Source organism: Marinomonas sp. (genome assembly GCF_039940335.1).
Lineage (GTDB): Bacteria > Pseudomonadota > Gammaproteobacteria > Pseudomonadales > Marinomonadaceae > Marinomonas.
The window spans coordinates 1-57,671 of record NZ_JBDVGW010000013.1 but is presented as its reverse complement, the minus strand read 5'-3'; the positions used below and the strand labels follow the sequence as shown (position 1 = coordinate 57,671).

Annotated in this window: 51 protein-coding genes (1 of these 51 running past the window's edge); 24 read left to right on the top strand and 27 right to left on the bottom strand. The window is 45.1% G+C overall.

What is annotated here, in order from left to right:
- A protein-coding gene (locus ABJF92_RS09930) for a SurA N-terminal domain-containing protein (protein WP_446815641.1) crosses the window boundary here: on the top strand, window positions 1–940 show its 3' portion. 884 nt of this gene lie to the left of the window's left edge; 940 of the gene's 1,824 nt are visible here — the last part of the coding sequence; the start codon falls outside the window, past its left edge; the stop codon is at window positions 938–940.
- A gap of 83 nt (window positions 941–1,023) precedes the next feature.
- Here the strand turns inward: ABJF92_RS09930 and ABJF92_RS09925 are convergent, their stop codons facing one another.
- From ABJF92_RS09925 to ABJF92_RS09895, 7 genes are read right to left on the bottom strand one after another with little or no spacing between them, the layout of a single operon-like run.
- Window positions 1,024–1,944 (bottom strand): Dyp-type peroxidase, encoded by a 921-nt coding sequence (locus ABJF92_RS09925; protein ID WP_446815640.1) that lies wholly within the window; start codon window positions 1,942–1,944, stop codon window positions 1,024–1,026.
- A gap of 52 nt (window positions 1,945–1,996) precedes the next feature.
- Window positions 1,997–3,811 (bottom strand): BatD family protein, encoded by a 1,815-nt coding sequence (locus ABJF92_RS09920; protein ID WP_446815639.1) that lies wholly within the window; start codon window positions 3,809–3,811, stop codon window positions 1,997–1,999.
- Entirely contained in the window at window positions 3,805–5,550 is a 1,746-nt protein-coding gene (locus tag ABJF92_RS09915) for a VWA domain-containing protein (protein ID WP_446815638.1), read from the bottom strand. The genes ABJF92_RS09920 and ABJF92_RS09915 overlap by 7 nt, the downstream gene beginning before the upstream one ends.
- The gene (locus tag ABJF92_RS09910) at window positions 5,547–6,545 is read right to left on the bottom strand and encodes a VWA domain-containing protein (RefSeq protein ID WP_446815637.1); all 999 of its coding nucleotides are present in this window, start codon (window positions 6,543–6,545) and stop codon (window positions 5,547–5,549) included. Before ABJF92_RS09910 ends, ABJF92_RS09915 begins: the two co-directional genes overlap by 4 nt.
- Window positions 6,538–7,020, bottom strand: a complete 483-nt coding sequence (locus ABJF92_RS09905) for a DUF4381 domain-containing protein (RefSeq protein WP_446815636.1) — start codon at window positions 7,018–7,020, stop codon at window positions 6,538–6,540. Before ABJF92_RS09905 ends, ABJF92_RS09910 begins: the two co-directional genes overlap by 8 nt.
- Window positions 7,020–7,931, bottom strand: coding sequence for a DUF58 domain-containing protein (locus ABJF92_RS09900; protein ID WP_446815635.1), 912 nt, complete (start codon window positions 7,929–7,931; stop codon window positions 7,020–7,022). The genes ABJF92_RS09905 and ABJF92_RS09900 overlap by 1 nt, the downstream gene beginning before the upstream one ends.
- 19 nt (window positions 7,932–7,950) lie before the next feature.
- Window positions 7,951–8,919 carry an AAA family ATPase gene (locus ABJF92_RS09895; RefSeq protein ID WP_446815634.1) on the bottom strand — a complete coding sequence of 323 codons (969 nt, stop codon included), beginning with the start codon at window positions 8,917–8,919 and terminating at the stop codon, window positions 7,951–7,953.
- A 128-nt stretch (window positions 8,920–9,047) separates the two neighbouring features.
- Between ABJF92_RS09895 and ABJF92_RS09890 the strand changes: the two genes are divergently transcribed.
- From ABJF92_RS09890 to purU, 4 genes are all read left to right on the top strand, one after another.
- Complete coding sequence (locus ABJF92_RS09890) at window positions 9,048–9,278, top strand: DUF2835 family protein (protein ID WP_446815633.1); 231 nt, start codon at window positions 9,048–9,050, stop codon at window positions 9,276–9,278.
- A gap of 30 nt (window positions 9,279–9,308) precedes the next feature.
- Window positions 9,309–10,349 carry a quinone-dependent dihydroorotate dehydrogenase gene (locus ABJF92_RS09885; protein ID WP_446815632.1) on the top strand — a complete coding sequence of 347 codons (1,041 nt, stop codon included), beginning with the start codon at window positions 9,309–9,311 and terminating at the stop codon, window positions 10,347–10,349.
- Window positions 10,350–10,499: 150 nt separating this feature from the next.
- Window positions 10,500–12,674 carry a bifunctional 23S rRNA (guanine(2069)-N(7))-methyltransferase RlmK/23S rRNA (guanine(2445)-N(2))-methyltransferase RlmL gene (gene rlmKL, locus ABJF92_RS09880; RefSeq protein WP_446815631.1) on the top strand — a complete coding sequence of 725 codons (2,175 nt, stop codon included), beginning with the start codon at window positions 10,500–10,502 and terminating at the stop codon, window positions 12,672–12,674.
- 89 nt (window positions 12,675–12,763) lie between these two features.
- On the top strand, window positions 12,764–13,621 hold the full coding sequence (gene purU / locus ABJF92_RS09875) for a formyltetrahydrofolate deformylase (RefSeq protein WP_445974836.1): 858 nt from the start codon (window positions 12,764–12,766) through the stop codon (window positions 13,619–13,621).
- Between the two features lie 57 nt (window positions 13,622–13,678).
- Here the strand turns inward: purU and ABJF92_RS09870 are convergent, their stop codons facing one another.
- Complete coding sequence (locus ABJF92_RS09870; RefSeq protein ID WP_446815630.1) at window positions 13,679–13,966, bottom strand: ArsR/SmtB family transcription factor; 288 nt, start codon at window positions 13,964–13,966, stop codon at window positions 13,679–13,681.
- 182 nt (window positions 13,967–14,148) lie between these two features.
- On the opposite strand from ABJF92_RS09870, the gene ABJF92_RS09865 reads away from it, so the two are divergent.
- Window positions 14,149–14,406, top strand: coding sequence for a formyltetrahydrofolate deformylase (locus ABJF92_RS09865; RefSeq protein WP_445974834.1), 258 nt, complete (start codon window positions 14,149–14,151; stop codon window positions 14,404–14,406).
- Window positions 14,407–14,455: 49 nt separating this feature from the next.
- On the opposite strand, the gene ABJF92_RS09860 is transcribed toward ABJF92_RS09865, so the two are convergent.
- The 3 genes from ABJF92_RS09860 to ABJF92_RS09850 all read right to left on the bottom strand — a co-directional run bounded on the left by ABJF92_RS09860 (window position 14,456) and on the right by ABJF92_RS09850 (window position 18,539).
- Window positions 14,456–16,441 (bottom strand): EAL domain-containing protein, encoded by a 1,986-nt coding sequence (locus ABJF92_RS09860; RefSeq protein ID WP_446815629.1) that lies wholly within the window; start codon window positions 16,439–16,441, stop codon window positions 14,456–14,458.
- A 12-nt stretch (window positions 16,442–16,453) separates the two neighbouring features.
- On the bottom strand, window positions 16,454–17,308 hold the full coding sequence (locus tag ABJF92_RS09855; protein ID WP_446815628.1) for a sulfurtransferase: 855 nt from the start codon (window positions 17,306–17,308) through the stop codon (window positions 16,454–16,456).
- Between the two features lie 160 nt (window positions 17,309–17,468).
- A complete protein-coding gene (locus tag ABJF92_RS09850) occupies window positions 17,469–18,539 on the bottom strand; it encodes a DUF3549 family protein (RefSeq protein WP_446815627.1) in 1,071 nt (356 codons plus the stop codon).
- Between the two features lie 103 nt (window positions 18,540–18,642).
- Between ABJF92_RS09850 and ABJF92_RS09845 the strand changes: the two genes are divergently transcribed.
- The 4 genes from ABJF92_RS09845 (at window position 18,643) to can (ending at window position 21,476) form a co-directional block, all read left to right on the top strand.
- Window positions 18,643–18,984 (top strand): YqcC family protein, encoded by a 342-nt coding sequence (locus ABJF92_RS09845; protein WP_446815626.1) that lies wholly within the window; start codon window positions 18,643–18,645, stop codon window positions 18,982–18,984.
- Window positions 18,981–19,850 carry a DUF1853 family protein gene (locus tag ABJF92_RS09840; RefSeq protein WP_446815625.1) on the top strand — a complete coding sequence of 290 codons (870 nt, stop codon included), beginning with the start codon at window positions 18,981–18,983 and terminating at the stop codon, window positions 19,848–19,850. Before ABJF92_RS09845 ends, ABJF92_RS09840 begins: the two co-directional genes overlap by 4 nt.
- Before the next feature lie 142 nt (window positions 19,851–19,992).
- Entirely contained in the window at window positions 19,993–20,832 is an 840-nt protein-coding gene (locus ABJF92_RS09835) for a putative RNA methyltransferase (protein WP_446815624.1), read from the top strand.
- An 11-nt stretch (window positions 20,833–20,843) separates the two neighbouring features.
- Window positions 20,844–21,476 (top strand): carbonate dehydratase, encoded by a 633-nt coding sequence (can, locus tag ABJF92_RS09830; RefSeq protein ID WP_446815623.1) that lies wholly within the window; start codon window positions 20,844–20,846, stop codon window positions 21,474–21,476.
- A gap of 99 nt (window positions 21,477–21,575) precedes the next feature.
- Here can and ABJF92_RS09825 read toward each other — a convergent pair whose 3' ends face one another.
- Window positions 21,576–22,529, bottom strand: a complete 954-nt coding sequence (locus ABJF92_RS09825) for a LysR family transcriptional regulator (protein WP_446815622.1) — start codon at window positions 22,527–22,529, stop codon at window positions 21,576–21,578.
- Between the two features lie 142 nt (window positions 22,530–22,671).
- A complete protein-coding gene (locus tag ABJF92_RS09820; protein ID WP_446815621.1) occupies window positions 22,672–23,877 on the bottom strand; it encodes an AGE family epimerase/isomerase in 1,206 nt (401 codons plus the stop codon).
- Window positions 23,878–24,004: 127 nt separating this feature from the next.
- Between ABJF92_RS09820 and ABJF92_RS09815 the strand changes: the two genes are divergently transcribed.
- Window positions 24,005–25,216: an ROK family transcriptional regulator gene (locus tag ABJF92_RS09815; RefSeq protein ID WP_446815620.1), complete on the top strand. Its 1,212-nt coding sequence runs from the start codon at window positions 24,005–24,007 to the stop codon at window positions 25,214–25,216.
- A gap of 42 nt (window positions 25,217–25,258) precedes the next feature.
- Entirely contained in the window at window positions 25,259–26,758 is a 1,500-nt protein-coding gene (locus ABJF92_RS09810) for a TyrR/PhhR family helix-turn-helix DNA-binding protein (protein ID WP_446816470.1), read from the top strand.
- A 60-nt stretch (window positions 26,759–26,818) separates the two neighbouring features.
- Here ABJF92_RS09810 and ABJF92_RS09805 read toward each other — a convergent pair whose 3' ends face one another.
- The 4 genes from ABJF92_RS09805 to ABJF92_RS09790 form a co-directional block, all read right to left on the bottom strand.
- Window positions 26,819–26,974, bottom strand: a complete 156-nt coding sequence (locus ABJF92_RS09805; protein WP_446815619.1) for a hypothetical protein — start codon at window positions 26,972–26,974, stop codon at window positions 26,819–26,821.
- A gap of 121 nt (window positions 26,975–27,095) precedes the next feature.
- On the bottom strand, window positions 27,096–27,917 hold the full coding sequence (locus ABJF92_RS09800) for an HAD-IIB family hydrolase (protein ID WP_446815618.1): 822 nt from the start codon (window positions 27,915–27,917) through the stop codon (window positions 27,096–27,098).
- Between the two features lie 94 nt (window positions 27,918–28,011).
- On the bottom strand, window positions 28,012–28,362 hold the full coding sequence (locus ABJF92_RS09795; RefSeq protein WP_446815617.1) for a HopJ type III effector protein: 351 nt from the start codon (window positions 28,360–28,362) through the stop codon (window positions 28,012–28,014).
- A gap of 18 nt (window positions 28,363–28,380) precedes the next feature.
- Window positions 28,381–29,580 carry a Bcr/CflA family multidrug efflux MFS transporter gene (locus ABJF92_RS09790; RefSeq protein ID WP_446815616.1) on the bottom strand — a complete coding sequence of 400 codons (1,200 nt, stop codon included), beginning with the start codon at window positions 29,578–29,580 and terminating at the stop codon, window positions 28,381–28,383.
- A gap of 284 nt (window positions 29,581–29,864) precedes the next feature.
- Here ABJF92_RS09790 and ABJF92_RS09785 point away from each other — a divergent pair, with 284 nt between their 5' ends.
- Both ABJF92_RS09785 and ABJF92_RS09780 read left to right on the top strand, forming a co-directional pair.
- Window positions 29,865–31,706 (top strand): ABC transporter ATP-binding protein, encoded by a 1,842-nt coding sequence (locus tag ABJF92_RS09785; RefSeq protein WP_446815615.1) that lies wholly within the window; start codon window positions 29,865–29,867, stop codon window positions 31,704–31,706.
- A 41-nt stretch (window positions 31,707–31,747) separates the two neighbouring features.
- Window positions 31,748–32,080, top strand: a complete 333-nt coding sequence (locus ABJF92_RS09780) for a DMT family transporter (protein WP_446815614.1) — start codon at window positions 31,748–31,750, stop codon at window positions 32,078–32,080.
- Between the two features lie 63 nt (window positions 32,081–32,143).
- Here ABJF92_RS09780 and ABJF92_RS09775 read toward each other — a convergent pair whose 3' ends face one another.
- From ABJF92_RS09775 to ABJF92_RS09765, 3 genes are all read right to left on the bottom strand, one after another.
- Entirely contained in the window at window positions 32,144–33,901 is a 1,758-nt protein-coding gene (locus ABJF92_RS09775) for an alpha-amylase family glycosyl hydrolase (protein WP_446815613.1), read from the bottom strand.
- Window positions 33,902–34,009: 108 nt separating this feature from the next.
- Window positions 34,010–35,242, bottom strand: a complete 1,233-nt coding sequence (locus ABJF92_RS09770) for a glycosyl transferase (protein ID WP_445974815.1) — start codon at window positions 35,240–35,242, stop codon at window positions 34,010–34,012.
- Between the two features lie 45 nt (window positions 35,243–35,287).
- Window positions 35,288–36,112, bottom strand: coding sequence for an HAD-IIB family hydrolase (locus ABJF92_RS09765; RefSeq protein ID WP_446815612.1), 825 nt, complete (start codon window positions 36,110–36,112; stop codon window positions 35,288–35,290).
- 132 nt (window positions 36,113–36,244) lie between these two features.
- Here ABJF92_RS09765 and ABJF92_RS09760 point away from each other — a divergent pair, with 132 nt between their 5' ends.
- A complete protein-coding gene (locus ABJF92_RS09760; RefSeq protein ID WP_446815611.1) occupies window positions 36,245–37,135 on the top strand; it encodes a DMT family transporter in 891 nt (296 codons plus the stop codon).
- 130 nt (window positions 37,136–37,265) lie between these two features.
- Here ABJF92_RS09760 and ABJF92_RS09755 read toward each other — a convergent pair whose 3' ends face one another.
- Window positions 37,266–37,703, bottom strand: coding sequence for a DUF3010 family protein (locus ABJF92_RS09755; RefSeq protein WP_446815610.1), 438 nt, complete (start codon window positions 37,701–37,703; stop codon window positions 37,266–37,268).
- A 292-nt stretch (window positions 37,704–37,995) separates the two neighbouring features.
- Between ABJF92_RS09755 and ABJF92_RS09750 the strand changes: the two genes are divergently transcribed.
- A complete protein-coding gene (locus ABJF92_RS09750) occupies window positions 37,996–39,228 on the top strand; it encodes a pyridoxal-phosphate-dependent aminotransferase family protein (protein WP_446815609.1) in 1,233 nt (410 codons plus the stop codon).
- A gap of 47 nt (window positions 39,229–39,275) precedes the next feature.
- Here ABJF92_RS09750 and yddG read toward each other — a convergent pair whose 3' ends face one another.
- On the bottom strand, window positions 39,276–40,166 hold the full coding sequence (gene yddG, locus ABJF92_RS09745) for an aromatic amino acid exporter YddG (protein ID WP_446815608.1): 891 nt from the start codon (window positions 40,164–40,166) through the stop codon (window positions 39,276–39,278).
- Window positions 40,167–40,420: 254 nt separating this feature from the next.
- Here yddG and ABJF92_RS09740 point away from each other — a divergent pair, with 254 nt between their 5' ends.
- From ABJF92_RS09740 to ABJF92_RS09715, 6 genes are all read left to right on the top strand, one after another.
- On the top strand, window positions 40,421–41,413 hold the full coding sequence (locus ABJF92_RS09740) for a Bug family tripartite tricarboxylate transporter substrate binding protein (RefSeq protein ID WP_446815607.1): 993 nt from the start codon (window positions 40,421–40,423) through the stop codon (window positions 41,411–41,413).
- Window positions 41,414–41,496: 83 nt separating this feature from the next.
- A complete protein-coding gene (locus ABJF92_RS09735) occupies window positions 41,497–41,937 on the top strand; it encodes a tripartite tricarboxylate transporter TctB family protein (protein WP_446815606.1) in 441 nt (146 codons plus the stop codon).
- A 2-nt stretch (window positions 41,938–41,939) separates the two neighbouring features.
- Complete coding sequence (locus ABJF92_RS09730) at window positions 41,940–43,460, top strand: tripartite tricarboxylate transporter permease (RefSeq protein ID WP_446815605.1); 1,521 nt, start codon at window positions 41,940–41,942, stop codon at window positions 43,458–43,460.
- A gap of 124 nt (window positions 43,461–43,584) precedes the next feature.
- Window positions 43,585–44,265: a response regulator transcription factor gene (locus ABJF92_RS09725; RefSeq protein ID WP_446815604.1), complete on the top strand. Its 681-nt coding sequence runs from the start codon at window positions 43,585–43,587 to the stop codon at window positions 44,263–44,265.
- Complete coding sequence (locus ABJF92_RS09720) at window positions 44,231–45,727, top strand: sensor histidine kinase (protein ID WP_446815603.1); 1,497 nt, start codon at window positions 44,231–44,233, stop codon at window positions 45,725–45,727. Before ABJF92_RS09725 ends, ABJF92_RS09720 begins: the two co-directional genes overlap by 35 nt.
- Window positions 45,724–46,776 (top strand): ABC transporter substrate-binding protein, encoded by a 1,053-nt coding sequence (locus ABJF92_RS09715; protein WP_446815602.1) that lies wholly within the window; start codon window positions 45,724–45,726, stop codon window positions 46,774–46,776. Before ABJF92_RS09720 ends, ABJF92_RS09715 begins: the two co-directional genes overlap by 4 nt.
- On the opposite strand, the gene ABJF92_RS09710 is transcribed toward ABJF92_RS09715, so the two are convergent.
- Complete coding sequence (locus ABJF92_RS09710) at window positions 46,773–47,510, bottom strand: AraC family transcriptional regulator (protein ID WP_446815601.1); 738 nt, start codon at window positions 47,508–47,510, stop codon at window positions 46,773–46,775. The two genes, ABJF92_RS09715 and ABJF92_RS09710, sit on opposite strands and share 4 nt — an antisense overlap.
- Before the next feature lie 121 nt (window positions 47,511–47,631).
- Here ABJF92_RS09710 and ABJF92_RS09705 point away from each other — a divergent pair, with 121 nt between their 5' ends.
- Complete coding sequence (locus tag ABJF92_RS09705; RefSeq protein WP_446815600.1) at window positions 47,632–48,711, top strand: threonine aldolase family protein; 1,080 nt, start codon at window positions 47,632–47,634, stop codon at window positions 48,709–48,711.
- On the opposite strand, the gene arsJ is transcribed toward ABJF92_RS09705, so the two are convergent.
- From arsJ to ABJF92_RS09685, 4 genes are all read right to left on the bottom strand, one after another.
- Complete coding sequence (arsJ, locus tag ABJF92_RS09700) at window positions 48,692–49,915, bottom strand: organoarsenical effux MFS transporter ArsJ (RefSeq protein ID WP_446815599.1); 1,224 nt, start codon at window positions 49,913–49,915, stop codon at window positions 48,692–48,694. The two genes, ABJF92_RS09705 and arsJ, sit on opposite strands and share 20 nt — an antisense overlap.
- A 26-nt stretch (window positions 49,916–49,941) precedes the next feature.
- Window positions 49,942–50,961, bottom strand: coding sequence for an ArsJ-associated glyceraldehyde-3-phosphate dehydrogenase (locus tag ABJF92_RS09695; protein WP_446815598.1), 1,020 nt, complete (start codon window positions 50,959–50,961; stop codon window positions 49,942–49,944).
- Between the two features lie 201 nt (window positions 50,962–51,162).
- Window positions 51,163–52,014: a universal stress protein gene (locus ABJF92_RS09690; RefSeq protein ID WP_446815597.1), complete on the bottom strand. Its 852-nt coding sequence runs from the start codon at window positions 52,012–52,014 to the stop codon at window positions 51,163–51,165.
- Window positions 52,015–52,032: 18 nt separating this feature from the next.
- Window positions 52,033–53,523, bottom strand: coding sequence for a SulP family inorganic anion transporter (locus tag ABJF92_RS09685; protein ID WP_446815596.1), 1,491 nt, complete (start codon window positions 53,521–53,523; stop codon window positions 52,033–52,035).
- Window positions 53,524–53,886: 363 nt separating this feature from the next.
- On the opposite strand from ABJF92_RS09685, the gene ABJF92_RS09680 reads away from it, so the two are divergent.
- Window positions 53,887–57,671, top strand: a 3,785-nt coding sequence (locus ABJF92_RS09680) for a VCBS domain-containing protein (protein WP_446815595.1), incomplete at its 3' end; no start/stop codon positions are given.

Here is a 57,671-nt window from a genome sequence, read left to right as displayed (position 1 = left end):
GCTAGCCGCAGGTGAAGACTTTGCCGCACTTGCAGCAGAATATTCCGATGATATCGGCTCTAAAAATGATGGCGGTAACCTAGGTTATATTACTAAAGGCAGCTTTGGTGATGATTTCGAAGAAAAATTATTTGCCATGGACAAAGGTGATGTTGAGTCTGTTGAGACCCAGTACGGTATTCAGCTGATCAAGTTAGTGGATATCGCCAGTGCTGATGCCCCGACTTTAGAAGATATGCGTCAAGAACTGACTGAAACATTGTTACAAGCGAAAGCTCGTGATGCGTTACTGACAGCCCATGAAGACATTACGGATTTGGCTTACGCCAGTGATCGTTTGGCGCCAATTGCTAATGAATATGGTGTAGAGGTTCAGCAAAGTGATTACTTTGGCCGTAACCCTTCAGGTAGTGAGCTGACTGATAACCCGTTAGTGATTGCGGCGGCTTATGGTGTGGCAGTGCTGGAAGATGGTCAAAACAGTGATCTAATTGAACTGAGCGATGATCAGGTAATGGTGCTTCGCCTTAACGACCACAAAGCAGAAGCGGTACAAAGCTTTGAAGAAACCAAAGAGTTGGTGGCTTCAAGTGTCGTTGAGGAAAAAGCGGTGACATCGTTGCAAACTAAGGCAGAGTCGGCCAAGCAAGCGGCGGATACCCAATGGACATCTGTTGAGCTGGCGAGTCGTGGGCAAGATGAAATGGCTTCTCTAGCCTTTACTCTACCTCACCCACAAGGAGAGCCTTCTTTAGAAGTTAAATCTCTTGCAAGTGGTGATCTGGTATTGATTCGACTTAATACAGTTGTAGAGGGTGCTGAAGCGCCTGAAGAGCAAGAGCAGTTGGCTTATCAAAATTATCTAAACCAGACTCAGGTTTCCATGAATACCTTGTCTCAACAAACCTTGTTAGAGGCGAGTGCAGAAATCGAGCGCTAACTCCTTGCGTTGTTAACGCATAAACAAAACCCTCTTAGGTTTGCACCTAAGAGGGTTTTTTATGTCTGATAGAAAAGTATGCTTTAGTGGCTTAGGTTTTCAAACCAAGAATTGGCTGGCACAAAGAACGCTTGCCCTGTGGTGGCGGTGGTGTACTTCATGAGGTGGTCTGTATGGCCATCTTCATCCCCAAGAACCATGCTTTCAAGCATCAGGTTAAAAGCTTGTGGGGTCTTGCTGTAGCTGGCAAACATTAAGCCTTTTTCTGCCAACGAGGCGAATGGCATGCTATGGCGCAGAATCTCAATAGAGCGACCCTCAGCATCTTTTAGTGAGGTGCGCTTGGTGTGCGCGTGCAGAGACTTTTTGTCACCAGGGTATTCTATGTTGTCCTGTTTAGTACGACCGTAAGTATCTTCTTGGCTTTTCAGATCCTGTTGTTGCCATTTTCCTAAATCATGAACAAAACGCATGAGGTTGAAGTAAGAGCCATGCTTGAAAGTAAGGTCTTCCTCTCCCACTAGGGCGACGTCTTTTTTGGCATCACCGGAAGGGTTTTCAGTGCCATCAACAAAGCCTGTTAGATCACGATTGTCCAAGTATTTAAAACAGCTAACTTCTTCAACCACAGTGACGCTGCCGGCAAAAGCATCAAACAGTTGTTGCGCTAGCATATAGGTAATGTCTTTGCGCTGAGAGCGTATGTGCCAAACGAGGTCCACATCGGTGGCGACAATATTAGCATCTGGGCCTTGATAGCTAGGAAAAGGTGCCAGATGCAGAGGACGTTGATCGTCTAACTTATCCCAAATTAAATGACTGATACCAAAGGCCGCGTGTAACTCTGCCTCTGGGTAGTCTTCTTGTAGTTGCTTCACGATTGCTGGGTAATTTGTTAAAGCGGACTTAATATCAGTTAGACGTTCATGGTCAGCGTTTAGGGTAATGAATAGCGCATCGCTGGATGCTTCAGCAATAATGCCAGTTTGGAAGGGGGCGCTCATGGTGACTAGTTCTACCTCTGAATTATTGAGTGATTGTTAAACCCTAACCCTTTTAGAAATTGGGATAAAGGGTTTTTAATTGGCTGGCCTGTGATGGCTTGGCTTCACCACTGGTAAACTCTTGCAATGCTTCGGCAAGGGGGTTGCCAAGCCACTGATGATGAGTGTTTTGTGAATACATCATCAGTTCGGCTTCCATTAATAATTGGGTTAGGCTGACAGAAGCGCTTAAGCGTTTAATGTCGTCAACACTGGTAATTTCTTCATCTCCCCAGCGATGGCGAGCCCATTCGAGTAGATGAGCGCGCAGTTCAGTCAACTGGTTGTCGCGACAGCAAGCAATAAGGTTCGCGTAAGCGCTTTTCTCGTCAGGTGTATTAAGGGGCGCAAAGTCCTGCAAAGTCGGTACATTCGGCTCGCTTGGGGAGCTAGGTGATTTGCGTTTTAGATAAAACCATAAGGCCACCATGGCAAGGGAAGAGGCAATTAGGGCGATAATAAGATAGCGCTTAATGTTGGATGTTGAACCAGTGGCTGCGACAACAGAGCTTGTGTCCGTTACTGTTTCCGTAACAGGGGGTTGACCCGTTACTGGATTAGGCTTGTTAAGGGAAATGGGGGCAACAGAGCGAGACTGGGGTGGCAAGGGTGTGGTGTTGGCCGTCGCTTCAGGAGATGGCGCTTTTTGCGAGCTATCTGGCAAAGGGTTGATGTGCAAAGTTTTAGTGCTGGCTTGGGCGCTTTGCATCACTCTTTGTTCTGTGTCCCAATAAGGAACCGTTATTTTGGGGAGCGAAATTTGCCCTTCTTCTGTTGGCACCACTTCAATGCTCATGTTGAGCTGACCGGTAATGCCTTGGGCAGTTTTGCGGGTGTTAAATTCCGCAGGCTTTGGGTAAAGCTTATAAGCGCGGGTGCTGTTAAAGGCCATGGTGGGAATTTGCTCTGGCAGCGCCCCTTTGGCTTGAATTTTTATATCCCAAATTAAGGTGTCACCCACCCTAGGTTGCTCCACTGTACTGGTTAGCTTGGTGGTGACGGTGACCGCCTCACTAGGCAGCCAATTATCGGATGGGTAACTGGCTGGAATAGGCAAAACCTGTAGAGCGAGAGGTTCGCTTTGTACCTTGATCATTCTCCTGCCAGTATTGGTATTGATCATGGCTTGAATGGTTTGTACCGGAATGGTTAATAAGCCGCTACGTTGTGGAAACGCCAAATACTCACGGGTAAGTACCTGATAATCCGTACCATTGATGGTTTCATAACTCATCTGGTCATCAACTAGTTGCTCGATGATTAAATCTGGATGAGAAGGCACAGACAGGTTGGCGTTTTGCAATGCCACTGAGGTATAGAGTTTGACGGATAAAATGACTTGCTGTTGCAAGTAGGGCTCGACTTCCGACACCTGAGTTTTAATCATGGCAGGAGGATTGCCATGACTATCTAAGAGCTGAGGAGAGTTTTTTACCGTCAGTTTTAAAGGGTTAGATTGATGGTCACCGATTTTGATGGCGGGAATGTCAATCACACCAACAGACTTTGGCATTAAGGAAACGATCCAATAACTCAAGGCCGTGTTGGTGCCTAGGTTAAAACTAAATTGACTGTTTTGGCTTTTGCCCAGAATCTCAAAATTCTCTTTTAAAGCGTCTAGCTCGGGGCCATTCCCAGTATTGGTGAAATCTGCTCGTAACGTCAGTTGCACCACTTCGTTTTCAACACTGGTGGTTTTGTCTAATGAGGCGGTAACGCTTGCGGCATAACTTGCTTGACCGACGCTAAGTAGAAACAGCAAAATCAGTACGCGGTTGGGCAAACTGAAGATGAGTGCTTTTACTTTGTTAAGTTGGGGGATTACCACGGGTTTTGCCCATCCTCTTGTCTGTATTGCGAAGTGCTGCGTTTTTCTTGATGTAAATACCAGAGCTTACGCTGTAACAGTGAGCCTGGATCATCTTGTATCTGTCTTAACCACTGGTTAAGCGCTTGGGTTTGCTCTTTATCCAGTGTTTCATTTGTTGCTTGTTCAGACTGAGAGGCCTGTTCATCCTGCTTATTATCCTCTGACCCAGACGGCTTGTCTTGTTTTTCATCATTTTTTTGTGAGGAATCCTCTTGGTTGTCGCTGTCAGAGTCCTGCTGGTCCTTATTTGAGGGCTGCTGGTTTTGTTGCGAGTCACTTTGGGAAGAGTCTTTGGAGGATTCTTGTGAGGTGTTCGAGTCCTGTTCTTGTTGGGATTGTTGCGCTTGTTGGTCTTGTCGTTTTTGTAAGTACTCTAGGTTTTCTTTCGCCTGTTGCAAAGAAGGGTCCAGCTCCAGTGCTGTTTGGTAAGCCTTAATGGCTTGCTCGATATTGCCATTTAAAGCAAAGGCATTGCCTAGGTTGTAGTGTTCGCTGGCATTTTTATTAAGCCCTTGTAGCGCGTCGATACTTTGTTGGTAATCTTCTAGCGCATAGGCTGAAGCCGCTTTCCATTTAGGGGCTTCAAAGTGTTCTTGAGCGGCTTGCCAATTTCCTTGGTTGACTGCTTGTTGGCCTTTTTGATCTGGGGTTAAAAACCAGTCCAATGGGCTGGCCAATAGCTTATCATTTGGGAAAGATAGTAGCCCAACAAACAGGATGATAAACATACCTTTGCGGAACGCTAAGGCCAGACAAAGTAATAAAGGCAGTGCAAACCAATGGCCTTGGCTTTGCCACTGAATGCTGTTGGTATGGCTTTCTTCAAGATGTTTAGATGGCAATAAAGGTTGAGTAATGGCGCTGATTTGTGAAGGGGAGAGCCTTGCTTGATAGAAATTCCCGCCTAGCTGTTGGGTAAAATCTTGCAGGGCATCGATGGGAGTGCCAGCGATAACAGCTTGACCGTTTCTTCTTAGCAGGCGTCCATCGGGCAGCTTGATACTGGCCCCTTGTTGGCTGCCAATGGCAATCACATCTATAGTGACCGAGCGATCTTCTAGTAATGGCTCGATGCTTTGACGGTCTTGAGCATTAATATCATCGGTAAAGACAATCAGGTGAAGAGATTCGTTCGGATCCGTGCTTAGCTTCAAAGCGGCTTCTATGCCTTGGCTAAGTTGGCTGCCATAAACTGGCATGATCAAGGGATCGAGAGCCAGCAAAAAGTGCGTGATGGTTTCCCTATCTTGACTAAAGGGGCTGATCACATAGGCTTCGCCGGCAAAAGCGACTAAGGCAATGTCGCCTTCTTGCGTGCGCTCTAAAATATCCCGTACGGTTTGCTTTAGCTGAGTCTGGCGATTTGGCTTGGCATCGGTAGAAAACATGGATAGGGACTGATCCACTACTAATACCGTTTTGCTGGTGCTTTCGTATAAGGGGGTTGAGGCCTTGGTCCAACTAATGCCTGCCAAACCAAGGCAGCAAAGTAAAACACTGACTAAGGTAAGGCGCATGGGGAGTTTGGTCTGAGTATTGGTCAGTTCTAGATGGGTTAATAGTTTATGGTCCACCAGCTTTCGTAAGCCATGAGTTGTCTGGCTTTGTCGTTGGCTAAGCAAGGCTATGATTAAAATAATGGGGATGAGCCATAACCATAAAGGGTGTGAGAAATGTAGGCTATCGAATAGTGTCATGAACGCACCTTTAATCGCCATTGGAACTGCTTGCTAACCACTAAAGCAAGCGCAAAAAATATTAACGCCAACATCGCTAAATAACGAAAAAAGTCGGTTTTTGGTCTTTGCCACAAATCTTCCGATGGTGTGGGTTCTAAATGATCCAAAATGTTGTAGATGCTTTGTAAATCAGCAGTACTGCGCGCTCTAAAGTATTCTCCACCAGTTTGCTGAGCAATATTCTTCAGTAAGGCTTCGTCCAAATCGGCGGAAGGGTTGATGCTTTTAGGGCCAAAAAATCCTTGCACCTGCATCTGATCAGCACCTATGCCGATGGTGTGGATCTTAACCTGCTGAGAGTGGGCGAAATTCGCTGCTTGTTGGGGCTGAACTCGACCAGCGGTATTGGCGCCATCTGTCATCAAAATTAAAACTTTCTGATCCGAGGGTTTGTTCTCAAGCTGCTTTATTCCCAAACCTATGGCGTCACCAATGGCCGTTTTCTCTCCTGCAAAACCGATTTGAGTTTCTTGTACCAGTTGGTTGATGGTGGTGGTGTCAAAGCTTAATGGGGCTTGTAGATAGGCTTTTGAACCGAACACTATGATGCCGACGCGGTCGCCACGACGACGCTGTATAAAGTCCGCTAGTACAGACTTAGCCACACTTAATCTATCTGCGCTTTCTCCATTAAGACTCATGTCTGTTACCTGCATACTGCCAGATAAATCCAATGCGATTAGAAGGTCTCGGCCTGATGGGGTAACTTGCGTCGGCTCACCTAGCCAACTTGGTCGAGCTATTGCGAATACTAAGGCGATCCAAGCCAGAGCCAGCAAAAGCAGGCTGGTATTAAACTTGGGGCTCAGTTGAGTTGCTTCTTGATGTTGAGCTAAAAGCTCCGTGCTGGGCCACCAAATGCTGCTTTGTTGTTGGTTCTTGCTAGGTAAGAAATACATCAGCAAGGGCAGAGGAAGGATAATAAGGAACCAAGGCCAGTTAAGTTCAAGCATGATGTTTCCTTATCCAATCTTGGGTGGTTTGGATAATAGCATTACGTTGCGCTTGAGATAGCTCAAGGTGAGGGCGATACGGGCCATCAATAAAACTTGGGTCCAAGTCGGCAAAACGCTTTCCCGATTTGAGTTGCTGATCAAGGTGCTCAATGAGTTTGGGGGCAGGTTGAGAGGCCAGATCCATCTTGCTCTCAGTGACTAAACAGCGGCGAATTAATTCATGGCACAGCACTATGGTGTCACGATTGGATAAGCTCATCTGCGCTTGGCTTAATTGGGTCAGTGCCTCACGGCGATAGCCGCGTTTTTGGTGGCGACGAAGCAAACCAAAGACCATGAGTGCTATGAAGAGGATGAATGTCAACAAGACGAGCCAAGTCCACCAAGCGGGTGGCCACATCGGAATGGCTTCAGGCAGTAGATAAGCCTTGTGAGGTAATTCTAAGGTCTGGTGCATTTGTGAAGTTGCCATCAGCGCAGCGCTCCTTGCTTGAGTAGACTGCGGGCGATGTTCTCAGGAGGTTCGTTAATATCAAATAGCTGATAATGCACCCCCATGCGAGCAAGCTTTTGTCGCACCTTGGTATTCTGCGAGAAATAGTTCTGTTTGGCTTTTTGTTGACTAGAGCGATTCACCTGTACCGACTGAGTCCCTTGCGGGTCAGCAAATTGATAGTGCCCTGAGGGCAAGTTGAACATCTGACTATCAATGATTTGCACCCAATGTACATGATTGTGCTTGGCTAAAGATTGCAAAGCTACTTCACTTGCAAGAGGGATTTCTTGGTGGTCAGTCAGGATAATAATGTCTTGATTGTGGACCTTGCTGGTGATCATGGGGTGCTGCCAGATAGCTAAGCTTTCTTTTGTCGATTGTCTGTGATGGACCCGACACGCATCGACTAATTGTTGGATTAAGGTGGCGATGCCTTGCTTGGCTTGTCCATAAAAATCCTTCTGCCCGTAACTGAGGCGATAGCCTAGTTTGTCCCCTTGTTGCATGGAGCGCCAAGCAATCAATCCAGCCAATTGATTTAGGCGAGTGGCGATAAAAGTATGGCGGGTTGCAAAATAGGCATTATGAGAGAGATCCACCAGCAACATGCGCTGGTGGTCATTCTCTTGAGCATATAAACGGGTATGGGCTTGCCCTGTGCGTGCGGTGACACGCCAATCAATATGACGTAAATCATCACTGGCTTGGTAGGGGCGTAATTCTAGCATTTCCATACCATGGCCTTTTTGGCGAGACCTGTGCTCGCCCGTTTTCATCGACAAGCGTCGGGCTTGGGGCGCGCGACCGAGTTGCTTGGCGTAATGGGCCAATTTTGTAAAATGGCTTTCATCCAGTTCAGGTGAAGGAGGAGATAATAAATCACTCATGATCGACTTTTAGGCCTAATTACAAGGTGGGAACATGGCTGATCAAGCGTTTTAATATATCGTCTGGGCTTAAACCGCTGGCTTGAGCTTCAAAGCTGGTGAGAATACGATGACGCAGTACGGGCAATGCCACTTGTCGAACATCATCTGGGCTCACAAAGTCTTTGCCATTCAGTAGCGCATTGGCTCGAGCACAGCGATCGAGGGCTAAAGTGCCTCGGGGGCTTGCGCCAAACTCAATAAGCTTGCGGCTGTTGTCTTTATCCCCCAAAAACATTTCTGGGTGGCGTGTGGCCATCACCAGTTGAACAATATACTGCTCAACTGACTCCGACATATAAAGCCCCAGTGCTTGTTGTTGCAGCTGCAAAATTTGCTCTGGCTGACAAATAGCGGCAGGGGTGAATTGTTGTGTCTTATGAAGGTCTTGCTGACGCACCAGTCTTAACACATTAAGTTCACTTTCTGCACTTGGGTAGCCCAGCACTATCTTCATCATGAAACGGTCAAGCTGAGCTTCTGGTAATGGGTAAGTACCTTCTTGTTCAATAGGGTTTTGGGTGGCTATCACAAAGAATAATGGTGGTAATGAGTAGCAATTATTACCCACGGTGACTTGTTTCTCACCCATGGCTTCTAACAAAGCCGATTGGACTTTGGCTGGGGCACGGTTAATTTCGTCCGCCAGCACAATTTCATTCATGATGGGGCCAGGAATAAAGCTAAATTGCCCAATCTCTTGCTGATAAATGTCTGAGCCGGTGACATCGCCAGGTAATAAATCTGGGGTGAACTGTATGCGTTGGAAACGGCCAGCGATGCCATTAGCAAGGGCTTTCGCAGCGGTGGTTTTGGCGATGCCTGGTGGTCCTTCCAGTAACACATGGCCATTGGCAATCAAGGCTACGAGTAATTCGTGAGTTAAATCGGGCTGGCCGAGGATGGCGTTGTTCAAGTGATCTTTTAACTGACTAATTACGGCTTCCATTAAAGCTAGATTCCTCATACTTCTGTCAAAAAAGGTGTCAACACAATATAATAGCGGCCATCTTAGCGGATTCAAATCTTTACGCCCAGACTCAATCTTGTAAGAGAAGCGTAAGTGAAGGAATTTTTATGGCAAAATTAATTTTAAATGTCGCCTTGCCCGCTTACAAGTATGAAGCCATGTATGCCGGAGCGGCCCAAAATTTAGTGGCCACAAGCCTTGATGGACGCAAAGTGCAACTGCCTTTGTCTGCGTTTGTACGTTATGTTACGCATCAGGGCATTTATGGTCTGTTTGAAGTAGAATTTGATGTCAACCACAAGCTGGTTGCTGTAACCCAGCTTGAAAACACTCTTTAGCCTTATCAATTACCATTAGGAGCTTTACCAATGTACAACCTTGCTCGCTCGTTACTGTTTAAATTAGATCCAGAAGTATCCCATGATCTTTCTTTGGATTTATTGGCAGCAAGTGGTCGCCTAGGTGTTTCTAAATTGTTGAAAGGTTTGCCAAGTGCTCAACCTGTTGAAGTCATGGGGCTACGTTTTCCCAATGCGGTAGGTTTGGCGGCAGGGCTTGATAAAAACGCTGATGCATTTGAAACGCTAGGAGCGTTAGGCTTTGGTTTTGTCGAAGTCGGTACCGTAACGCCTAAAGGTCAAGCGGGTAACCCTAAGCCTCGTTTGTTCCGTTTGCCAGAACATGAAGCCATCATTAACCGTATGGGCTTTAACAACAAGGGTGTAGACCATCTGGTATCGCGCATTAAAAGCCGCCGTTATCCGGGTATCTTGGGTGTGAATATTGGCAAAAACTTGTCTACTTCCGTTGAGGACGCTGCGGCTGACTACTTGTCTTGTCTAACGCAAGTGATCCCTTATGCCGACTACATCACAGCAAATATTAGCTCTCCGAACACACCGGGCTTACGCAGCCTGCAGTTTGGCGAAAGTCTTGCGCAATTGATCTCACCCTTGTGTGAAGCAAGAGATCGCTATGAAGCCGAGCATGGTAAGCGTGTGCCATTAGCCGTGAAAATTGCACCAGACATGTCCGATGATGAAATTAAAATGGTCGCGGATACGCTCGTGGAACAAGGAGTTGATGGTATTATTGCCACCAACACAACTTTGTCTCGGGATGCGGTTGCTGGCCACATACACGGGCAAGAAATGGGCGGATTAAGTGGTGCCCCAGTGAAAGACGCAGCGACCCATGTGGTACGAGTGTTGGCGGAGCATCTAAAAGATCAACTGCCTATCATTGGCGTGGGCGGTATTTCCAGTGGTGCCGATGCGGTCGAGAAACTGCAAGCTGGCGCACGCTTAGTACAAATTTATTCGGGCTTCATTTATAAAGGTCCAGAATTGGTTACCGAAGCGGTTGCCAGTACGGATGCTTATTATCGTGAGCGTGAATTAGGTTTATAAAGGAAAATCATCGCAGCTTAGCTGAATTGTTTTCCCTATCGTGAATAACGAAGCAAGAGGCGGGATAGCACCCCGCCTCTTTAATTTTGCAAGATCGGCACAAATTTAGATCAGGCAAATTCATACATTTATTGAATAAGTAATTTTAAAATGACAACAAATCAATCGACCGTCGAGTCTGCCCAAACGCTTTATGCGCTAGAACTTACTTGCCCATTAGGGCTTGAAAATGTTTTAGAGAAAGAGCTGCATGAGGAAGGACTCACTCAAACCCGACTAGGGGAAGGTCAAGTTAAACTGACAACGGATCTAACCGGTATCTACACGGCGTGTTTATGGTCAAGAGTCGCCACTCGTGTGATGCTGCCTATTGCCCATTTCAAAATTGAATCTGCCGACGAGCTATACGCAGGGGTAAAGGCTGTAGAATGGTCCGACCATTTGTCAGTGAACGATACCATAGCCATTGATTGTCACGGTACTAATCATCACATCCGTAATACTCAGTTTGGTGCGGTGCGTGCTAAAGATGCCATTGCCGACTATTTCGTAGCATTGACTGGTGAGCGCCCCAGTGTTGAGAAAAGTCAACCGGACGTGCGCATAGCACTACGAATTAAGCGTGATCAGGTCACTGTGAGTATTGATTTGTCAGGAGATAGCTTACATCGCCGTGGTTATCGTCAGCACGGTGGCATGGCGCCACTTAAAGAAAATCTTGCGGCTGGCTTGTTGCTTAGAGCAGGTTGGGGGAAAGATTGTGGCATGACCCAGCTGATCGATCCTATGTGTGGCTCAGGTACCTTTTTGGTGGAAGCAGCATTGATGTCGTTAGACATCGCACCGGGATTGCGTCGTCAATACTGGGGCTTTAAAGGCTGGAAACAACACGATCATCGCCTGTGGCAACAACTGATGGATTTCGCGCGCAATCGCAAGCGCGATGCGGCTGAGTTAGGTTTAAGTTTTCAAGGTACGGATCGAGAGCAGCGCGCGATTGCCGCCGCCCGTGAAAATATCAAGCGCTCAGGTTTGGTCGGCATAGTCGAAGTGGCCATGACACCTTTTCAAGAGCATGATTTTGTAATCCCGGAAGGCACCAAGGGGCTGGTCATTACCAACCCACCTTATGGTGAGCGTTTAGGGGATGAAATGGCCCTGATTGCACTGTATCGCCAATTGGGTGAGTGGGTGGTGAGTAATGCCCGCGGTTGGCAGTTTATGATGCTAACCAGTAACGATCATCTGGCCCGCCAAATTCCTGTTCGCCCTGAAAAAAGCACTCGGGTGATCAATGGTGGCATTGAATGTCGTGCTTACCGTTTTCCTCTGTTGGCAGGCAATATAAAAGAAGATGTGGTTGCCCAGTCGGTGATGACGCCAGGGGCGCAGATGTTTGCCAACCGTCTGCAGAAAAACATCAAGAAGATGCGTAAGTGGGTAGAGAAGAATAAAATACAATGCTACCGAGCTTATGATGCGGACATGCCAGAATATGCGGTAGCGATTGATGTCTATCAAGATTGGGCACACGTGCAAGAATATCAAGCGCCTAAAAGTGTCGACCCTGAAAAAGCCAAACAACGTTTGTTTGAAGTGGTGTCAGCGATTCCTACGGCTTTGAATATTCCTGAGTCTCAGGTAGTCGTTAAACATCGTCAGAAGCAAACGGGTAAAACTCAGTATGAGAAGCTCGATCAGTCTCAACATGAAATGGTGGTAGAAGAGTACGGCTGTGATTTCATTGTTAACTTGAAAGACTATCTGGACACAGGTTTGTTTCTTGATCACCGCCCTGTTCGCAAGCTAATTCAACAAAAAGCCAATGGTAAGCGCTTCTTGAACTTGTTCTGTTATACCGCCAGTGCGTCGGTACATGCAGGACAAGGGGGCGCTTTCACGACGCTAAGTGTCGATATGTCCAACACTTATACGGATTGGGCGCGACGTAACATTGAGCTCAATGAGTTCTCTGAACGCGACCACAGAGTGGAAAGGGCAGATTGTTTTGAATGGTTACGCCAAAGTCAGGATGAGTTTGACCTTATCTTTATGGACCCTCCGACTTTCTCGAACTCCAAGAAAATGGCGGATGTGTTAGACATACAGCGAGACCATGGTGACCTAGTACGCTTGGCAATGGCCAGACTATCATCCGCTGGCGAGCTGATCTTCTCCAATAACTATCGCCGTTTTGTTTTGGATGCAGATCTTGAGCAAGAGTTTGAGGTAGAGAACATTACCCAGCAAACCCTAGATCCAGATTTTGAGCGTAATAATAAGATTCACCAATGTTATGTTATCCGCCATCGTAATTTGGCGTAACAAAATTCTCAATTCGAGATTAATACGAAGCGCCACATTGATTGTGGTTCTTGTTAAGAAAATGATTTTAAAGGTTGTAAGTTTTTAGTATGAGAAAAACATTTCGTCTAGTGATTAGTTGTCCCGACAGAGTGGGGATTGTAGCCGCAGTGAGCCAATTTTTGAATGAGCGCCAAGGCTCTATTGTGGAAGCAAGTCACCACACCGACATCGAACAAAAGTGGTTTTTTATGCGCCATGATATTGACGCAGAAAGCCTGAACATCGATGTGGAAACCTTCCGCGAAGAGTTTGCACCCATTGCCGCTGAATACAACATGCGTTGGTATGTAAAAGACAGTGACGATCGTCCAAAAGTTATGTTGATGGCAACGAAAGAATCCCATTGCTTGAATGACATTATGCACCGCTGGCATACAGGTGAGTTAAACTGTGAAATCGTCGGTGTTATTGCAAACCATGAAGAGCTTCGCTCTATGGTGGAATGGTACAAGATTCCTTACCACTGTATCTCTGTACCAAAAGAAAATAAGATGCCGGCTTTCCAAGAAATTGAGGCTTGCATTGATGCGGCTCAAGCCGACACTATCGTTCTGGCGCGTTACATGCAGATCTTTCCAGAATACCTATGTGAGAAATACCGTCATCGTGTGATCAATATTCACCACAGTTTCTTACCATCCTTCATCGGAGCTAAACCTTACCATCAGGCAGCTGTGCGTGGGGTTAAGCTGATCGGAGCAACCTGTCACTATGTGACAGCGGATTTGGATGCGGGACCTATCATTGAACAAGACGTGATTCGTGTTCGTCACAGTCACGCAGCGGAAGACATGGTTCGATTAGGTAAAGACATTGAAAAATTGGTCTTGTCTCGAGGCTTACGCTATCACTTAGAAGATCGTGTTCTCGTGCATGGTAATAAGACAGTGGTGTTTGCTGAATAAGACAGGCTTAATACTTAAAAAGGCGGGTTAAATCCCCGCCTTTTTTATGCCTACAAGTTAGCTTTTGATGTTCCATTGCTGAGATAAAAAGTCCAACAAGGTGGCTAGTTCATCGTATTTCGGTGAGCATAAAAGCACACGCCCTTCACGTTTTTGTTCCAGTAGACCCACATTAATGAGTCGATTGATATGGTGGGAGAGGGTAGAGGCTGGAATTTTCAGCTGATTCTGGAGCTCTCCCACCGGTATGCCTTTGACATTTTTTTGGGCAAGGTAGCGCAATATCTCTAGCCGAGTTGGATGACCAAGCTCGGCAAGATATTTTGCACTGGTTTGAATATTCATAATGTTTGATCAACTGTGCAGCGTTAAAGTGGCCAGCATAATATTCCAAGTATCCAGCCAAGGCAAAATTCAGTCTAGATGAAATATTAATTTTGTATTAAAAATAGACAGAAAATTTTTGTTCTGGCTAATTTTGACTATAGTTAAAGCTAACGAAACGAGACGGCCGTACGAGGGATATTATGAAACTCAAATTAACGCCAACTCAAAACTTATGTGTTGGCTTTTTAGAATCCGGTTTTAAGTTGGTGCAGCTTGATGATCAATATTATTTTGTGAAAGGTGATCATAGACAAAGAGTGTTATCTAAGACACTTGATGCCCTGATCAATCGAGGCGCCTTAGAATATACTGAGCATGGAGATTATCTGCTGACTGAAGCGTTTGTAGAACACAGAAAAAAAATGCGAGTGGCGAGCAAGTCGCCCACCAAACATTAAAGCCAATCCTCTTTAGACACAAATTCATGATGCTTAAAGAGGGTTTTTATTAATCTATCCAGCTTGTTAACGGGCGTGGCTTACCAAGGAAGAAACCTTGGCCATAGGTGACACCAATATTTGTTAACTCATCCACATCTTGCTGGGTCTCCACATATTCAGCCACGGTTTCTTGGCCTTTCAAATTGGCGATTTCTTGAATGTATTTGATCACGGCTTTGTCGGTAAGATCCGTGTGCATGTCTTTCACAAAGCTGCCATCAATTTTGACCACATCGAAGGGCAGGCTTTTTAAATATTCAAAAGACGCCATGCCCGTACCAAAATCATCCAGCGCTAATCCAATTTTCTGTTCTTTCAGCCAGGAAATAAATTTATTGGCACTGTTAAAGCTACCAATGGCGGAACTCTCGGTGATTTCCAGTTCGAGTTTTTCCCATGGGAAGTCAAAGTGAGCAATCGCTTGCTTCACTTTCTCTTGGAAGTCCGGGTTATTTAAACTTGAGCCAGCCAAGTTAATATGAGCCGAGTGTAATTTTGCAATGTGTTCAGGGCTTTGGGTGACGATTTCAAGGTAGGTCCAAAGCACATGAGCGTCGATATCACTCATTAATTGGTAACGCTCTGCTGCCGGTAGGAAGTCTCCAGGGGAAATAAAGTTATTATCCTTGTCCCACATACGAATCAATATTTCGTAACTAATTTGTTCTTTGGTTTCTTGCAGTGCCACTATGTCCTGGGCAAACAGTTCAAAACGGGTCGGCCCCCCATGCAGGGCTTCTTTGATCATCCTTGCGGTCTCTGTCTCAATGGACACTCGCTTGGTTTTTTCATCGCTTGGGTCATAAATATGAGACTTGTTTCGACCCTTCGCTTTTGCCGTATAAAGTGAGGCGCTGCTGATTTTTAGAAGCTCTTTTAGCGTGAATTCAAAAGGCTTGAAATACACTAAAGATATCGAGGCAGATACACTGTAAGTTTCGTTATTAGTGGAAAAACGGAAATCGTTCAGTCGTTGTAAGCTTAAGCTGAGGAAGTCATTACCAAAGCCTTCCGTGCAATTTTTCAATAGCACCATAAATCCATTACCGTCGACACGAGCAAAGGTCCCGTGGCTGGGCAAAATACCTTGATAGTGGCTGACAATCATTTTTAGCAACTCGTCGCCGGCCTGATAGCCAGCCGAATCATTGATCAACTTGAACTGATCCAGATCGATATACAACAAGTTGTAACCACAACGGGTTTCATCTTTAAGTGCTTGAGAGATGAGCTCTTCCATATGGTAGCGGTTGTAAATGCCTGTTAGGGTATCGTGAGATGCTTGAAATTTGAGCGCCTTGGATGACTGTGAAATTTGTTCCATTTGCTGATTAAAGCCGTCAAACAACTCTTTGATTTCGTTTTCCGACTTGGTGTCTACGGTAACAATGGCGTTATTAGTCGGGTCACTTTTCTTCATCGCATAAAGCAATTTGATGAAGGGATTGGTGTAACTCTTACTTAAGAAGGTGCTTAAGATAAGTCCGAACAATAATGCAAAGGGGAAAATCGCTAAGATGGTATTGGTGATCTCTTTTTGTTTGACTCGAAAGGTATCCAGATTGACGTCTAGTATCACCATGCCAAATTGATAGCCTTCGGCCTCAATGGAGGACTGGATTAACAGGTTGGCTTCAGTGAAAACACTGGTGCTTTGTGTTACCTGGGGCTTTTCTGCAGTTATGTTTTCAGTGTCTTTAAACCGGTAAATAGCACGACCGCCTTCGTCGTAGACCATCGCCCCTTGGATATTATTAAAGGCAGATAAGCGAAAGGTAATATCCGATAAAGAGTCAGCACCAGGGGTTAGTAGGTATTTTACAAAATCATTATTCAATGAAGCACTGATACTGTTTGCCTCATTGATCGCCATTTCCTGCGTTTCTTGCTTTTGGATGTTGAGAATTAGAAGTAATGTGGCGGCCTCAACCACCACAATAATACACGACATGAAAATGATAAGTTGTCGCTTAATACTAAGTTTGTACCACATAGGTTGCCCTTGTTATTGGCCTGAAGGGTTAGTAATGGGTAGGTTTAAATCGTTGCCCCATTCCCGCCAAGATGCGTCATAGTTAGCGACATCATAACCCAGTTCGCGAAGAGCAAAATAGTTGGTTGAAGAAACACGACCAATCGCACAGTAAATAATGACTTTCTGATTAGGGTCGATATTTTGATAGGTGCTTTTTAACTCATTCAAATCTTTTAGTTTCGACATACCATTTGAAGAAGCAATATTGTGAGTCGCTGGAATGTGTTCTGCCTGAGGAATATGACCAAAACGCTGGGCGGTTGATATTATGCCTTGGTAAGCATCGGTAGTACGGGCATCAATTACCACTTGCGATGGGCTGCGTGAAGCGATTTGAGTCGCAAATTTAGTGGCTAACTTCTTGTTGTCAATGGAGGCAATATACTGGCTAGGCTCTGGTGTTATGGCTTGAGTGCTGATTGGTAAATCAAGAGATTGCCACTCATGGTAGCCACCATTGAGAAGCTTTACATTGGTAAACCCATACACTTCTAGAGACCAAAATAGTCTTGCGGCATCAAAGAAACTGCCATCATCGTAAATGGCAATGTTGTCATGGATATCTAAGCCTTTTTGCTGAATGAGAGACTGCATTTGGTTAGGTGGGGTAATACGTCCACTAATGGTCAGGTCATCGAAGGTGAGACTAGCAGGGAAATTAACTGCGCCTTTAATATGGCCTTCAAGGTAAATTTGCTCATCACGAACATCAACAATGGTGAAGCTTTCTGGATTACTGGCGATTTCAGAAATCTCGACGCGTAAACTCTCGGCATTAGCAAACATGGCGCCAAACAAACTAAACATGATTAATAATTTTTTCACAACACCCTCTCTTGGCCTCTAGCTTCAATATGAACGGACCGTCAACTAAGTTTCTGTATTTTGTAAATTTAGCACGGAAATATGCCAACAAACATGCTTAGCCTCAGTAAATACAGCGATTAAGGGTGCAAATAACATGCAAACTGAGGCTAAGGGCGGTTTAGTGAAGATTGCCTGGGGTTTGTGTGAAGATATGGTTCACCGCTTGCGCCAGTTGTGAACTAATATGCTGGCTGCGCAGTAGTGTCCATAATGGCTGGCGAGTCTCTGGATGCTGGCTAAGTTCAGCTGTGATTTGCTTAAAGGCAATGTAACCATCTTGTCGATGGGCCAGCTTCTCCATAATAATACGCAGCAATTGAGGGTTTGACGCAAGCCAATGAGGGCATTTTGCGGCCAATGCGGCAATGCTGTGGGTGTCTTCGTCCTGACACTCGACTAGACTGCCTAATAGCCCAAATAAGGGTAGCAACAGTCGATTATCAAGAGAGTTACGAGAAAGCGCACGGATAAAGCTGGCTTGCAAGAATGGATCTTGATTCTCTTCTAGTTGTTGGATCAGGACGTCTTGAATGCTGTTTGGCAGTGTTTCATGCTCTAAAGCATGACAAAGTGCACTGATAACAGCGGGGTTTGCCTGTTGGATCGCTTTAATAATGAGCGGAGTATATGTTGGTTCATTGGCTCTGGCGGCTAACTCTGCAATGCCTTGAATACCAAGTTCTTGCCATTGCTCTGGGTTGTCTTCGAGAGGTGATTTTAGGTAATCAATTACGCTATCAAAAAAACTGGAGGTCGATGTGTTGAGCTGCTTACCAAGAATGGCATGAAAGCTGGCCATACGTTCTTGATCAGGCTTAAACGCATAGGGGCTGTCTTCTAATGCTTCCGATAAGCCTTGAGCTTCCCCTTTGTGCAAAATTTTATCCACTATACTTTTGATAAAATGATCTCGGGTGCCCAAGTTTAAGCAACCCGCTTCATCCAGAGGTAGTTTTAAAAACCAGATGACTCCGTTTTCTAGCAAGCTTTTAGAAGCCGTTTGGCTGTCTTTTAATAGGCAAGCTAACCAAGCGTGCTGGCGAAAAGGGAAAGGGTAGGCCTGCTGTTTACGATCAAACTGTATAGCTTGTTGCGGGGAAATTTTAGTAATATGGCGGCCAAGATCATAGTAGGTGACATCGCAGCCAACCATTTGAAATAAGTCAGAAAGAGATTCTATTTTGTTCATGGTAGATATAAAACTCAAATGAGAGATGGCTTGCAATGTGAACGAAGGGGCCATCATTAGTAAAAGTTGGCCTATATTACCGTTTTCTAAAGGAGAAATCAGGTTGCCAGAGGTTTTTTCGAAACAACCAAACTTACAAGCTTTGCTTAAAGAGCTTGAAGCTTGTATGGCGCTATGTGGTGAATGGTCGACAGGCCAGCCAAGCGCACAAGCCATGATGAGTACAGAGCCTTTTTGCATTGATACCATGAGCTTTGCCCAGTGGCTAAGGTACGTGATGATTGCAAGGTTTAACGCGTTACTTGATAGCGGAGCGCCGTTACCGACTCGTTGCCATGTTGCTCCCATGGCGGAAGAAGCTTTTAAACATAAATCCCCTGCAGAGGTGAGTCGGCTGGTGGTATGTTTGGAAGCGATTGACACCTATTTGAGTGAACTTAAGTGACGATTACAGGGCTACAGCACCCTTATGTCAAGGATTTGGCTTGGCTTATTGCAGGCTTTTACATAGAGCAAGATTGTAATCTAGCCAATTATTGGCATCATGATGTCGAGGCTAAATTACAAGCCCTTGAAGATGACCCAGTACCCCTAATTGAAGCGATTAACGCTTGTAAATCGCATTTTCTGGGCAGCTATTTTGAAACCCTGTTTTCATTTGCCATTAAACACTTTTCATCCCTTGGTATCGTTAAAGAACACTTTCAAATTCAACAAGAGGGTAAAACTCTTGGTGAAGTTGATGCTTTGCTAAGAGACCCACAAGGGCGACTTTTACAGTGTGAAATCGCGGTTAAATTTTATTTACAGCGTCCAGACCTTGCACCCCATGATTGGATTGGCCCTAACAAACAGGACAGCCTAGCGAAAAAAGTCGCTCGAGCACGACAGCATCAGCTGACGTTGCTAAAAAGTCCAGCAGGGCGACAAGCCGTTGATCTTATTCTTGGCTCTGAAAACGAACCGATAGCCGATCAACTGTTAATTTTTGGGCGTTTATTTTTCGATTTAAATCTTGCGAAAAATTGGCAAGAAAAATGCGCTGAAAACCCTGTGCAGCAAGAGCTTTGTGGTTGGTTAAAGTTAGAAAACCTAGCCTTGCTAGGGGAGCGTTATGAGTACGCTAAACTGATGAGTAAACCCCATTGGCTAGCCTTACCTGAATTCACACAAGGTATTGCCATGTCTGAGCTATCGAATTTTCTGAGGGACAAGTTTCTGCTTGATGATCGGCCCATTAACCTATGTTGTTGGAGTGAAAAATCAAATCAAATACCCGCCAATATTTTTGTTGTGCCAAATGATTGGTAACGCTTAAAAACCTATGTGGTAAGCTTTGTTAAATAAATTGTAAACATTGTTGAATTGTTTTTTTAGTTTTTTGATTTGGCTTGTTTATCCCCTGTGGTGTTAATAAAATAACACCTATCCCCCGACCTTAATTAGGAACACTGTGTCTAAGCTGGAAAATTTATCCTGTCCGATGGATGCCTCACGTCTTGAGCTTAAGCAAGCGAGTCTTGTTTGTGCCCAAGGACACACTTTTGATCTGGCCAAGACTGGCTATGTGAACTTACTCCCCGTGCAGAATAAGCGCTCTAAAGATCCGGGCGACAGCAAAGAAATGGTTGCGGCACGGCAAACCTTTTTGAATCAGCAACATTATTTTCCAATCGTCAAAGAGATTGTTACTAGTGCACCAGCCGGTTTTTTGCAGCAAGAGACGGTGCGACTTTTGGATGCCGGTTGTGGGGAAGGCTACTACTTACATCAGTTAGGCCTGTTGCTGGCTGAACACGACAACTCGATTGAGAGAATCGGTTTAGATATCTCCAAATGGGCGGTTATGGCCGCCAGCAAAAGGGATAAAGCGGTGAGTTGGCTGGTGGGCAGTAATGCCGCTTTACCTATGCCAGAAGCCCGTGTAGACGGCGTATTGTGCCTGTTTGGCTTCCCAGTCTTCTCTGAGTTTTCACGTGTTTTGGCAGAGGGCGGATACTTGCTCCTCGTGGAATCAGGCGAAGATCACCTTATTGAGTTAAGAAAAATTCTCTACCCTGCCATTCATGACTATAAAGCCACTTATAGTGATGGTGTACCAGGCTTCGAATGTCTTGGAGAGCATAAATTAAATTACAACTTTGATTTAACATCTCAACTGGCCATTCAGCAATTATTGAGTATGACTCCTCACATTCATAAAGCTTCTTATGAAGGTCGTGAGGCCGTTAAGGCATTAGAGTCCATAAGTGTCACCGCGGACATAAAACTTCGCTGGTATCGTAAAAATTAGAGGAAGGCAGAATGTCGAATAGCTTAAGTAATCTTTTCACGAAAAACCGAGAGTGGGCTGCCAAGGTCAATGCGGAAGATCCTGAGTTTTTTTCCACGCTTTCAAAGCAGCAAAAGCCTGAATACCTTTGGATAGGCTGTGCAGACAGCCGTGTTCCGGCCAACCAAATCGTTGATCTATTACCAGGCGAAGTATTTGTACACCGTAATATCGCTAACGTGGTAGTGCATACGGATTTAAACTGTTTGTCTGTTATTCAGTTCGCAGTAGACGTTCTGAAGGTAAAACATATCATGGTAGTAGGCCATTATGGTTGTGGTGGGATCAAAGCCGCCATGGGTACAGAAGAGCACGGTATGATAGATAACTGGCTACGCCATATTAAAGACGTGTATCGTTTACACAAAGAAGAAGTAGATGGTATTGCGGATGACTGTAAGCGCTTTGATCGCATGTGTGAGTTGAACGTGATCGAACAAGTAGCCCATGTTTGTCAAAGCAGTATTGTACAAAATGCCTGGAAAACGGGGCAGGAACTTCATGTACACGGTTGGTGTTACAGTATTGATAACGGCCATATTAAAGATTTAGAAATGACCGTGTCCAATGCAGAAGAAGCTGCGGTACGTTTAGAAAATCTTTAAGTTACCTATTAATAAGCCACTCAGTGTAGTTTCGTAAAATCCCCCTAAGGTTGTGGCCTTGGGGGGATTTTTTTGTCGGTTACTTTATAAATTATTGCTTTATAAATTGTTGCTTTCGGCAATGGCTTTTGAACAACCTGCAATGGTTGAGCGTAGCCAAATATGTCCAGGGTCATGCTGTAACAAAGGGCTCCAGAGCATTTTTAATTCGATTGGTGGGACTTCAAACGGTGTGGGTAGCACCACCACCTTATCGTTACCTTCCATGAGTCGCGTAGCCAAAGAAGGTAAGGTTGCGATCAGGCCTAGCTGTTCGGTAGCCCGCATGGCCACATTGTAGTTACGGGTAAATAGGCGAATGTTGCGTTTAAAACCAAGGTCCGCCAGCGTGCCATCAACCCAGCCAAGCTTTTGTATTTCTTCTGGCTGTATGCCAACCCCAACCCCAAATCCAGTTTTGCTCACCCATACATGGGAAGATGAAAGGTAATTGGTGAGATTAAAGTTTTTTGCGAGATCCGAATCCGCAGGCACTAGGCAAGAGAAATGGTCAATCCAGACAGACTTTTGGTGGAAAGACTGAGGGAGTGTATCAAAACGGTTAATAACGAGATCTACCTTGCCTTTTTCAACGTCATGAAAGCTCACATCACTTGGGTTCATAACGTCTAAAATAACGTTGGGCGCTTCACTTTGTAGCTTTTTCATGAGAGGGGGAATCAGCGTTGCTTCCGCATAATCACTGGCCATGATGCGAAATACACGAGAACTTGATTCAGCCTCAAAGCTTTGACCTAGATGCAGTACTTCATCAACAGATTGTAAAATGTTCTCAACTCTTGGCTGCAATTGGATGGCTAGGGCCGTTGGCATCATACCATCGCTGGTTCTCACTAGGAGTGGGTCGTGAAATAGGTCACGTAAACGTCGTAAACCATTGCTCATAGCGGGCTGGGTAATGCCCAGTTGATTGGCAGCGTGAGTAACATTTTGTTCGCGAAGTAGGGAGTCTAAATAGCGCAGTAAGTTGAGATCTATTTTATCTAGTTGCATATAAGATGGGGCCAGAATTCAAATCGTAGTGGTTAATCATACTGCATTTTGTAAATTAAGAGTATATTTATGGCAAATGGACGGCCTTGGGTGAGGGTGCCGCCACATTTGCAAAGAAAACTAGTCTTAATGTATAAGGGAGCTATTCGGCTGGTTGCATACCTTGAAGGCTTAATTGATCAATGACTTCATAGCATGCTCCCATGGTATGGTAATCGGTTTTCCCCGCCGGGCTTTTGCAGTCATCGTAAGCTTGGTTATCTTGGGTGAGAATGCGAAACCAGGCGCCGTATTGATGATCTATCATGTGCTGCCAACTGTATTCCCAGAGTTGGTTGTAATAATGCCAATACTCTTCCTTGTTGGTCACTAAAGCGAGCATGGCCGCCGCTGCGAAAGACTCCGCTTGAACCCAAAAATACTTATCGCCATCACAAATATTGCCTTCTGGGTCATAGCCATAACATAAGCCTTTATGCTCAATGTCCCAGGCTTTTTGCCACGCGGTGTTAAAGAGTGTTTCTGCTTTGGGGATGAGCCAGTCTTGCGGACTTCTTTGATGTAGCAAAATAAGTAATTTAGCCCACTCGATTTGATGGCCGGGTTGAAAGCCCCAGGGGCGAAACAAGTGTTTTGGGTCATCTTGATTGTATTGCCAATCAATTTTCCAGTCTTGGCGGTAATGTTCCCAAATTTCACCTCCGCCCAAGTCTGCTTGGCGTTGACAAATATTCTTCGCAAGCAGCTCAGCACGGTCTAAGTAACGGTGATCTTGGGTGGCATCGTAAGCGGCCATGAGGGCTTCACAACTGTGCATGTTGGCGTTTTGGCCACGATAGGAAGAGGGGGTTTGCCAATCGGCGGATATCTCATCTTGGTACAAACCAAACTCAGGCTGCCAAAGATGCTTTTCCATCAATTCAAACGTTTCGTTGATCCAAGGCTTGGATTCACTAACACCTGCTTTATAAGCGCTTGCATAGGCCAACAGTACGAAGGCTAAACCATAGCAGTGGTTGGTTTCGTCAAGGTTAGAGTCGCCCTCGAGTAGCCAAACATAGCCGCCATTTTCTCGACGATGTCGATTTCTAAGGTAATCTACACCATGTCGAGTCGCTGTCAAATACTCTTCTTTGCCTTCTGCTATAAAAGCTTTGGCATAATTAAAAACAAAGCGGGTACTGCTGACTAAATGACGAGTTTCCCTGTCATAGATTTGCCCATCGTCTTTAAAGAACTGGAAGTAGCCGCCTCGTTCATCAATACAATGGGGGTGATAAAACGCCATGGTGTCTTGAATGTGTTGCTTAAGAAAAGCAGCGGATTGAAAGTCTGGGCTCGCCTGCATGGTGATCGTCCTTTGTGGTCAATTATTTTAATTATGGCGTTAGGATAGCCCTTGCGGCTTTAATAAATCAACTAGATTTATTAATTATATTGGTTAGACTGCTAACCAATTAAAAAGGTAGCTAAGTATGAAAGTGTCAGGCAGCACCGCCGAGCAGGGGCGCATTTACAATGAACGTATTATTCTGCAATTAGTGAGGCAGAATCCGCAAATCTCTCGGGTTAAACTGGCGGAACTAACGGGGTTAAGCAGCCAAACCATCTCAGTGATTACCTCTTCTTTATTGAAACGTCAGCTCTTAGCTGTCACGGGTAAAGTTAAAGGCCGTCGTGGACAACCTTCTATAAAGTTGAGCATTAATGCACAGGGGGCTTATAGCCTGGGTATTAACATCGATAGGGGGCATATCAGTGCAGCACTGCTGGATTTCACAGGACACTGCGTGCTGTTACGAGAAAAGCTAGTGTCTTTTCCCACGGAAAAAGTCGCTAAAAACATCGCTCAAGAATTATTGTCTGAGGTGAAGCAAACTCTTGGAGAAGACTGGTGCAAAGTACAGGGTATAGGCCTGACTCGACCAGGTTTTATGGATGCTTGGTTGGAAACTCTGGTAACAGATGCCGAGCAACGCAATCAACTCAATGACTTAAAACTGGAGCTGAGCTATTGGCAGTCTGATGCTTTTGAATTGTGGCTAGAAAAGACGTCGGGTGTAGCTTGTTATTGTGAAAACGACGCAACTGCCGCAGCAACCAGTGAAGTTCTACTGTCCGCTGATACTTTTAAAAAACACCTGTTTTATATTTTTGTCAGTACTGCCTGTGGAGGAAGCTTTGTTGCCGATGGCGAATGCTATATTGGCGCTCACGGTCAAGCGGGTCGATTTGGTATGATCGCGACCGCCACAGGTAAGCATGGCAAGTGGACACTAGAAGCTTTATCGTTATCTTCGTTACGACGTTACTTTGAGAGTCATCAAACACACTGGCCACGCCAAGAAAGTGACTGGGACGGCGTTAAGTTACAATCTCTTATTAAACAATGGTCTCAAGAAGTGATTGCAGAAATCACCCCTGCTTTACTCGCCGTTTTAGCACTATATGATCCTGCGGATATCATTTTGGCTGGGCGGTTACCTACCCAGGTGAATAGAAGCTTGATAGACGAGATGCAAACCTTGTTTAAGGAGCAGACACTGCTCGTCGCGCCAGAGATTACCGCCGCACAGACAGGTTATTCCGCAGGGGTAATGGGGGCGGCGATCTTGCCTTTATATGAGATGTTTTCCCCTCAACGTGACTTGCTCCTGTTAAGTTCAAAACCCAGCCTAGCTGAATAAATAGATTAGGGTGAGAGCGCCCGAGGAGAGTAAAACGTGGCGATGAGGCTTGAAATTCAGTGTGAAGATCGAATCGGCATGATACGAGAAGTATTGGATTTATTTACCCCTTATCAAATTGATGTGCGGCTCATTGAGGTGGATACCCTTCGACGTTGTATTTACTGTGGCTTTAGTGATATCGCTTTTTCCAAGATCCAAAAACTGTTGGCAGAAATACGCAAACTTGACGATGTGGAAGATGTGAAGACGGTTGCTTTTACTCCATCGGAACGAGAAACAAACGCCTTGTATATGTTACTAGAGGCCTTGCCAGACGGGGTGATCTCGGTAGACCTGAAAGGCGTGATCACCATGGCAACCGAGCTTGCTGCAGAAGATTTACAAGCCAGTGTTGCAGGCTTATTGAATCAGCCTTTACAGCAATATATTAAAGGCGTGAATTTTGCCAAGATACCATGGCAAAGCATGCCCTCAGGGTTAAGTAAGCGCATTAAGATTCGCAGTAAAACACTCTTGTTAGAAATGAAGCCGATTTGGGTGCAGAGTGACGATGGCAGCCAAACCCCTGCAGGCAGTGTGATACACCTTAAATCTGAGGCGCGCTTGCAACGGCAAACACAAAGTTTAAAAAATGCCTCTAAGCCCATTAATGGCTTGGACAAATACTACCGTGAGTCCGTGCTACAAAGTCCTGTCATGACGGGGCTTGTGTCTCAGGCTAAATCCTTAGCGGACCTTCCCGTGCCGCTGTTGTTAGTGGGCCAAGTAGGCACTGGTAAGCGGGATTTCATTCAGGCGCTATTTCAATTTTGGTATGACAATCAGTTAGAACGAGACTGTCAGATTGTTATGAAATCTGCCGAGGATATAAACCTTACAGATATTCAAGCGTTGGATTCATTCTCTGGCTGGTGGGTGATAGAACATATTGAACGCCTCAAAGAAGAGGTGCAATTCGCCTTGTTAAGCTGGCTTGCCAAACAAACCGATGAATTAACCAGCTTACGATACAGTGCCCGTTTAGTGTCTTTATCTTCCTTAACTCAAGAGCAATTGATCAACCATGCAACGCTCAATAAATCGCTCTATTTCGAACTGTCTACCTTGGTGCTAACAATGCCAGAGCTGGCTCGTCGACGAGAAGATATTGCGGGACTTTTGGAGCAAACTCTAGAGGATATTGGTGGGCGCTATAACCTTGCCCTGCCGAGTATTTCAAAAGGTGCTTTGGCAAAGCTCTCCTTGTACTCTTGGCCGGGCAACTTGAAAGAATTGCACAGTGTTTGTTTGCAAACGCTATTGGCTAATCCCAATAAAGAGTGGCAGGCAGAAGATCTAGGCTTAGCGTCAGACAACACGAGTTCAGAGATGGTGTTACAGGAAGGGTCCCTTGATAAAACCGTGAAAGCCTTTGAGGCCAAGCTATTAAGGCAACTTTATCCACAATATCCAAGCACCAGACGCTTAGCAAAAGCCGTAGGGCTTAGTCACAGTGCGGTAGCGAATAAGCTCAATGAATATAATATTGCGTTAAAATGAACACCTAGAAACAACAAAGCAGACCGTTAAGTCTGCTTTGAATTTTAAGATGAGTCACAATTAATAATCTTGTGGATGACGCTTGTTGCGAGTCGGCTGCTTTTTGATCTTGATGGGTTGCAACTTCGTTTTTGGCTGAGAAAACTGTGTGTATAGACCTGCTGCTAAGAAAGCCATTAGTGCACATACAGCCGCAAAAAGTAAAAATTCAAACATGGCGTTTCTCCATTTGGTTGTTCTTATGATTCTAGAATGACCTATTCTGACGCTGTCGTAAAGCCCAATATGTTGTCTTATTGTTAATAATGAGGTGAATGTCTAAGAATTCAACCCAAGCTTAGAGATCATATCTTTGTCTTAAGAAGCGTGCGACGCCATCTTCATCGTGATGGCCTATTACTTTGTCCGCGCTCGCTTTTACCTCTGGGTTGCCATTATCGGTGGCAAAACATTCATCTGCCATGGCGAACATGGACAAATCATTATCTCCATCGCCAAAGACCGTGAGGTTAGTGGCACCTAGCTCAGCCTTGAGTTCCATAAGAGCGGAACCCTTGCAGGCATTGCTGTGATGAATATCGAGCCAATAAGCATCTGGATTATAAATACCACCACCAGAGTAAGCGGTTAGGTGCTCATGGTCCTGACTGTCATTAACAATGTTTTGCACATGCTCAGGGCGGCCCATGGCGCTAATGTTGGTGATCCTTGCTTGTGCTGACATTGCTTCAAGAGGATGTAGGCTCATTTTATCGTGGTTGCCCAACTCGTTGGCAATGTGGTCACACAGTTGGCCTTGTAAAGGCGCGTGATAAACCCGCTGTAAGCCATCTTCTTCGAGGCAAAAAATAAATGGCGTAACCTTATGCTCCGCAAAAGATTGCAGCATATTGGTAATGTGCTCGAGTTGCAGAAGGTTCTTGTAACGGTAGCTTTGTAGACTAGGGTCCCACCACTCAACGCCGTTTTTGAAGATTTGTACGTTTGGGAACTCATGGCCAATTAGGCAAGGCTTGGCCGCTAAATGGGTACGTCCTGTTGCGACGGTATAATAAATACCTGCGGCTTCCATACGTCGTAGAGTTTCTAGAGTGTACTCGGATAAGCGCTGCTGACGGTTAAGCAGGGTGCCATCTAAATCAAATGCCACTAATTCCATATAAACCTCTGGGCTGAGTCGAAAGGGGCATTAAACCCTTTTTATTGGGTTTAATGCCAATGCCAAATCATGCTCGCTTGGCGAGCAATGCTCGTTAAGCTTTAAGGGTAAGTGGGCTTGTGGGGAAGCTCACTCCTTGCCAGCCATGAATCATAAATTGGCGAATGTTTTGGTGGTCTTGTGCTTCAGGGTGTTGCAGAACATCAACTCGATAGTAGTCCCCGAACAGCTGTAAGCTTTGTTCTGGAGTAAGTTGATTAAGCTTAGCAAAGGCTAAAATTTTGCAAGAGCCGTTATTTTCGTTGGCTTGATTTTGCTGCTCACCGTTCGTAAAAGCACTGGGAGTGAAATCGTAGTCACGATCAATAACCTCAATAACACTTTTAAATTCAACTTGTTCTGGGGTGGATTGAACAAGATCAATGAGGCTTTGAGTATTTAACATTTGGGCTCCTAAAAATGATTAGAGATTGTTTACGCTTTGCTTAGCGCTGTAATTGACAACAAACTTATAGCAAGCGAAGGATAAAATACCACAAATGGCCATGGTCGCCACCATAGGTACGAAGGTACCGTTATGCAACACACTGATGATGACACCACTTACTGCGCCTGCACCAAAGCGAGAAGCGCCTGCTAGGGCTGTGACACTGCCATTGTTATTGCCGGCGTTTTTCAGCGCTCCCGCCATGAGGCCACTGCCTAAAATTCCTATGCTGCCCATAAATGCCATGCCACTTAGAATAATAAAGATAAAGGGCGGTTGCGCCATAAAGCTAATAATGACCATAACAATCGCGGCACAAAAAACCACATGAGCAGCGTATTTGGTGAGGGTGGCGCTGCCTAATCGTTCAACACAACGGTTATTGATGGTGGAGGCAATCATGATGCAAATGACATTTAGGCCAAATAGGAAGCCAAACTGTGCAGGAGGGACATGGTAGAGCTCGATATAGACAAAGGACGATCCGGTGATAAAGCACATCATGCCAGCAAAGTGGAAAGCGCCCGCGGCAATATAGCCGGTGACAGAAGGGTTCTTTAATAGCACTTTGTAATTATGTAAAGCGCTTGCAAAAGATAAACGGGTGCGCTTTTCAACGGGTAGAGTCTCCGGAATAGTGATCAGGAATAGCACCATTGCGATCGCCGCCAAAACCGCTAATAGAGCAAAAATATAATGCCAATCCAGCAGTGTTAAAATAGCCCCACCAATGATGGGGGCTGCCAACGGCGCTAAGGCCATGACCAGCATGACCATGGACATGGCTTTTACAAATTGATCTGCAGACAAGCCATCTTTTACCAAAGCCGGCACACATACGGCCACCGCGGCACCACCAATGGCTTGAATAGCCCGACCTATCATCAACACTTCGTAGCTTTGAGAAAGGCTGCAGACAATGCTGCCAACCATGAATAAGCAGAGTCCAGTCACGACGACTTTGCGACGGCCTATCGCATCAGAAATGGGGCCAAAGACAATTTGTAATGAGGCAAAGACCACCAAATACATGCTCAAGGTCATTTGAATGAGGCTGACATCTGTCCCCATGTAGCGAGCGATGGTGGGTAAACTCGGTAGGTAAGCATCAATGGCAAAGGGGGTTAATCCTGCCAATAATCCCAACACTAAAACAATCGGCAAAGTTAGCTTCATTCCGTAAAAGACCTTTGAATTTAGGATGACAAGAGGCGTCATCACAGGGCTGTTGGTTATAAGCTCATAATTATAATATTTTATCGCTTAAAAAACTGGATCGAATAATGAAAACAGTAAGATAATTAATCCGTCTGTGTTGGTTCTAGGCAATAGTTAAGCTGGTTTTAAAAGGGCTAACATGTTTCAATTTCGCCTCAAAATTAGGATTCGGTCATCTTGGCTAATAAGCAACTGCCTGATCATTTACTGACTGGGTTATGACCAAAGAAAAAAGGAAAGGTATGTTAAAGTTTTTTGAGAAGTGGGTGGGGGCTTATCCAGATCTAGAGACCTCTCAGCCACCGACGGGGTTAGTGGCTTTCTGTCGATATTATTCACGTGGTGTCGAGGTGCCATTGATCTTAATGTCGATGCTTACCGCCATGATAGCTATCCTAGAAGTAACCTTATTTAGCTTTATGGGGCAACTTGTTGACTGGTTGATTACCAAGAATCCAGATACTTTTTTTGCGGAAGAAGGCGGTCATTTGTTGCTAATGTCTTTGATGATATTAGTCGCCATGCCGCTGATTTCCTTACTGCACTCAGCCATTGTGCATCAAACCTTATTGGGCAACTACCCTATGCGTATTCGCTGGTGGGCCCACCATGCCATTTTGCGCCAGAGCATGTCATTTTTTCAGGACGAATTTGCGGGGCGTATTTCCACTAAAATCATGCAAACCTCTCTCGCTGTGCGTGAAACCGTGATGAAACTTCTGGATGTTCTTGTCTACATCGGAGTGTATTTCATTTCTATGCTGGTGCTGATCGCCAATGCGGATTACCGCTTAATGCTGCCATTAGTAGGCTGGTTGGTCTGTTATGTGATGTTGCAGCTCTATTTTGTACCTAAGTTAAAACGTGTTTCCAGCGAACAAGCGGATGCTCGTTCAAACATGACAGGGCGGGTGGTAGACAGCTACAGCAACATTTCGACTGTGAAATTGTTTTCCCATAATCATCGTGAAGCCGACTATGCCAAAGAAGGCATGGATGGCTTTTTGAAAACGGTCTACAAGCAAATGCGCTTGGTGACTTGGCTGAATGTGGGGGTGCAATCCTGTAATTACCTAGTGGCCTTTGTGATTGCTGCCTTGTCGATTTGGTTGTGGACCGACAGTGTTATAAGTGTTGGGGCGATTGCCATTGCGGTGAGTCTTGCTCTGCGTTTGAACGGTATGTCTCAGTGGATCATGTGGGAAGTCAGTGCCTTGTTTGAAAACATCGGTATGGTGGCTGATGGTATGAAAACCTTATCCAAGCCTGTGGAAATTCAAGACAAAGTCAATGCGCAAGATTTAATCATTGAGCAAGGGACGATTGATTATCAACAGGTGTTTTTCCACTATGGGAAAGAAGACGCCAAGGTCATCGAAAACTTGAATTTGTCGATCAAAGCGGGCGAAAAGGTCGGTTTGGTGGGGCGCTCTGGAGCAGGTAAATCAACCATAGTGAACTTGCTCATGCGTTTTCACGATGTGGAGTCCGGCAGCATTTGTATTGACGGGCAAGATATCAGTGAAGTACGTCAGGACTCCTTACGTGCTGGCATAGGTATGGTGACTCAAGATACCTCTTTGTTGCACCGTACCGTAAGAGAAAACTTATTGTACGGTCGCCCTGATGCCACTGACGATGAAATGATCGCCGCGACGAAAAAAGCCGAAGCCCATGATTTCATTCTGACCCTGACCGACCCATTCGGTAACACGGGTTACGATGCGATGGTTGGGGAGCGAGGCATTAAACTTTCTGGTGGTCAGCGACAGCGTATTGCTATTGCTCGTGTGCTGTTAAAAGACGCACCTTTACTGGTATTGGATGAAGCAACATCTGCTCTAGATTCTGAAGTAGAAGCCGCGATTCAAGCGAGCTTATACCGATTAATGGAAGGTAAAACCGTGATCGCCATCGCTCACCGTTTGTCGACCATTGCAGCGATGGATCGTTTGATTGTATTGGACAAAGGTCATGTGGTAGAACAGGGCAGTCATAATGAATTAATTCAGCAAGCCGGTATTTATGCCAAGCTGTGGGCTCACCAAACAGGCGGTTTCTTGGCGGAAGATCTGGATTCTTAATGCCATTACAGACAGAAGTCTTAACTAAGGAGAGGGCGTAAATGATCACTTATGTGTTGTTGTTTTTAGCCGTTGTAGCGGAAGTGATAGCCACCTCGGCCTTGAAAGCCTCGGACTCTTTTACTCGTATTGGACCTGTGATCATTCTGGTGCTGGGTTATGGTATTTCTTTTTACCTGTTAAGTATCGTCATGCAATCTATGCCCACAGGAGTGACTTACGCCATTTGGTCTGGTTTAGGCGTGGTGCTGATTTCTTTGTTTGCTTTTTTCTTTAACGATGAAAAATTGGATATGGCAGCCTGTTTAGGCCTGTTCTTTATCGTCTTAGGGGTCGCTATTATTAATATCTTTTCTAAAACCGTTAGCCACTAATGGACCCAAAAAATAGCCCGTCCTCTTAGCAAAGAGGGCGGGCTATTTTTATATCACCTACTCTTAGCTGTTCTTGAGTCGCCCACGCTTATTAGACAACCAGATAAACTGATAAGGCATCAGAGTGATTTTCGCCAAGTGATCTTCGTATACCTGCTCTGTAATCAAATCGACCCAATCGTCGGTCGCAATTAAGTTCAGCTCAGATAAGTTAAAGCTCTTCGGTTGATCGGTCATATTGTATACCGCAAACAGGCTTTGTCTTCTGTCTAGGCTTTGTCGCCAGAACGAGAATAGGTCTTCGCCCATGTGCAACACGTATTGGGTTGCATTTGGGTGGAAGGCCGGTTGCGCACGGCGTATTTGAGTTAAGCGGGTAACGTTTTCAAAGACTTTTTGGTGATGAGTTGGCGTATTGAGAACATGATTTAAGTCCTCCATATCCCAAATATGGCGGTTAATTGAACGGAACTGACCGGTATTATTGACCCGATCAATGTCATTCTCGGTGCCAAACAAGCTATGAATGTAGAAAGCGGGCACCCCTTCTAATGCCATCATGACACCTGCAGCACATAAGAAGCGCGCCAGTTGCCATTGGTCTGGCCCTTGATGCACAGAACCCGCTAGGGCATTCCATAAGCTGATATTGATCTCATAAGGTTTTGCTTCACCTTCAGGTGTGGTGCGAGAGCTGATCTTGCCACCAAAGCGCTTCATGGTGCTAATTAGGGTTTCTAGCTCCCACTCAGACAGTAAGCCTTCGGTTGGGCGCAAGCCAATACCATCGTGAGAAGCCACAAAGTTAAGGTAGGTAGTACCTTGCTGGGCAGGCGGCATACTCATTAGCCATTGTTTCAAGTGGCTGCTGTTACCTGTCACCAAGCTATTAATCAACAAAGGTGGCAAGGAGAAGTTATAAATCAGGTGTGCTTCGTTGGCATTACCAAAATACGTTAAGTTCTCTTGGTTAGGAATGTTGGTTTCGGTAATGATGACGGAATCGGGTGCATAGTGCTCAATCATCAATCTGAGCAAACGTATCATTTCATGGGTTTGCGGCAAGTTGATGCAATTGGTGCCGGGGATTTTCCACAAGAAAGCCACCGCATCTAAACGGAACCAACGAATGCCTTTTTCTAGGTATAAGCGGATGATGCGCAAGAATTCGAGCAGTACTTCGGGGTTTTCAAAATTAAGGTCAACCTGGTCATGGCTAAAGGTACACCAAACATATTTTTCGCCATTTTTAGTTTGTACTTCCCTGAGTAATGGTGAAGTGCGTGGGCGTACCACGGCACTTAAGTCCATACTCGGGTCACCCTCATAAAAGAAAGAGGCCCCTGGATTAACCCCAGCCTTATAGTTCTCAAACCACATGCTCCGACTAGAGCAATGGTTGATGACGAGGTCACCCATCACCTTCACATGTTTAGATAGCTCACTAACATGATCCCAATTACCGCAAGAAGGGTTCACTGTCGTGTAATCCATGACACTAAAACCATCGTCAGAGCTATAGGGAAAGAAGGGCAATAAGTGAACCGCAGAAATGCTGGCAGAAAGCTTCTTTTTAACAAACTTTGTTAGGGTTTCTAGCGGTGCTTCATTTTCGCTACGCAAGGTGTCGGCATAGGTAATGAGCATAATATCCGATTGATCCCAAATGTTACGATGAGGGCGAGGCGGTTCTGTCGCTGGGTCTAGGTGAAACGTTTCAAGGCAGGTGCGAGCAAGCGAGTTAGCATCGAGCTTAGGGTAGAGGGTTTGAAGGTGAGCGACGAGCCGTTGCTCTAGGTGAGAGGGCGTTGTGTTATCCATATGACCTGCCTATCTATCAAAATGTGGAAAAACGAAGCCCGCTTGAGGCTTCGTTTCAGGGTATAAACCAAGCTATTCCAAATGGGCTATAGGAGCAGCTGTGGGAGGTTAGTCTTTTGCTGGCCCAAATTCAGCCATATCAAGCTCTACGGCTTTGGCTAATTGTTCCATGACGCCTGGAAAGGCACTTTGTACTCGGTTCCAACTTGGAATAAAGGGTGCTTCCATGGGTTTATCTAAATATTGGTTGCCGGCTTTCATGATGTTGCCAGCAAACAGCTCAACGGCTTGTTCTTCACTGTGAACATCCAGTTTTAAACCATTAATTTCCGCATCATTTCGATACACCTCGATGAAATCAAGGGCAACACGGTAGTAGGTTGCTTTCACTGTACGGAAGGTTTCTTGATTGAAAATAATGCCATTAGTGGCCAGTTTTCTGAAAATGGCCTTCGTAATGTCGATGGACATTTTGGATAGGCCGCCATCATCATTGTCCGCTGACAAGTCTTGGTGTTTGTGATCGTACACATCGGCAATATCTACCTGACATAGACGGTTGGTAGAGTAGTTACGGTGCATTTCACTGAGTACGCCGATTTCTAGGCCCCAGTCGCTTGGGATACGAATGTCTGTCATCACATCTCGACGGAAGGAAAACTCTCCGGCCAGTGGGTAGTGATAGCTATCAAGGTAATCTAAGTAATCTAGGTTGCCAAATACTTTTTTCAGTGAGTACAGTAATGGCGTTACCAATAGGCGGCTGACACGACCATTCATTTTGCCGTTAGCGGTACGGGCATAGTAGCCTTTAGCAAATTCATAGTTAAATTTAGGGTTGGCCACAGGGTAGATAAGTCGAGCCAATAACTCTCTGTCATAAGTAACAATGTCACAGTCGTGCATGGCGATAGATTCTGCTTCGCCTGCTGCTAGGTTATAACCCATACAGAACCAAACATTACGGCCTTTACCAGGGTTAGAAGGGGATAAATGTTCACCTTTTAAGACACCATCAATTTCTCTTAAACGCGGACCATCGTTCCATAGAACGCGGTGCTTTTGTGGTAACACGCTAAAAAATTCTAACGCGTGGCGATACTGTTCTTCCGTGGCTCTATCTAAGCCAATGATGATCTCACTGAGATAAGGTACTTCCTTCAAATGCTTGAGGATGTTGGGCATAGCATCCGTTTCAAGCTCTGAATATAAGCAGGGTAAAATAAGAGACATAGGACGAGATTTTGAAAATTCGCACAGCTCTTTTTCCATATCTTCTAAGGGGCGGTTAGCCAAATTATGAAAGGTAGTGATGATGCCATTTTGATGAAAGTCACCCATAATATTTGTCCTAATTTAAAATGTAATGCTAAAAGTTTGAAATTTTTAAGTCACGATACCTTGCTTGATGAGTATGCTATCAATGGCTTCCGTCCAGCCTGCAGGACCGTATTCATTTGTTAGATACGTATCCAAGCGGTTTTCAATAACAGGTGGCTCATGGGCTGGGGAGCGAATAACCACAGGGAAGTCTGCTTTACTGATCATGCCAATATCGTTTTCTCCATCCCCAAGAGCGACCGTTGCAATACTGTCATTTCCTTGGTTGAGGTAGAGCTCTTTTAGCCAGAGCATGGCATTGGCTTTATCGCATTTTTCTCCCATCAGGTGGGCAAAGCGACCCCCTCTTTGAATTTGTATGTGCGCGTCTTGTAGTCTTTCTCTTAGATCGTCCAGAGCGCTATCGGAATCTTGCCATAACATGGGCTCAGTAAATTCTCGCTGCATCGCCAATTTGGCATCGTCTTCCTCAAGACCTGTGATCTCCATTAGGTCTTGATGGCTCATGTCGCTAAAAGGCGTGAAATGATAAATTTCTTTTTGTTGCTTGCTTAGCTGCACTAGGGTACTGCGTTTCGGTCCAAAGGCTTTTACCCAAAAATCGCCGCTATCTTCTAGTTGTTCCGTCAATTTTAGGTTGAGGTGTTTAGGGATATAGACCGCAGAACCGTTCTCCACTATGAAAGGGTCGTTATGATTTAATGCTTGGCGGAGGGATAGTAGTTCTGCGAAGGTTTTACTGGTATTGAGCACACAAGGTATGGAAAAAGTTTTCAGGGTCTGTAGTGCCGGTAAAGCCGGTTGGAAACTGTAAGTGTGATGGTCAAGTAAAGTGCCATCAAGATCCGTAAAAATAATCAAAGGTGTCATAAATAAGTCCATTATCAGGTGTGTCTCTCCACACTAATTAAGTTAAAACTTGCAAATCCAGTGCCAGTCATTAAAGTGAACGATCATTCAAGTACGATACACTGATTAATATTAGAGGCTGTTTTAAACAAAATGATGACAAAAGAGATCCGCTTATTTTTCTATATAGCCTTAGCATTAATTGCGTTTGCTGGTAACTCTATTTTGTGCCGTTTGGCTTTGGCAGAAGGCCTGATCGATCCAGCCAGTTTTACGCTGCTTCGCTTGGTGAGTGGCGCCTTTACTCTGCTGCTGTTGTGTTTGTTTAGGCTGGCAAAAAGCACCAATGGAGGGGTGAAAAACGTTTGGCAACAAGGCAGCTGGTTGTCTGCTCTGGCACTGTTTCTGTACGCTCTGGGGTTCTCTTACGCCTATGTGTCGTTGGGCACGGGTCTGGGTGCCTTGATACTTTTTGGTGCTGTTCAGCTCACATTAATTTTATTAGCCATTCGAGTGGGGCAGAGGTTAGCGGGCCTAGAGTGGTTAGGCTTGGCGGTGGCGTTTTTAAGTTTTGTTTATTTGATATTGCCAAGCTTGCAAGGCGAAAGCACAACCGCTATGCCTTTACTGGCCGTTGGATTAATGGTGATGGCAGGGATCGCTTGGGGGGCTTACACCTGGTTGGGTAAAAAGTCGACAAGTCCACTTTTTGTGACCACCTCAAACTTTATTAGAACCCTACCTATGATAATGATTTTTATTGTCTTTATAGGTTTGGAAATGTCGTTATCATCCCTTGGGGCGATATGGGCGATACTGTCTGGCGCTGTTATGTCTGGGCTGGGGTACGCTCTATGGTATGCCTTGCTACCGCAAATCACTACGACTCTAGCGGCGGTACTGCAACTGCTAGTGCCTGTTATTGCGACGATTGGAGGTGTGGTTTTTGCCAGCGAAGCGGTTACTGCACACTTGATTTTGGCCAGTGCTGGAGTATTGGGTGGGGTATTAATGGTGATTTTAAGTAAGCGTAAATCTGCCTAGTTTTGCGCTGTGGTGGTGCAAAAATTATCCTGTGCGCCATTTTGGTGGTTTGCAGTGTGCTAAAATGGCATTTTTCATAGAGAAAATAAAACAACACTTTCTTAGCGTCTAAGAAAGTGTTTCATGGTCGTTAAACTTGTTCTGTGTCTTCGGCCAAGGCGGCATAAGCAACGGTAAAGGCACCTTCTTGAAAAGCTCTTAGACCTGTTGCCTTGAAAGGAATAGGCATAGGGTTCTTTTGAAGTATGTCTTTAATACGAGCACTGTTAAAAAGCTCTACCTGTATATCTTCAATCAATTGGATAGTTGCTTCGATTTTAAAACCAACGGAACTTCCAGCAAACTTCCCCTTCGTTAGGCGTTCACGAATGACTACTTTCTCGACTTTATAGTCTTCGAATAGTTTCTTCATTAGCTGGTAAAATTTACGCATGTTCGCACTGTCATTAGCATTGCTCAGGGCGTGGCGTATTTGGCGACAATCTGTGATTTGAAACAGACCATCTTGTTTGCTCAGTAGGCAAAGAATGGCTTCGCTACCTTTTATCTCTATGCCGCATGTAATCATGGCGTTTTCCTAGTTAAATAATGTCGGGCATTATTACATATCTGGCGACATTAGGCAGAGTAAAAAAGACTGCTTGTATTGAGGGTGGTGCGTTAGATCTAGGGCAAAGAATCTAACTTATAGTGTTATCTACTGTTTTGTTGGAATACTCTATTTTTTAATGAAGAATATTGTATTATTGCGGAATATTATTTTGTGAAAATGCTATTTTCGATATTTTTCACTGCGTTTGGTAAGTTTCTTGTAGATGCCATTCCTTGTAATCCGTTAACTCTATTAGGCTGTAAAGATTATGACTGCTCCGTCGCCAATGGGTATTCCTCGCCCCCAGGTGAAATCACTCGATGAAATCCTTCCCCACGAACCCTTATTAATGATGGGCGCAGGCCCGGTACCTATCCCTGAACGAGTGGCCAAAGCCAACTCTGTTGTAATCAACCATTTGGGTGGGGTGATGGCGCAAGTTATCGACCAAGTAAAAACCATGGCCCGCTATGTGTTTCAGACGGAATCGAAATGGGTGCTAGGGGTGGCAGGGCCGGCCTCAGCCGCAATGGAAATGGCCGTTGCAAATTTAATGCAACCCGGTGAATCCATTCTTTGTATTAATAATGGCTTTTTTAGTCACAGAATGGCGGAAATGGCGACCCGAGTCGGTGCAGATGTCCATGAACTTCATGTGCCTGTCCATCAAGCCGCAGACCCGGAGAGAGTGCGACGCGCGATTGAGGAAACCAAACCTAAAGTGCTGACCCTTGTGCAAGGGGAAACCTCCAATACAGTGTTTAACCACTCTTTAGAGGAGATTGCCCGAATTGCTAAGTCCTATGGTTGTCTAGTCGTCGTGGACGCGGTGTGTACCTTAAGTACCATGCCTTTAAAAATGGACGAATGGCAGATCGACGTGGTTATTACTGGCGGACAAAAAGGATTGTCCTCGATTCCAGGTGTTTCTTTGCTAGTGTTTTCCAATGATGCTTGGGCATGTGTGAAGAGTCGTACTGTCGCCACCGCTCAATGGTGCTTTGATGCTCAATTGGCAGAAAACTTTTGGCATAAAGATGGTTACCACTATACGGCTCCAGTATCTGGAATTATGGCTTTGCATGAGGCGTTAAAACTTGTCTGTGATGAAACCCTAGAGCAGCGTTTTGCCCGTCATTTACGTTGCTCAAAAGCTCTGCAAGCAGGCATTGAAGCCATGGGGTTAAACTTGTTTGTAGAGCCGTCATCAAGACTGAATTCTGTAGTGGGGATTTGTATACCCGAAGGGTTAACGTCCGTACAAATTTGTCGTCACATTTCAGATGTATATCGTGTCGAAATTGCAGGTTCTTTTGGGCAACCCATCATACGCATCGGGCAAATGGGTGAGCAATGTCGCGAACATAACTTGTTCCGTACGCTTCATGCCCTAGGCAGTACCATGCGCGACCTAGGTGTTAAGGTAGATCAACCCAACGGCATGGCGGAAATGGAAGCTTATTTACAGCAGGTACCAAGACAATTGGTGAATGTTGCCTAACGTGTGATTAGTAAACTTGGTTTAGATGAAATCCCCATAGGCGAGGCTTATGGGGATTTTTTTGTGGGCATAACACTGGCAAAGAGCGCACCAAGCGTGATAAAGGCGCAGGCAATAAACTGTGCTTTGGTAAGCGGAGCATTGGTAAAAAGCACTAGCCATGCGGTTGATAGGGCTGGGGTGGTATAAGACAACACCCCTAGTAAGGATAAATTACCGCGCTTCACACCAAAATCCCAACAGAAAAAGGCAACGCCAACGGGACCAAGGCCCAGTGCAAAGATGGCTAACCATGTACTTGTTGAGAACTGGTAATTCTGCTCTTCCAAGGCGAGGTGAGATAGGCCAGCTAGGAACGCGGTAATAAGACAATACCAAAGCACACCGCTAGAAGGCACGGACTGATAGCGACGGTTGAACACGGAATAACTTGACCAGATAAATGCGCAGGCGATGGCGGCCCCATAACCTGTCCAATCATAGTCTAGGTTACTCTCAGTGAGGCTTACTGAGTCTTTGGCAAACAACATTATGCCGGTGCCCGCAAAAGCTACCAGTGCGCCCACTACATGAGGCCAAAGTAACCGATTGTTGGGGCCTAATCCCGCCATTAAGACAATCAGTAGCGGCCATAAATAGGCAATCAATCCTGCTTCTACCGCTGGTGCATGACTAAAAGCATAAAAATAAAAGAAGTGATAAGCAAAGAAGGCCGAGCCACATATGAGCATGGCGTTGATTGGGGTTTTCTGCCAAGCCTGCTTTATCTCTCCTTTAATTATATACACCAAAAAGAAAAGGGCGCTGGCAATGGCAAACGTTAACGTGAGTAAGAGTAAAGGCGGCACTTGATTCGCTTGCGTGGTGAAGAGTGCCAATATGCTCCACAGCAAAATGGCAATGCTACCAACCCCTGTGGCTATCGGTGAATTCGGCATTTAGGTGTCTCTATCTGTCATGTTTAAGAGAGGAGTAGAGTAACGGAATAATCCCATTACTGAGTAGGCAAAAATCGTTAATTTTATCGGCAAAAATGATGATTTTGAGATTTTGATGACAATAAAATAACGCGATGACAGGCTAGTGACAGGTTTGCAGGGTAATGTCTTGGGTATCAAATCACAGTTAACGAATTAACTGCGTGCTTTGAGTAAGCAAATAAAACAACAAAAATAACAAGCAGGAGATCATAATGCTTAATTCCTTATCCTTAAAGTCTGTTCTAATTTCTGGCGCTGCAGCCCTAACGATTGCAGGCCAAGCCTATGCTTTTGAACCCGCTCGCTCTGCTGAATGTATTGCCCCTGCCAATCCAGGTGGTGGTTGGGATTTTACCTGTCGTAGCGTAGGTAAAGTTTTGGTAGACCAAGATTACATCAAAGGTAATGTTAAAACAGTTAACATGAGTGGCGCTGGTGGCGGTGTGGCCTTTGCTCACACAGTAAGTAAGCGTCAAAAAGATGCCAACTTGATTGTTGCGGCCAGTACAGCAACTACAACCCGTCTTGCTCAAGGCCAATTCCCTGGAATGAATGCTGACCAAGTGAAATGGGTAGGTACTTTGGGGGCTGATTACGGTGTAATCGCTGTTGGTAAAGACTCAAAATACACCACTTTGAAACAAATGATGGACGCACTACGTGAAGACCCAGGTTCTGTTAAGTTCTCTGGTGGTAGCGGTTCAGGTGGTTGGGATCATCTTAAAGTCTTGATCACAGCACAAAAAGCCAATGTATCAAACCTTCCTAAAATTCGTTACCTAGCTTTTAGTGGTGGTGGTGAAGCATTGGTTCAGGTTGTTGGTGGTCACGTTGATGCTTTTACGGGTGATGTTTCAGAAGTAAAAGGTTTCATGGACTCTGGTGATCTTCGTGTCTTGGCTGTGTTGTCTGAGCAACGCTTGCCAGCGCCGTTTGATCAAATCCCGACTGCTATGGAGCAAGGGATTGATTCTGTTGCGCCAAACTGGCGTGGTTTCTACGTCCCAGGTAATGCTGAAGAAGCCTCTTACGACTGGTGGGTAGACACTATGAATGGTCTATATGAAACACAAGAATGGAAAGATATTATGGTGAAAAATGGTTTGATGCCATTCCATAAGTCAGGTGAAGAATTTACTCAATTCGTTAAAAACCAGACTCTAGACATTCAAATTCTATCTAAAGATATCGGCCTAATTAAATAACTCCTAGGCGATCTTTTAGAGAGGAGCATCGTTCCTCTCTTTTTAACCTTCCTCTTTTAAATTAACAAATTCGGAGCAACGACATGCGTATTAACGATCGTGTGTTTGGCCTGCTGATGCTTCTGTTGGCCATGGCATATGGCTGGGAAGCAACGCAGTTCCCCATCCCATTTGGTGGACACGAAAGTGTTGGCCCTGAAACATTTCCTATCATGCTCGCTATTTTATTAGGCATAAGTGCCGTATACATGATAGTGCGACCAGACCCTGATGAGCCTTGGGCTCCGATTCCAATGTTAATTGAATTGAGTGTCGTTGCTTTGTCTATTATGGCCTTTGCTTGGGCAATTGAGCCGCTAGGTTTCTTATTGTCAGCTGCTTTAGTCGTTAGCTTCTTAAGCTGGCGTATGGGCTCAAGTATTGCGAAGAGCTTGATTACAGGCGTGACCAGCGCGGTAATTATCTTCTTCCTATTCGATTACGTGCTTGAACTGGCACTTCCTCTAGGTCTATTGGAGTTTTAACTATGGATACTATGAGCTTATTATTGCAGGGCTTTGCCGTTGCATTAACCCCTGAAAGCATTATGTTTGCCATTATAGGTGCGATATTAGGTACCTTAATCGGTGCTTTGCCGGGCCTTGGTCCTGCTAATGGTGTAGCTATCTTAATCCCTCTGGCCTTTAGTTTGGGCTTGTCACCGACGTCATCTTTAATTCTATTAACGTCCGTGTATGCAGGGGCCATGTATGGTGGCCGTATTTCTTCTATCTTGCTGAATATTCCGGGTGATGAGCCCGCCATGATGACCTGTTTAGACGGGTATCCGATGGCCGTAAAAGGGAAAGCCGCAGAAGCGTTAGCAATTTCCGCCATTGCCTCTTTTATTGGTAGTTTTATCGCGACTATTGGCTTAGTTATTCTTGCGCCAATTTTGGCGAAATTTGCGCTAAAATTTGGCCCTTCTGAGTACTTTGCACTCTTTGCGCTAGCGTTTGCAACCTTGGGTGGCATCACAGGTAAGAACCAGTTTAAAACCTTGATGGCCGCGGCCATAGGTTTAATGATTGCAACAGTAGGTATTGATTTATCGACAGGTGTTCAGCGCTATACATATAACACGTTAGAGCTGTTTGAGGGTGTTGATTTTATTATCGCGATTGTAGGCTTGTTTGCGATCAGTGAATTGTTCTTCTTCTTGGAAAGACATGCAGGGGATGGCTTAAAACAAGTTGCGATCAATAAACTAAAACTGTCTCCCAAAGATATTATTAAAGTCTTACCGACCTCTATTCGTGGTGCTGTGCTAGGTTTTGTGGCGGGTGTATTGCCAGGAGCAGGCGCTTCTTTGGGCAGTTTTATCAGTTACACCTTAGAAAAACGTGTATCCGATAAAGGCGAATTTGGTAAAGGTGACCCTCGTGGTGTTGCGGCTCCAGAAGCAGGCAATAATGGCGCAGCCTCCGGTGCACTCGTGCCTATGTTGACGCTAGGGGTTCCGGGTAGTGGTACGACTGCGGTACTTTTGGCGATGTTAATCTCCTTGAACATCACTCCGGGTCCTATGTTGTTTCAACAAAATGCTGACCTAGTATGGGGTGTTATTGCGGCGATGTTCGTTGGTAACCTTGTGTTGCTTTTATTGAACATTCCGATGGTCGGCATCTTTGTTAAGTTGTTGAGCATTCCACCAAAATACTTGATGCCAGTGGTAACACTGATTGCTTCTGTGGGGATTTATTCTGTCAGCCATAGTGCGTTAGATCTGTACTTCATGGTGGGCTTTGGTGTTGCCGGTTATATTTTCCGTAAGGTAGATATTCCATTGGTGCCAATTATTTTGGGTATGCTTTTAGGGCCTGAAATGGAGAAAAGTTTGCGCCACGCCTTGGTTCTTTCTGATGGTGACTGGAGTGTACTACTTAATAGTGGGTTGAGTATTGGTCTATGGATAGTGGCTATTTCAGGTCTTGTTTTACCTATGATCATTGGTCCCATTGTACGTGCCAAAATGCGCAATGCTAAAACTGCGGAGAAGGATGCGTAAAGGTGTGATACATGCCGGCATTCACTAAGCAAATCCGAAGTGCTAGAGTTCGAGTACCCTAATAGGGGGCTCGAACTTTTTTCGTTTCTAATGTGATGACAAAAATAATACGGTGACATAAAAGATGCGCATATTGGTGGTGGAAGATACACAAGTGTTAGGGCAAGCGATTTGCGATCGACTGACCAGTTTAGGTCATGGGGTAGACTTGATCGCGGATGGGAAAAGTGCGGACGAACTGCTCAAGTACCAAGACTTCGACTTGATTTTACTGGATTTAAATCTACCAGGATTGTCTGGCTTGCAGTTGTTGCAAAAATTGCGACAAAGGGAAGACAGTACCCCTGTGCTAATTCTTACCGCGCGCGATCAAATAGAAGATAGGATTCGTCTTCTCGATGAAGGTGCGGACGACTACTTAACTAAGCCTTTTGATTTTGGCGAGTTAGAGGCAAGGTGTCGTGCACTACTGCGACGTAAGCAAGGTTATGCCAGTAACGTGACGGAGCATGGTAACATTATTGTGAATCGAGATAGCCGCCAAGTATTTGTCAATAGTGAGCTAACAGGGGTCACCAATCGCGAGTTTCGCTTGCTGGAAATTTTTTTAGGCCATCTTGGTCGTGTGTTGAGCAAGGATGAAATCACGGATCATTTATTTAACTTCGATGAGACTCCAGGGCAAAATGCCATTGAGCTCTATGTTGGGCGCTTACGCAAGAAACTCGCTCAAGGGGATCTGCAAATCAGTACATTAAGAGGAATTGGTTATGTGGCGCAAATTGCCCCATCCAACCCCGACTAAGTTAGGGGCGAATCTTGATGGCCGTTCTTTGGATATGTATTTGGAAGAGCAGCAGGCATTAAAAAAAGCCCCGTCACTACGATTCCGCTTTATCTTGGCCGGGGTCTTAGTCATTAGTGTGATCGCGGCGTTGGCGGTAAATCTAGTGTTTGATTACAGTCAAAAGCTGGCCGATTTATCCTATGACAGATTGTTACGAAGTGCGATTTTGCAAATGGATGAAAATGTTGGCTGGATTGGTGATGAGGTTAGCATTGATATTCCTTGGTCGGCTTTTGCGACGTTGGCGCAGGCCAATGAGGACCGAGTTTTCTATAAGATAGAAAGTGTTCAACAAGGCTTTATTACGGGCTATCAAGATCTGGTCAGTCAGCCTCCTAATCCACCAGAAATCGATCAGATTCAGTTTTACGATCAAATGTATTCAGGAGAACTCGTGCGTTTTGCATGGCTGGAAAGCCAACTTACTGAGCCTGAATCAGCGCAAACAGTGCGAATTATTCTCGGGCAAACACGACTATCAAGGGAGCAGATGGCTTCTGCTGTGACCCGAAGGGCGGTGGAGGTGGTTTTGTTGATTGCTCTAGTTGCTATCTCACTGATCATTATTGGCAGTCATTTGGTTTTGCGGCCTTTACACCGTATTGAGCGGGCGTTAGAAGAGCGCTCTTTGGGGGATTTATCACCCATTACCATTAATACACCAAAAGAAACCCATCACTTAAAAGTGGTGATCAATCATTTTATGGCGCGATTGCAGAGCAACTTACAGCAGTTAGAAAACTATACGGCCGATGCAGCCCATCAATTGCGCACCCCCTTAGCCAGCTTAAAAGCCTTGGCAGAAAATGCTCGTGATCAAACCTCTCCAGACACCCAACAGCAAGCGCTAGAAAACATCGTTCAACAATGTGACGCGTTGAGTAAAACGGTGACTTTATTGCTCAATCAAGCCGTTGTCTCTCACCGTTTGCAGACAAAGCACTTGGAAGCAATGGACTTATTAGAAGTGGTGACCTTGTCCTGTCGAGAGCAGGCGCTTATGGCGCTTCACAAAGGCATTAGTTTGTCTCTGGAGACCCATGTTGTCAGCGCTTGGGTATTGGGAGACAGTTTTGCTCTTCAGCAAATGATGCAGAATCTCATTGAAAATGCGGTTCGCTACAGTGCACAAGATAATCACAAGCCAGATGAAGTGGTGGTTCGCCTTGAAGAGCATGAACGCTATTTTCGAATTTGCGTAATTGATTTTGGTGAAGGCATACCACAGGCAGAAAAAGTCCGAGTGTTTGAGCGCTTCTACCGTGGCCGGTACGATGTATCCGGCAGTGGTGTGGGGTTATCCATGGTGAAAGACATTGTAGATTATCATTCAGCCAGTATTGTCATTATGGATACAGAGCCGACCGGTACAAGTATACAAGTGGATATTCAAAAATATACTCAGGGGTCAGCACGATGATGAAATTTCTAGTAGGCATAATGCTCTTTTGCAGTCCAGCCTTATGGGCTAATCCTGTTTGGTACGGAAATGCCAATGCTACCAGAATGTTGCACATTCATTCAGCGATGGATCTGGAATCCTTTGAGCCTTTGTTGGAGGCCTTCATTGCCTTGTACCCACAAGTGAAGGTGGCGTATCAAGATATCAACACCTTAGAGCTCTACCATCAAACCATCAAAGAAAAAGAGGCACCTCAAGCCAGCTTAGTGATCAGTAGTGCCATGGATTTACAGCTTAAATTGGTTAATGACGGTTTCGCGCAAACTTATCAATCAGAAACCACTGAAGCCTTGCCTAGTATGGCGAAATGGCGTAATCAGCTGTTTGCTTTTTCCTATGAGCCGATTGTGATGTTGGTGAATAAAAAGCTGTTTCCAGGGTCTTTACCTCAAGATAGGCAAGATTTGTTGCGCACTATACGTCAAAATGAGCTGGCGATGACGGCGCGAATTGGCATGTATGATATTCGTAAAAGTGGCGTGGGTTATCTTCTGGTCAGCCAAGATGCGCGACAAGCGGATGCGACTTGGGGGCGTTTACTGGAAGCTTTTGGTAGTCATGATGTACAAACCTATTGTTGTACTCGGGACGTGATTGATGATGTGGCGTCTGGAAAATTGGTGCTGGGTTATAATCTACTCGGCTCCTACGCCTCACAAAGGGCCAGTCAAGACGGTAACTTGGAAATGATCTTGCCCAAAGATTACACCTTGATGTTAAAGCGAGTCGCCTTAATTCCTAAAAAAGCTCCGAATGCAACGGACGCGGGGTTGTTTCTAGACTTTATTTTGTCTGAATCAGGGCAAGAAATGATGCAGCGCAGAGGGCTGTTGTTCCCCATTCAAGCGGATGTGTCTTCGCTGAATTCCCCTTATATTATCCAAGCCTCAGGCCCGACGCGTACGATTGAACTGGATCAGCAACTATTGGTTGGCCGTGACTATGCCAAGCAGAAGAGGCTTATTCAAAGTTGGGAAAGTGCGTTGGAAATTCCTCAAGAAAATTAGTCGTGTTTAAGTGGGTTTAGACGCTGGGATTGATATTGTCGAGGGGTGAGTTGTAGCTGCTGCCGAAACAGGCGAATTAAAGCATTCGCATCCGTTAGGCCAACTTTTTCGGCGATCTGCTCTAAGCTCCATTGCGTTGTCGTTATATGGTATTGAGCTTTTTCAAGGCGAAGCTTAAGCAGATATTGCTTAGGTGTTAAGCCTAAAGAGCGTTTAAATAATACGCTTAACTGGCTTTGACTAAGGTGAATCTTTTGCGCCAATTCTGTCATAGTCCAAGGGTAAGCAATGTCTTTTTCTAGCAAGGCTTTTGCTCCGATGAACCGTCTATCTTGATGGGTCAGCGACTCGGCTGGTAAAGGTAGCATAAGCTCAAGCATGTTCATGGCTTGAGGGAGCATAGGATGGTCAGGCTCAAGGCCATCAAGATGCGCTAAAAACTCCAAATATCGTTGTGCAATGGGGGTTAAAGTAACAAAGGCGGATGCGCTGGCCACTTCATGGTTCCAGCTCGATAAAGCGTTAATCACCACGCAGCGATTGTTCAGCTCGGCATAATGGGTATGGTTGAATTCTTTGGAAATTAAACAGGCCTGGCCTTTTTTGATCAAAGCTTCTTGACCCTCTACTTGTAACGTCAACTCACCACTAATCGGCATCACTATCTGGGTGTGATGGTGGTGATGGTCAGGAGCAGAAGATTGGTAGGATATGACTTCAATTGGCTTGCGCATAGCGTGCTCAATAAACAACAGAGGAAATTATTATAGCATTTTTTGTTGGTTATTTGATGAGGGTATGTATTGAAACCTTATGTGTTATAAAGACCATAAATCATTAGAATAGGGAAATAAGATGAAATTAGCGTTGACCAGTGACAATATTGCCGGTGCTTGTGAAGCGGTAGTGGCTGAGATGATAAAAGCCGCTCAAGGGGAGGCTATGCCCTACGGTGGTGATCCTTTAACTGAACAAGTGACTGAGATGTTTGCCGAGCTGTTTGAGTGTGATGCGGCGGTGTTTTTAGTGTCCACGGGCACGGCGGCAAATGTGTTGAGTCTAGCGGCGCTAACGCCTCCTTGGGGGAGTGTGTTGTGTCATCCTGAAAGCCACATTATTAACGATGAGTGCTCCGCGCCAGAGTTTTACACCAATGGTGCGCGGTTAGTCGGTGTGGCTGGCGAGCAAGCAAAAATTTCTGTATCCGCTTTAGAGGAGGCATTGAACAAACGTATGGGGGACGTACACTCGGTACAACCTTCTGCTGTAAGTCTTTCTCAAGTCACCGAAATAGGCAGTGTTTATAATCTTGCTGAGCTGAAAGAAATTACCCAGCTGGCTCACAGCAAGGGGCTCAGAGTGCATATGGATGGGGCAAGATTTGCCAATGCTCTAGTGTCTTTGGGTTGTACTCCTGCACAAATGACCTGGCAGTCCGGTATTGATATCGTCTCCTTTGGTGCCACCAAAAACGGTGCTATGGCGGCAGAAGCTATTGTGGTGTTTGATAAGAGCCTTGCCCAGCAATTGGCTTTATTGCGTAAGCGTGGCGGTCATTTGCATTCAAAAATGCGCTTGTTATCGGCACAAATGTTGGGCTATTTGTCAGATGGTGTTTGGCTAAACAATGCTCGCCATGCCAATGCCATGATGGCTTTGTTACAGGAGGGGATGGCCAGTATAGCAGAGGTAGAAATCATTGCACCGGCACAGGCAAATATGCTGTTTTGCAGGCTCCCTGCTGGCATGGCTGAGGCGTTATTGGCGCAAGGTTTTAGTTTTTATACTGGGCGCTGGGAGGAAGGTGTGGTGCGTTTTGTGACGTCATTCCAAACGCAACAAGCGGATGTTGAAGACTTTATTGCTTGCGCAAGAGATCTTAGTGCTTCTATTACTAAGACCTCTTTAAACAAGGTTAAGCGTTTGCTTCTTTAGGGTTTTTATTGGGTAGTGCCATGGAAACAAGACTGGTGACAAACAGGAAACCAAAAGAAACCCAAAGACAGCTTTCGAGGCCATATTCTTGATAAATCCAACCGGACAGAAGGGTGCCGATTAAGCGGCCCATGGCGTTGGCAGTGTAATAAAAGCCAACGTCCATGGAGGCGCCATCTTGGCTGGCAAACTGCACAATTAGATAACTGTGTAGCGAAGAATTAATGGCGAATACGGCACCAAAAGCGATTAAGCCCGTTAACAGTATGCTTAATGGATGATCGGAATAGCTCAATCCAAGTGCAATGACCGCTGGAATCAGCGCCAGTAATAATGCCCAAAACGTCGCGACGTTTGCTCCGGGTACTGTCTTGCTGTTCTTACCGGTAATATAGGGTGCAAGGCTTTGTACTATACCGTAAGCAATGACCCAAATGGCTAAGAAGCTTCCCACTGTCCAATGGTCCCAGTTGAACTGGCTGCTTAAGTATACTGGCAGAGCCACGACAAACCAGACATCCCGCGCGCCGAATAAAAACATGCGGGCGGCAGATAAAATGTTGATCTCTCGGCTCTTAGAAAAAATCTCCGAAAACTTAGGTTTGCTGTTGGATTTACCTAGGTCTTCACCCAGTTGCCATAGGCTGAACAACCACACAAACACCAAGGCAACTGCCATAACAAGTATCGCTTTTTGGAAACCAACGAGACTTAGTAATAGCCCGCCTAAGAAAAAGCCTATGCCTTTTAAGGCGTTTTTTGAGCCTGTTAATAGAGCAACCCATTGATAAAGCTTGCCTGTCTCATTTTTTGGTACCAGCACCTTAATCGCACTTTTTGCACTCATCTTGTTGAGATCTTTGGCGATACCAGATAAAGCTTGGGCGCACATTACCCAAAACACAGTTAACCAAGTGGTGGGCACCAAAAGCATGGCCAGGGCAACGATCTGTAACCCAAGACCAATGTTCATTGTGCGATTTAGCCCCCATCTGGCGCCTAGCCACCCTCCCAAAAGGTTGGTAATAACACCGAAGATTTCATAAAACAAAAATAACAAGGCGATATCGAGAGCACCATAACCAAGGCCGTAAAAATAGAGCACCACGAGCATACGTAGGGCGCCATCGGTGAGGGTAAAACACCAATAGTTGCCAGTGACGATAAGGTACTGGCGCACACTTTTAGAAAGCTGAGATAACATGTTTCAATACCAGTGGTTATTTAGCATTAATGATTAGTTTGAAGATCGAGTTGACCTACTTTGCGCATAAGTTCCGCGGTGCGGTTGGCATAGCCCCACTCATTGTCATACCAGACATAAAGCTTCACTTGAGTATCATTAATGACCATGGTGCTAGGGGCATCGATAATGCTCGAACGAGGGTCTGTTTTATAGTCGATAGACACTAGAGGACGTTCTTCATAGCCTAGAATGTCTTTCAGTGTCCCAAGGCTTGCTTCACGCATTAGCTGATTTACTTCGGTTTCGCTAGTAGCGCGTTCCATTTCAAAGACACAATCTGTTAGGGAGGCATTGGTCAGTGGGATGCGCACTGCATGACCGTTTAACTTACCCTTCAGTTCAGGGAAAATATGAGTAATGGCCGTGGCTGAACCTGTGGTGGTAGGAATAAGGCTGCTGCCACAAGCACGTGCGCGGCGTAGATCTTTATGGGGTGCGTCGATAATGGTTTGAGTGTTGGTAATGTCATGAATGGTGGTCATGGAGCCATGTTTGATGCCGATGGATTCATGCAATACTTTCACCACGGGAGCTAGGCAGTTAGTGGTACAAGACGCTGCGGTCACGATTGGGTGTTTAGCTGGGTCATATTGGTCGTCATTAACCCCAATGACAACGTTAAGGACGCCTTCTTCTTTAACAGGTGCTGTGACCACTACGCGCTTCACGCCTTGATCAAGGTAGGCTTGTAATAGAGTTTTGGTTTTCATAACACCAGAAGCTTCAATAACAATGTCGCACTGTGACCAGTCTGTTTCGTTGATTTGGCGATTTTTAGTGCAGCGGATGGTTTGGTTGTTAATTACAATGTTGCCGTCTTGGCCTGTGGCATTGTGGTGCCAACGACCATGTACAGAATCAAAGTTCACAAGGTGGGCGAGTGTTGCTGCGTCCCCTGCAACATCATTGATTTGTACAAACTCCACATCGTCCCAGTCAAAGGCTGCGCGAAAAGAAAGACGCCCCATGCGGCCAAAACCGTTAATACCCACTTTAATTGTCATAAAAATACCTTTTGCTGTATCGAGGTTAGAGTTCCGAATGTGAATGTATCGGATGAGCATTGATGGCGCTATATTAGTCGAATTTTATTATATATGTAAAATCATATATCCATAATTTCAGATATTTAATGGGATTGTAATATTTGGGGTAAGGTGCCTGTTTAGTTGCGGGTAGGCTAAACAGGCGAGAAGAAGGAAATATTATCGCATTATGAGTAAGGGGGTTGGGCTTTCAATGATCATTCGCGATGTGTTGCTGCCCACAAAAAATTGTCTGACTTTGGAGTGGGCATACGCGCCCATGACCATTAGCTCGATTTTATGTTGGTCTCTGTAGTGGCTGATAACGGAAAAAATACTGCCAGACTCTAAATAAGCAGTCACCTCAAAGCCTTCCGCTTCCAGAATTTGTGTTGCTTTGGCTAGCTTTTGTTGTCGCTCAGGACTGTTTTCACCTGCCATAACCAGATGGCAAGGCAGTTTTTTTAAGAGTGGGCTTTTAGCGATTCTTTGTATTGCATTGTCAGCGGCTTCGCGGCCATCGTAAGCGATCATAAAGTTTTTAGGGGGGTGAAACTCACCAACACTGATCAGTATTGGGTTATGGAGTGTTCTAGCAACGCGTTCGATATTGGAGCCTACCGTATGAGCATCTATTGAATGGTTGCTACCCAGGCGTCCTAAGACGATTAAGCGGGTTTCATCTTTGAGGTCAGTTAGGGTTTCTATTAAATCCCCGTGACGCTGCAAAGATTGGATGTGCTCCGCGCCAGCTTGTTTGGCAAATACCTCGGCATTCTCGAGCACAAGCTTGCCATGTTCTAGGGCCAGCTTAGAACGTTTTTCTTCAAGTGTGATTAATTCATTCAGCAGGTGTTCACGACTGCCGAAGCCGATAGACCCAGATAGGTCTTCGGCGGTTCGGGTGGGAGGTTTTTCCAAAGAGTGCAAAAGAGTAATGGGGCTCCGCATGGTAAGGGCAGCCCAAACCGATGCTGTGGTTACATGCTCAGATAAACTAGAACCGTCAATACATGCGATTACATTACTCATAATGCTCTCCAATCGTAATTAGTGGCCTTCCATCAACTTAGCAACTTCTTCAGGTTTGTTGTGAACCCCAAACTTATCTACCACGGTTGCACTGGCTTCATTCATGCCAATTAAGTCGACCTCAGCGCCTTCACGTCTAAATTTGATAACAACTTTATCTAATGCTGATACGGATGTGATATCCCAAAAATGAGCAGAAGATAAATCGATAGTAACCTTCTCTACGGCTTCTTTAAAATCAAACGCAGCGTTGAATTGATCTGCAGATGCAAAGAACACCTGGCCGACAACTTTATAAATACGGTGGTTACTTGCTTCTTCGAAACTGTTTTTAACCACCATAAAACGACCAATTTTGTTGGCGAAGAAAAGTGAAGCCAGCAATACGCCAACAAATACACCGATTGCCAAATTATGTGTCGCCACCACGATGGATACCGTCGCCAACATAACAATGTTAGTTGAAAGTGGGTGTTTCTTCAGGTTAATGACAGATTCCCAAGAGAAGGTGCCGATAGAGACCATGATCATAACAGCCACTAATGCAGCCATTGGGATCTGACTAATCAGGTCGTCAAGGAAAACCACCATGATCAATAGTAATAAACCTGCAATGAAAGTCGATAAACGACCACGGCCACCGGATTTTACATTGATAACCGATTGGCCAATCATGGCACAACCAGCCATGCCGCCTAAAAGGCCTGAAGCAATGTTTGCAATACCTTGACCTTTACATTCACGGTTTTTGTCGCTGGTGGTGTCGGTGAATTCATCAACAATGGTTGCTGTCATCATGGATTCAAGCAAACCAACCATGGCTAAACCAATAGCATAAGGCAATATGATCATCAGGGTTTCTAGGTTTAGAGGGACATCAGGCCATAAGAAAATAGGTAGAGTATCTGGCAACTCGCCCATGTCGCCAACCGTGCGGATATCTAATCCATAAACCATAGAGAACATGGTCAATAAGACGATACACACTAATGGAGAGGGTACGGCTTTACCTATAGCAGGTAGTAAAGGGAATAAGTAAATGATGCCAAGGCCAACCGCCGTCATAGCGTACACATGCCAAGTAACATTGGTTAATTCTGGTAATTGGGCCATGAAAATCAATATCGCCAGAGCATTCACAAAGCCTGTCACCACAGAGCGGGAGACAAACCGCATTAAGGTTCCGAGTTTGATGTACCCAGCGATGATTTGAATGACACCCGTGAGCAACGTTGCTGCGAGCAAGTATTGCAAACCGTGTTCTTTGACGAGCGTCACCATCAATAGTGCCATGGCACCAGTGGCCGCAGAAATCATTCCTGGTCGTCCGCCTACAATAGAAATAACTACAGCAATACAGAAAGAAGCGTATAAGCCTATTTTAGGATCTACCCCTGCAATGATAGAAAAAGCAATGGCTTCTGGGATCAAGGCCAGTGCCACAACCGTACCTGCTAAAGAGTCGCCCTTTATGTTTGAGAGCCAATCTCGTTTTATTGTGTCGATCATTATTACCTTCTGAGTGCTGAAAGAATTTTGGAAAGGAGGGGAATAAATGCGTAATCGACGATTAAATTAAAAAACGGAACGTTTACACAATTTATAAGTATAAAAAATATTTATGCCTAGACTGCGCTTGGCTAAATATTAGTTGATGCGGATTATAGATTGAGAGGTGGGTGATGGCAAATAGGATGATGGCCCATACGCAGGTTTTGTTTGTTTGTAAAGAAAAATAAGTGTTTCAAGTGTTCTGTTGTGTAACGATGGGTACAAAACTGTACCAAAGTACAATGTGATTTGTGTGTTTTGGTTTGTACTATTAGTAGTAATTATGGAACTAATTTTTTTACCAACTTTAAGGTGAATGTTATGAGCGACAATCAAACTCCAATTACTGACGCAAATGTTAAGCCTATTGGCTACTTAGAAATTAATAACGGTAGTGTTGAGGTTCAGTCTGCCAGTGGTGAGGTAAGAACCGTACTTAATGGTGGGGTGATTTTCTTTGGGGATAAGTTTGTTGCGAATAATACCACAGGAGGAAAAATTGTTTTCTTTGATGGGGTGACTGAGGACGTACTGTTCGGAACCAGTGATCTCATTGATATTAATGGTGAAGTATATAACCAAGGTGATCTAGACGCGCTTGCCGCAGAGTCTGCCGCAGAGGCTGAAGCTTTACAAGATGCGATATTGCAAGACGGTGCTGACCCTACCCAAATACAAGAAGCTCCAGCGGCGGGTGAAGAGTCGGGTGAATATGACGATGAAAATGCCGTTAATGTAACTATTGCTCGTAATCAAGGTGAGGGCTCAATAGGTGGTGGTTTTGATACACTTTTCCAACCTGATTTTGGTTACGACACGGATGCGGTTTATACGGCACGAGTTAGCTTTACTTATAATGGTGCAGACAGTGAAGCTGGTAGTCGTTTTGGAACATTAGCCTCTCTGTCCTCTGATGATAGTGAGGCCGCTGAAACGGCTGCTCCTGCTCCTATCTTTACCAGCTATTTTGTCGACGGCCTCGTCAACGGATTAACTTATACCACGTCTAGTGGCTTGACTGGCTTGACTGGTGCGAATGGTGATGGATCTTTTGATTACCGCGAAGGAGACACCATTACTTTCTCAGTAGGTGGTGTCGTCGTTGGTAGTGTTACTTCAGATGAAATTGAAGGTCAGTACTTGTTCTTGCAGGATATTGCAGATACAGAATTAAGCGATGTGAATAGCAATTATGTTGAGAATATGGCGATCTTTTTGCAAGCCATACAAGAGGGTTTGAAGGATAGTGATACAGGAGCAAACGATGACGATGGCGTACTACAAACCAATGATTTAGTGAATTATGATGAAGTTAGTGGTGTTATTTCTATTTCTGAAGCAACCAGAACGGCTTTGGCAGATGTCGACTTAAATATTGAAGAAATGGATAAAGAAGATCTATCTGATCTGTTGGCGACCTTGAGTATTGAATTCACACGTGAATCTGAGATAGCAGATGGCTTAGATGTTAACGAGTTTGAAACCATTGCTATGGAACATGTCGCTGAAAATATTGAAGCTTTCGCTGCCGACGACCGCACGCCAGAAGAATTCGATGAAAGAACGCCAGACACCATTGAGTTTAACCAAGGCACAGTTGAGTACAATTATAGCGATGTGAAATCAAATGGTGAGCTTACTTTCAAAGTGTCAGATCTGGTGAATGGTGTTGTGGTGAATCAGGTGTTTTCTGAAAACCTTGCTGTTACCGATGTGTCCTTAGGGGCAGAATTTGAAGGTTTGGGTGAGCTTGTTGATAATGAAGACGGCACTTACACTATTCATATTGACGATGAAAAGCTTGAAGAGTTAACACCTTATGACTTGGAAGGCTTAAATTTTGATTTTACTGTTAACGACTGGACGGCTTCATATTCAGAAAGTTCTTCAGCGGCCGTAGATCAAGAAAAATCTCACCTATCTACCAATATTACAACCCCAGTATCAGAAGGCGATGATTACGCTCAATTTACCTTGAGTAGTACGCTCACTTTTAATGAGGCTCAATCTCTTAATGTAACCTTTACCAGTGAATTGTTAAGTGGAGAGCTTGGCAAGCAGATTGCCGAATATGCTGACGACTTTAGTATGCCCTTTGAATACTCCACTGACGGTGGGGAGACCTGGTTGTCGGCCACACTTAATTCTGTTGAGTTTATTGGTGATGTGGCTTGGCCTACCTTCGGTGTCGAACTACCCGCTAACGCCAGTTCAATAGAAGTGCGAATTCCTCTTTTTGATGATGTAGAGCTCGAAGGTACTGAATACCTCAATGCCGTCATCACAGGGGAGCACTTCTACGACGAAGAAATTAACATAGAGATTACTGATAACGACACTGTTGATACGACAGATTCTGTTGTTTCCATTGATTATGTTTATGCAATAGAAGGTCAAGAGTACGCAGAATTTACTGTATCCCTAAGTACTCCTTCTGATACGGATGTGACAGTTGATTATGATGTGCTGGGGATGGGGGCGACAGCTGGAGAAGACTATGAAAATGCCAAAGGAACCGTGACCATTCCTGCAGGGCAAACATCTGTTGTCATTCAAGTTCCAATTATGGATGACCTTGATGTCGAAAACATGGAAATGGCGTTTGTTACTTTATCAAACGTAACAGGCGAAGCTGTGCTTGGTGATATGCAAGGCTCGTTGCGTATCTTTGATAATGATGGTGAAACAGCGCTTACTGTGAGCCTGTCGCTAGATGATATCACCGAAGATAATATATTGAATGCAAGCGAAACCGCAGAGACATATGCGGTGACGGGAACCTTAAGTGGTGACGACTTCGCTTTGGCAGTGATTAGCCTAAATATTAATGGTCAAGCATTCAGCGTTAACACATCCAGTGATGGAGTGTTCTCAATTGATGTGCCAACAGAGGTGCTGATTGCAGATGGTGATCTAACAATTGAAGCCAATGCTATAGCTTATAATGAAAATGGAGATAAAGGTGTAGCTTCGATTGATCATGCTTATGAGATTAACTTGGCGCCAGAGGCTCAGGATGCCGTTGCAACTCTCGTAGAAAACGAGATATCACTAGGAACGATTGATGTTACGGATACCGATCTTGTTGATCAGGGCAACTTGACATATTTTGTTGCAGGAACTGCTCCTGCAGGGTTTAGTATCGATGAGTCTGGTAATTACGCACTTGATACTGCCTCTTATGACTACCTTTCGGCAGGTGAAGTACAAGACATTCTAGTAAACATAGTAGTAGAAGATACTATGGGTAATCAGGATGTTGCCCAGCTAACATTTACCGTAACCGGGACGAACGATTTACCAAGCGTTGAGGGATTGTCACAGTATGTACTTGAGACATCTGTATTTAATGGAAGAGTAGATGCAGAAGATGTGGATTTACCTACAGGTGAATCACTAACCTATACTCTAAGTGAAGATATTACTGGTTTAACTATCAACTCTGATGGTAGTTACAGCTTTGATGCGACAGATTACGCCTATTTGAAGACAGGTGAATTATTAAGTCTTAGCACGACTTTGACTGTTACAGATGAGCAAGGTGCTTCAGCTACCGCAAGTCTCAACTTTAATGTCATAGGTATTAGTGTTGGAGCAATTATTGCTGGTACAGATATTGGTGATGTAACAGAGGATGTTCTGTCACTTGTCACTGGCACATTAACAATCAGCGATGATGATGCAAATGAAGCAAGCTTCGTTGAGCAAAATGATGTTTCGAGCACCTTTGGTACGTTTTCAATTAATGATAATGGTGAATGGACTTATAACCTAATAGACTCTCCTTCTGTTCAAGGGTTGGGTGTTGGGACAACACTTACAGATACAATTACTGTTACTTCAGTTGGTGGTGATACGCACTCGGTTACTATTACCATTAATGGTACAAACGACGCCCCAACCATTGCTGCGAGCGAGGGTTCTACCTTAACCGAGAACCTAGCGAACGCAGGGGATACGGTGGCGACCTTCACTGCCACTGACCTAGATGGCGATACGGTTACGTTCAGCATCAGCAGCGGCAACGAAGAGGGTTACTTTGAGATCGACCCAGCCACCGGTTCGGTGACCTTGACGGCACTTGGTGCGGCGGCGGTGAACAGCGA

What these genes read in the sequence shown, in the direction of transcription:
- can (WP_446815623.1), top strand. Translation starts at nt 20,844, where the DNA reads ATGTCGAATAGCTTAAGTAATCTTTTCACGAAAAACCGAGAGTGGGCT.
- ABJF92_RS09720 (WP_446815603.1), top strand. Translation starts at nt 44,231, where the DNA reads ATGTGGCGCAAATTGCCCCATCCAACCCCGACTAAGTTAGGGGCGAAT.
- ABJF92_RS09765 (WP_446815612.1), bottom strand. Translation starts at nt 36,112, where the DNA reads ATGACACCTTTGATTATTTTTACGGATCTTGATGGCACTTTACTTGAC.
- ABJF92_RS09820 (WP_446815621.1), bottom strand. Translation starts at nt 23,877, where the DNA reads ATGCAGGCGAGCCCAGACTTTCAATCCGCTGCTTTTCTTAAGCAACAC.
- ABJF92_RS09695 (WP_446815598.1), bottom strand. Translation starts at nt 50,961, where the DNA reads ATGACAATTAAAGTGGGTATTAACGGTTTTGGCCGCATGGGGCGTCTT.
- ABJF92_RS09870 (WP_446815630.1), bottom strand. Translation starts at nt 13,966, where the DNA reads ATGAATATTCAAACCAGTGCAAAATATCTTGCCGAGCTTGGTCATCCA.
- ABJF92_RS09815 (WP_446815620.1), top strand. Translation starts at nt 24,005, where the DNA reads ATGAAAGTGTCAGGCAGCACCGCCGAGCAGGGGCGCATTTACAATGAA.
- ABJF92_RS09885 (WP_446815632.1), top strand. Translation starts at nt 9,309, where the DNA reads ATGTACAACCTTGCTCGCTCGTTACTGTTTAAATTAGATCCAGAAGTA.
- ABJF92_RS09735 (WP_446815606.1), top strand. Translation starts at nt 41,497, where the DNA reads ATGCGTATTAACGATCGTGTGTTTGGCCTGCTGATGCTTCTGTTGGCC.
- rlmKL (WP_446815631.1), top strand. Translation starts at nt 10,500, where the DNA reads ATGACAACAAATCAATCGACCGTCGAGTCTGCCCAAACGCTTTATGCG.
- arsJ (WP_446815599.1), bottom strand. Translation starts at nt 49,915, where the DNA reads ATGTTATCTCAGCTTTCTAAAAGTGTGCGCCAGTACCTTATCGTCACT.
- ABJF92_RS09900 (WP_446815635.1), bottom strand. Translation starts at nt 7,931, where the DNA reads ATGAGTGATTTATTATCTCCTCCTTCACCTGAACTGGATGAAAGCCAT.
- ABJF92_RS09915 (WP_446815638.1), bottom strand. Translation starts at nt 5,550, where the DNA reads ATGACACTATTCGATAGCCTACATTTCTCACACCCTTTATGGTTATGG.
- ABJF92_RS09750 (WP_446815609.1), top strand. Translation starts at nt 37,996, where the DNA reads ATGACTGCTCCGTCGCCAATGGGTATTCCTCGCCCCCAGGTGAAATCA.
- ABJF92_RS09805 (WP_446815619.1), bottom strand. Translation starts at nt 26,974, where the DNA reads ATGTTTGAATTTTTACTTTTTGCGGCTGTATGTGCACTAATGGCTTTC.
- ABJF92_RS09690 (WP_446815597.1), bottom strand. Translation starts at nt 52,014, where the DNA reads ATGAGTAATGTAATCGCATGTATTGACGGTTCTAGTTTATCTGAGCAT.
- ABJF92_RS09865 (WP_445974834.1), top strand. Translation starts at nt 14,149, where the DNA reads ATGAAACTCAAATTAACGCCAACTCAAAACTTATGTGTTGGCTTTTTA.
- ABJF92_RS09825 (WP_446815622.1), bottom strand. Translation starts at nt 22,529, where the DNA reads ATGCAACTAGATAAAATAGATCTCAACTTACTGCGCTATTTAGACTCC.
- ABJF92_RS09810 (WP_446816470.1), top strand. Translation starts at nt 25,259, where the DNA reads ATGAGGCTTGAAATTCAGTGTGAAGATCGAATCGGCATGATACGAGAA.
- ABJF92_RS09790 (WP_446815616.1), bottom strand. Translation starts at nt 29,580, where the DNA reads ATGAAGCTAACTTTGCCGATTGTTTTAGTGTTGGGATTATTGGCAGGA.
- purU (WP_445974836.1), top strand. Translation starts at nt 12,764, where the DNA reads ATGAGAAAAACATTTCGTCTAGTGATTAGTTGTCCCGACAGAGTGGGG.
- ABJF92_RS09705 (WP_446815600.1), top strand. Translation starts at nt 47,632, where the DNA reads ATGAAATTAGCGTTGACCAGTGACAATATTGCCGGTGCTTGTGAAGCG.
- ABJF92_RS09850 (WP_446815627.1), bottom strand. Translation starts at nt 18,539, where the DNA reads ATGAACAAAATAGAATCTCTTTCTGACTTATTTCAAATGGTTGGCTGC.
- ABJF92_RS09925 (WP_446815640.1), bottom strand. Translation starts at nt 1,944, where the DNA reads ATGAGCGCCCCCTTCCAAACTGGCATTATTGCTGAAGCATCCAGCGAT.
- ABJF92_RS09910 (WP_446815637.1), bottom strand. Translation starts at nt 6,545, where the DNA reads ATGCTTGAACTTAACTGGCCTTGGTTCCTTATTATCCTTCCTCTGCCC.
- ABJF92_RS09740 (WP_446815607.1), top strand. Translation starts at nt 40,421, where the DNA reads ATGCTTAATTCCTTATCCTTAAAGTCTGTTCTAATTTCTGGCGCTGCA.
- ABJF92_RS09775 (WP_446815613.1), bottom strand. Translation starts at nt 33,901, where the DNA reads ATGGATAACACAACGCCCTCTCACCTAGAGCAACGGCTCGTCGCTCAC.
- ABJF92_RS09890 (WP_446815633.1), top strand. Translation starts at nt 9,048, where the DNA reads ATGGCAAAATTAATTTTAAATGTCGCCTTGCCCGCTTACAAGTATGAA.
- yddG (WP_446815608.1), bottom strand. Translation starts at nt 40,166, where the DNA reads ATGCCGAATTCACCGATAGCCACAGGGGTTGGTAGCATTGCCATTTTG.
- ABJF92_RS09800 (WP_446815618.1), bottom strand. Translation starts at nt 27,917, where the DNA reads ATGGAATTAGTGGCATTTGATTTAGATGGCACCCTGCTTAACCGTCAG.
- ABJF92_RS09795 (WP_446815617.1), bottom strand. Translation starts at nt 28,362, where the DNA reads ATGTTAAATACTCAAAGCCTCATTGATCTTGTTCAATCCACCCCAGAA.
- ABJF92_RS09685 (WP_446815596.1), bottom strand. Translation starts at nt 53,523, where the DNA reads ATGATCGACACAATAAAACGAGATTGGCTCTCAAACATAAAGGGCGAC.
- ABJF92_RS09780 (WP_446815614.1), top strand. Translation starts at nt 31,748, where the DNA reads ATGATCACTTATGTGTTGTTGTTTTTAGCCGTTGTAGCGGAAGTGATA.
- ABJF92_RS09710 (WP_446815601.1), bottom strand. Translation starts at nt 47,510, where the DNA reads ATGCGCAAGCCAATTGAAGTCATATCCTACCAATCTTCTGCTCCTGAC.
- ABJF92_RS09770 (WP_445974815.1), bottom strand. Translation starts at nt 35,242, where the DNA reads ATGGGTGACTTTCATCAAAATGGCATCATCACTACCTTTCATAATTTG.
- ABJF92_RS09785 (WP_446815615.1), top strand. Translation starts at nt 29,865, where the DNA reads ATGTTAAAGTTTTTTGAGAAGTGGGTGGGGGCTTATCCAGATCTAGAG.
- ABJF92_RS09725 (WP_446815604.1), top strand. Translation starts at nt 43,585, where the DNA reads ATGCGCATATTGGTGGTGGAAGATACACAAGTGTTAGGGCAAGCGATT.
- ABJF92_RS09755 (WP_446815610.1), bottom strand. Translation starts at nt 37,703, where the DNA reads ATGATTACATGCGGCATAGAGATAAAAGGTAGCGAAGCCATTCTTTGC.
- ABJF92_RS09715 (WP_446815602.1), top strand. Translation starts at nt 45,724, where the DNA reads ATGATGAAATTTCTAGTAGGCATAATGCTCTTTTGCAGTCCAGCCTTA.
- ABJF92_RS09905 (WP_446815636.1), bottom strand. Translation starts at nt 7,020, where the DNA reads ATGGCAACTTCACAAATGCACCAGACCTTAGAATTACCTCACAAGGCT.
- ABJF92_RS09730 (WP_446815605.1), top strand. Translation starts at nt 41,940, where the DNA reads ATGGATACTATGAGCTTATTATTGCAGGGCTTTGCCGTTGCATTAACC.
- ABJF92_RS09860 (WP_446815629.1), bottom strand. Translation starts at nt 16,441, where the DNA reads ATGTGGTACAAACTTAGTATTAAGCGACAACTTATCATTTTCATGTCG.
- ABJF92_RS09895 (WP_446815634.1), bottom strand. Translation starts at nt 8,919, where the DNA reads ATGGAAGCCGTAATTAGTCAGTTAAAAGATCACTTGAACAACGCCATC.
- ABJF92_RS09760 (WP_446815611.1), top strand. Translation starts at nt 36,245, where the DNA reads ATGATGACAAAAGAGATCCGCTTATTTTTCTATATAGCCTTAGCATTA.